Source organism: Nonomuraea sp. H19 (assembly GCF_052068215.1).
Lineage (GTDB): Bacteria > Actinomycetota > Actinomycetes > Streptosporangiales > Streptosporangiaceae > Nonomuraea.
The window spans coordinates 169,435-224,581 of record NZ_JBQHCV010000019.1; the positions used below are offsets into that span (position 1 = coordinate 169,435).

Consider the following 55,147-nt stretch of genomic DNA (forward strand, 5'->3'; position numbering starts at 1 on the left):
GGTTTCCCCTCGCCTCTCATAGAGGCCGACAACATCAGCATCTACTCGTGGGCCGAGATCTCCGAGTGGCTGCGCACCAAGATGCGGGATGACATCCCGCAGGAGAACCCGGACGTCGCCTTGGCGGATGCGCTTGTCAAGGTCAACTGCCGAGCCCGAGCCGCGCATCGTGAGGATGGGCTTCGCCACCTGTTCGAAGCCATCGCCTGACCTGGCGTCTCACCCCTCGACCGACTCTCGACCGACCGTGAACGCGGCCCGGCACACGCACCCTCCGCGTGCCGGGTGCACTCACCTGGACCTCAGCGCCCGGTTTCCTTGGGCTCTCGCTCCAGGTCGGGGAACGGGGACGGCCCCTGGACGCCCTGCGTGAGCTGGCGCGGCCCGTTCGGGCTCTCGGCCTCCTGTGCGTCCGCGACCGCCTCGGCCGCCGCCTCCGAGGCCTTGGCCACTTCCTCGTCGGCCTCCGACGTCTCGGGCAGCTGGTCCCGCGTGGCCGCCGACTTCGGCAGGGCCTCCGTGAACGCCTTCGAGACCCCCTGCAGCGCCGAGGTGACCTCGCTCGGGATCACCCAGAACGTGTTGCCGCTCCCCTGCGCCAGTTGCGGCAGCACCTGCAGATACTGGTACGCCAGCAGCTTCGGGTCCGGGTCGTTGCGGTGGACCGCCTGGAAGACCTGGTCGATGGCGCGCGACTGGCCCTCGGCCTCCAGGATGGCGGCGGTGCGCTGGCCCTCCGCGCGCAGGATGCGGCTCTGCTTGTCGCCCTCCGCCGTGAGGATCTGCGACTGGCGCTGGCCTTCGGCGTTGAGGATCGCGGCCCGCTTGTCCCGCTCGGCCCGCATCTGCTTCTCCATCGCGTCCTTGATGGTCTTGGGCGGGTCGATGGCCTTGATCTCGACGCGGTTGACGCGCAGCCCCCACTTGCCGGTGGCCTCGTCGAGGACGCCGCGCAGCTGGCTGTTGATGGTGTCGCGCGAGGTCAGGGTCTTTTCCAGGTCCATGGAGCCGACGACGTTGCGCAGCGTGGTGACGGTGAGCTGCTCGACGCCCTGGATGTAGTTGGCGATCTCGTACGCCGCCGCCCGCGGGTCGGTGACCTGGAAGTAGAGGACGGTGTCGATCTCGACGACCAGGTTGTCCTCGGTGATGACCGGCTGCGGGCGGAAGGAGACGACCTGCTCACGCAGATCGATCATCGGGTAGACGCGGTCGATGTAAGGGATGACGAAGTTGAGTCCCGGCTTGAGCGTGCGGTGATAGCGGCCGAGCCGCTCCACGTTGCGCGCCCGGGCCTGCGGGATGATCCGCACGGCCTTGAGCAGGGTGATCGCCGCGAACAGTATGACGAACAATCCGACCAGCAACAGCGGATCCATTGGCTCACTCCCGGGGATATACGAGGGCTGTCGCGCCCTCGATCTCGATGACGTCGACGGTGGCCCCCGTGGGAATCACCAGGGTTTCGTCGTAGGCGCGGGCCGACCACTCCTCGCCCCCGATGCGTACGCGGCCGTCGCGTCCGGTCACTTCGGAGACCACGTAGGCGGGCTTGCCGATGAGTGCTTCCACGCCGAACCGCTGCAGCGGCGGGTGCTTGATGTGGCGCATCGCTATCGGCCGGAGCACCACCAGGCCGGCCGTGGACGAGACGGCGAAGAACAGCAGCTGCAGGGGAACGGGCAATCCGATGGCGGCGGTCGCGGCGGTCAGCAGGGCGGCCACGCCGAGAAGACCGAGTGAGGCCGTGAGGGTGAAGATCTCCGCCACGCCAAGGACGACTGCCAGGATTACCCAGATGATCCATTCATCCATGTCCGGCCCTCCTCATAGGACAACGGGCCTGTATCCGCGAGTGGTTCCCCCTCCTCTACCGTAATCCCGGATTTACCTATTCGGCACCCATCCACCAGCGGAGTCGGTGACATACAACGCGCTGCCCTGCCGCCATTTCTCCCACGGCAGCTGCCAGAAGCCCCAGCCGTTGTTCCATTCGAGCTCGCGGTCGGTGCCGGTGATGGTCACCGGGTCGCCGCGGAGGGAACTGTCGTAGAACCAGGCGGCCTGGTCGGGCCGGGCGTTGACGCAGCCGTGGCTGACGTTTTCCCGGCCCTGCGCCCACACGTTGTCCTTGGCGTGCACATATTCGCCGGTGTTGGAAATGCGCACGGCGTGGTCGATCAGCAGGTCGTAGTAATCCGGATCGCCTTTGTCGCGGCCGGGGGAGACCATGCGGACCGGGTTGGCCTTGTCCATGGTCAGATGGATGCCGCTGGTCGTGGTGTATTCGCGGGTGGTGGCCATGCCGGCGCTGATGGCCATGTGCTGCATGACCTCGCCGTCGCGCTGCACGACCATCTGGTGCGTCCTGGTGTCGATCACGCTGGTCTGCTCACGGCCGACGGTGAAGACGAACGTGGAGTCGGTGGTGCCGTAGACGCCGGTGGCCAGGCGCACGCCGGCCAGGTGCGCGGTGACCGTGACCCGCTGCCTGGGCGCCCAGAAGCCGCGGGTGCGGTAGATCACCTGGGTGTCGCTGATCCATCGCCACGCGCCCTCGACCGGGGTCTCCGCCTTGACCTCCAGCGCCCGCTCGACGGCGGCCTTGTCCGTCACGGGGGTGTCGAAGTCGATGATGATCGGCATGCCGACGCCGACCGTCTCGCCGGGCAGGGGCGCGGTGGAGGCGATCTGGAAGCTCTGCTCGGCCGGGCGGGTGCGGAAGCGGCTCACGGCCACCGTGGCGGGGCCGTTGGCGCCCGCGGCCGTGGCGGTCACCGTGTATTCGGCCGCGGGCTTGAGCGTCCAGTCGGAGCGCCAGATCGTGCGGGAGCCGTCGAGCCTGCCGGGCACGGGCACGGGCTGCCCGGCCTGGTAGGCGACCACCTGGCTGAGCGTGCCACCGCGTGCCTGGACCACCAGGCCGCGGTCGGGGCGCGCGCGCTTGGTGTCGGGGACCGGTGAGATCTGCACGACCGGTGGCGCGGCCGGGGCCTCCGTGGTCCGCCAACTGCACCCGCAGATCAGGAGAAAGGCGACACAGATCATCGCGGCACGCCGCATGTGACACCTGCTTTCCGAGGGATGGGGTATCCCAGGGTAGCGTTCGGTCAGCGGACGAGCACGCTGAGTCACCTATAGGATGGTTCCGGACACCTCCCCCAATGTCAGGTCACCCGCCGTGGCGCGAATGGTCACCGTGTCCCCGTCCTCCAGGAAGGAGCGCGTCTCGCCGCCCGCCAGCTTGATGGGATCGGTCCCGTTCCAGGTCAGCTCGATGAGCGAGCCGCGCTCGCCGCGCTCGGGCCCGGAGATCGTGCCGCTGGCGAACAGGTCTCCGGTGCGCAGCGACGCCCCGTTCACGGTCATGTGCGCGAGCATCTGGTCGGGCGTCCAGTACATGCTCTGGTACGGCGGCCGCGCCACGACCTCCCCGTTGAGCAGGATCTCCAGGGTGATGTCCAGCCCCCAGTCGTCCTGTCTGCGCAGGTAGCCGGCGGGCGGCGGATCCTGGGTCCGCCCGGGGATCCTGGGCAGCGCCTCCAGCGGCGTGACCCAGGGCGAGATCGACGTGGCGAACGACTTGCCCAGGAACGGCCCGAGCGGCACGTACTCCCATGCCTGGATGTCGCGCGCGCTCCAGTCGTTGACCAGCGTCACCCCGAACACGTGCTCCTCGAACGCCCCGGCAGACGTGCCGAGCTCGGTCGGCACGCCGACCACGAACCCCAGCTCCGCCTCGATGTCGAGCTTCGCGCACGGCCCGAACACCCCGGCCCGGAGCTGCCCGCGCGGCCGCTTGACCGGCGTGCCGGACACGACGACCGTGCCCGCCCGGCCGTGGTATCCGACGGGCAGGTGCCGCCAGTTCGGCAGCAGCGGCTCGGCGTCGGGACGGAAGATCTTGCCGATGTTGCTCGCGTGGTCGATCGAGCAGTAGAAGTCGACGTAGTCGGCGACCTCGATCGGCAGGTGCAGCGTCACCTGCTCCAGCGGGATCAGGTGCCCTTCGGTCACGGAGAGGTCGCCGGTCAGTTTGTTCTGGATCAGCGTCCTGGTGTCGTGCCAGGCGGCGCGGCCCCTGGCCAGGAACGGGTTGAGCGAAGGCGCGGCGAACACCTCGTCGTGCAGCGCGGCGGTCAGGTCGAGCACGCTGTCGCCGTACCGCACCCCGACCCTCGGCGACTCCCCTGGAGGGGAGAAGACCCCGTAGGGCAGGTTGTCCACTCCCCAGCTCACAGGCGCTCCTTCGCGGGTCCTGAGAGCAAGCAGCTGTGGTCGGTCACGGAATCTCCTCGATCAGTCCGAGCGTGCGCAGATCTTCGATGGGCGCGTGGGTGTTGCATGAGCCGTAGCTCACCAGCAGCCGCCGGGCATGGTTCGCGGTGTCCTCGGGGATGGCCTGCGCGAGGCGTACGAGATTGCCCACGTCGGTGGCGCGCAGCACGGGCACGGGGTCGCGCCCCTCGACGGCCTCGCAGACCGCGAGCAGCAGGTTGAGGAAGCCGTGCCGGTCCACGCCGAGCGAGGGGTCGAAGTGGCGTATGGCGTGGTGGAGCCCGGCGGTGGCCTTGAACGGCACATCGTGCTCCACGCAGAACCTGATGAACAGCCCCAGATGCTCCGCCGGTGGAAAGGCCTCGGCGGAAAGGCCGCCGCAGCGCACCTTCAGCCCCACTCCGTCGGGCACGCTGATGCCGAGCTTGCCCGGGGCGACCTCGGCGAAGAGCCGCACCCCGTCGGGCAGGGCCAGCTTGCCCTCCAGTTCCTCGATCGTCGTGCCCGCGGGCAGCGCCGCCTCGACGAAGTCCACGGGCAGGTCGTCGAAGGGAGGCAACTCCGTGAGGTCGACGATCAGCCCGATCCGCCGCGGCCGGAAGTCCATGCCGCGCAGCCGGTCGAGCCGGCTGGCCGGGCACAGGAAACGGTGCGTGAGCACCGGGTGGCCGCTCTCCAGGTCGCGCTGGTGGCGTGCCAGCGCGTCGTCCATGTGCAGGGACGTCGGCGGGAACAAGCCCGCGTCGTCCACCAGTGCCGTGTAGACGCTCATCGTGCCCACGTCCAGGCGTAGTCGGGATCCTCGCAGGACAGCGCGCCCTGGCCGAGGTCGAGCGGACGGAACGTGTCGACCATCACCGCCGTCTCGCTCGTGGTCGTGACGCCCCGAGCCACCGCGTCGATCACCGCCTCGACCGCGCCCGGCTGCGGCCCGTGCGTGAACCCGGCCGGATGCAGTGAGATGGAGCCGACGTCGATGCCCGAGCCCCTGCGCGCGGAGTAGTCGCCGCCGACGTAGAACATGAACTCGTCGGAGTCCACGTTGTGGTGGTTGTACGGGATCGGGATGGCCTCGGGGTGGTAGTCGAGCGGCCGAGGGCAGAACGAGCACACCACGAACCCGGGCCCCTCGAACGTCTGGTGCACCGGCGGCGGCGCGTGCGTCTTCTTCACGATCGGCTCGAAGTCGCGGATGTTGAACGCGTACGGATAGAGGCAGCCGTCCCAGCCCACCACGTCGAACGGATGGTTGCGGTAGACGAGCCTGGTCAGCCCGCCCCGCGTACGCACCAGCACCGGCACGTCCGCACCCTCGACGACGTGCGGCTCGGCGGGGGCGCGCAGGTCGCGCTCGCAGTAGGGCGCGTGCTCCAGGAACTGCCCGTACTGCGACAGATAGCGCTTCGGGGGCCTGATGTGCCCGGACGCCTCGATGGCCAGCACGTTGACCTGGCCGTTCGGCACCCACCGGTGGATCGTTCCGGTCGGGATGACGATGTAGTCGCCCTCCCCGGCCTCGATCACGCCGTAGGTGGACTCGAAGCGGACGCTGCCCGCTTGTACGTAAACGCACTCGTCGCCCATGGAGTTGCGGTAGAGGTCGCTCGGGCGGTCGCTGGTGGCGTACGACAATCGGACGTCGCCGTTGCCGGCCAGCAGCATGCGCCCGCCGACCAGGTCCCCGGCGCTGGACAGCTCCTGGGCGCGGAAGTGACGGGGCGAGAGTGGCAGGTTGGGCTCCAGCCGCGTCTCCGTCATGGGCGTGACCGCCTCGGCCTTGACGATCGCGGTCGGCAGGTAACGGTGGTAGAGCAGCGAGGAGTCGGACGAGAAGCCTTCCTCGCCCATCAGCTCCTCGGCGTAGAGACCGCCGTCCGGCCGCTTGAACTGCACGTGCCGTTTTCGCGGCACTTCTCCGACGACGCGATAGTACGGCATCCACCCCTCCATCCCTGTCCGATTAACGGACGGGAGCGTCCTCTATATGCAAATACCGTCTGCTATCGGTCAGCGGATGTCAACCCAGCGCAGCCGACAGCTCGGCGGCGGCCTCCACCACCCGCGGCCCCGTGGACTCCTCCAGCGGCCCGAACGTCACCACCCCCACCGACGCCTCCAACCACGGCAACCCGGTAACTGGTGCGGCGACCCCGCGCGCACCCTCCTGCAACTGCCCCTCCGTGACGAAGTAGTCGTGCCGCCCCTCACGCAGCGCCAGGATCGCCTGCCCCGCCGCGCCTTTCGCGAGCGGATGGCGAGCGCCCTCGCGGTAGGCCACGTGCATGTAGGTCCACGACGGCTCGACCACCGCCACGGCCAGCCCGTCATCGCCCTCGGCCACGGTCAGGTGGGCGGTCGCGCCCACTTCCTCGGCCAGCCGCCGCAGCGTCGGCACCGCGGCCGCCCGCAGCAGCGGCTGCACCGCCTGCGCCAGCACGAGCACCCCGAACCCCAAGTGCACCCGCCCCTCGGCGTCCCTGCGCACGAAGCCCTCGTTCATCAGCGTCGTCAGCAGCCGATAGACCACGGGTCTGCTCAGCGACAACTCGACGCTCAGCTCCGTCGGCGTGCGGCCGTCCTTACCGTCGGCGAGCAGGCGGAGCAGGCGAAGCCCGCGCTCCAGGGTCTGAGCGGATTCAGCGGCCATGCAAACGATTATCTAGTGACGCCGCGAGGGAGTGCCGTCGCCTGGAGGAGCGGCGGGAGCGTAGCGACCAGAGCGGGGGAAGGCGGCGGCGTCTGGCGACCGAGCCCGCCTCACGAAGTGAGGCCATGAACCGCGAAGTGAGGCCATGAACACACGCTGACGAGGGTACGTACCGGGATAGCAGAGCCGGGGGGTCAAGGATGCGGCAAAGGTGGGTGTTCGTGCTCGCCGGATTGATCATGTGCGCCTTGGCCTGTTTCGTGCCGACGATCTCCGCCCCCATCGCCAACATGTCCCGCCAGACCCCGCTCAACCCCGCGGAGGACCGCCTGGTCGAGGACACCATCTACGTCACCGAGGGCATCGAGGTGAGCCGGCGGCTGACCCCCACCGCGAAGGGTGTCGGGTTCCGCCCCGGTTACCTCGCGGTGGGGGTCAAGCTCGACGAGAGCGGCAGGCTGTACGGCACGCCCAAGCGCTCCGGCACGTACGTCGCCCCGGTCCAGCTCTGCGCCGGCCAGTCCTGCCAGGAGCAGGAGATCACCCTCGTCGTGCTCCGCTACGTGGCCTGGGAGCCGCGCGAGCTGACCTTCCCCGGCCGGCACGGCACGCCGCTGGACGGCGAGATCGGCATCAACGGCGGCCCGCCCGGCGTGGTCCCCACCTTCACCGTGACCGATCACGCCAGGCTGCCCAAGGGCGTGACCATCGGCCCCGACGGCCACGTGGGCGGCGTCCCGGCGGCGCCCGGCATCTCGGAGGTCCCGGTACGCATCTGCGTGGCCGGCAACTGCGCGGGCGTCGTGGTACGGCTCATCATCGTCTGACCTGCGAGGTAGGGCTGACCCCACCTGAGCTGGGGGGACGGCGGGCATGACCGGGAAGGGGCTGCGGCGGAGACTTCAGGTGTACCGCCTGACGCTCGGTGTCAGGCGCGACCCCCGCACCTATGGAGGCTCCGCCATGAGCGCCGTCACCGATCTCCGCAGCACCGGCCTGCCGCCCACCAGCCCGCCACCCGTCGTGCACGCCGCCGCCATGCTCTGGTGGTCGGCGGTCGCGTTCGGGGCCTTCGAAGCCGTGCTGATGGTCATTCGCGAGCTGGTGGAGGGCACCTCCACGGTCGCGGGCCTGCTGCCCGGCGTGGGGTTCCGGCTGGCGGTCTTCGCGGGCGTGATCTTCCTGGCACTGCGGATGAGGCGTGGCCGGAACTGGGCGCGCTGGACGCTCGCCGTCGCGCTGGGCGGGTTCGGCACGCTCTCGCTCGTGATCGAACCCGCCGGCTGGCTGCTGGACGGCGGCTCGATCGCCGAGGCCGTCGCCGGGATGGACGCCATGGGCTGGGTGTTCGCGACCAGCCGGGTCCTGCACCTGGTGGCCGTGCTGGGCGCGGTGACGCTGATGTTCCAGCCCAGGGCCAACGCCTATTTCGCCTCTACCTGAACCGGCTCCAGTCGCGGCGCGCGCAGGTTGCGCACCCCTGGGGCGAGCAGCGCGCCGAGCGTGCACAGCACGATGATGGCGGCGCAGATGAGCAGCCCCTGCTCCGTCCCGAAAACGCGCGCCGCCGGACCCGCCAGCATCAGCCCGATCGGCCCGAACATCAGCGACCCCAGCATGTCGTACGAGCTCACCCGCGACAGCGACTCGGCCGGCACCTCCCGCTGCATCGTCGTCTGCCACAGCACGCCGAACACGTCGAAGCACACGCCGAGCAGGAAGGCCCCCGCGACGATCGCCCACAGCGGCGCGTCGAGCCCGAGCAGCACGTACGGCAGCGCGGTGGGCAGGCAGAGCAGCACCGCCACCAGGATCGGCCGGCTGGGCCGCAGCCGGATCGAGAACAGCACCCCGGCGATCATGCCGATGGCCTCGCCCGCCAGGAACGCCGACCAGGCCAGCGGGCCGCCCTGGTTCTCCTTCGCCCACAGCGGGCCGAGCACCCCGTGCCCCGCCTGGATGGCCATGACCAGCAGCGAGAACTGCGCGACCACCACCCACAGCCACTGCCGGGAGCGGAACTCGCGCCAGCCGTCGCGCAGATCGGCCAGCACCGAGTGCTGCTCGCCCTGGGGCCGCTCGCCGGGCGTCAGCCGCAGCAGCGTGATCAGCACGCCCGCCGCCGCGAACATCACTCCGCTCGCCGTCAGTGCCCAGCCGCCGCCGACCAGCGCCACCGTGCCGCCGCCCAGCACCGCCCCGGCCACGCGGGAGGCGTTCGCACCCAGGCCGAGCAGCGCGTTGCCGGTCTGCAGCCGGTCCAGCGGCACGACCTCGGGGATGATCCCCTGCAACGCGGGGAACGTGACCGCAGAGGCGAGCCCGGTCACCGCCGCCGCGGCGACGAGTGCGGGCAGTGGGGTCCAGCCGGTGAGCAGCATGGCCCCCAGCGCGAAGAGCCCCGCCGCCATCAGGAAGTCCCCGGCCATCAACACCCGCTGCCGCGGTAACCGGTCCGCGATCACGCCGCCGGCCAGCATGAACACGATCATCGGTAGCGCCTCGGCGGTGAGCACCACGGACAGCGTGGTCGCGTCCGCGCCGGGCAGGCCGAGGACGCCGAACGCCAGTGCCACGGGCACGAACGCGCTGCCGAGGACCGAGATCGTCCTGGTGGACAGGAACAGCGCGAACTGGCGATCCCGGAGCAGACCGAGATCGCGTATATAGCTTTGCACCGGCGAGAACCCCCTGTAAAACGGTCAAACCCTGCTATTCTGCCGTCCTTCTCAAGGCTTGTCGCCCCAATATTCTTGTCATCCGGCAACAAGACCGAACGCGGAATGTGCCGCGGTTTGGCAAGAATCCCGGCCCCCTTCTCCCGTAATTTGCTAGGTCCCTGAAGCCGACACGGAGGGGACCCCGGCTTGTTTGAGTCTGTCGGCCGGTTGATCTATCGCGGCAGGCGGACGCTGCTGGTGCTGAGCCTGGCGGCGGCCGTGCTCGCCGCACTGCCGGCACTCGAGTTGCCCGGGCGGGTGGCGATGGCGGGTGCCGACGTGGTCGTGCTCTACCGGCACCCGACGGCCGAGGCCAGGGACGCCCGATACAAGAAGGCGGTGCACGACTCGCTGCGCCGGCTGCCGGGCGAGTACGTGCGCGAGGTGGCGACGTACTGGACGACCGGGGCGAAAGGGATGGTGTCGAAGGACGGGCACGCGACGTACGCGCTGGTCACGCTCGAAGGCGAGAAACAGGCCGGGTACGCCGCGATCGCGGACCGGCTCAAACGGGTCCGCAACCTGCACGTCGAGGTCGGCGGGGCGGTGCCGCTGCTGGCGGCGCTCAACGACCGGAGCGCCGTCGAGCCGGCCCTCGCGGCGGCCGTCGCGCTGCTGGCGCTGCTCGTCGTCGTGTTCGGGGGCCTGGTGGCGGCCGGGCCGCCGCTGCTCGTGGGGCTGTTGGCGGTGCTCGGCGGGCTGGCGCCGCTGACCGAGGTCACCGTCCTGTCGTTGAGCGTCGTCACCGCGCTGGGGTTCGGGCTGGGCCTGAGCTACTCGATGGTCGTGGTCAGGGCCTTCAGGGAAGAGATCGGCGACGGGGCGTCGAACGAGCAGGCCGTGGCGCGGACGATGGCCACCGCCGGGCGGGTCGTGGCGTGTTCCGGGCCGGCGGTGGCCATCGCGCTGCTGGGGCTGCTGCTGTCCACGCAGCCGGTGTTGCGCTCGATCGGGCTCGGCGGGGCGGCCGCGGCGCTGGTCGCGACGGGGTCCGCGCTCATCGTGCTGCCCGCCGCGCTGGCGATGCGCGGAGCGGGCGCGGCCGTGCCGCGTGGGTTGCGGCGGCCGCCGGCGCACGCCGCCGCCGTGACCGTCGTGCTGGTGTCGCTGGGGGCACCGGTCCTGCTCGGGTCGTTCGGCGGCGTGGACTCGATGGCCGGCGGTGTGGACCACCGGGTGCTGCCCGCCGCCGCCGAGAGCCGCCGGGTGGCCGAGGCCGTGGCCCGGGACTTCGCCGAGGGCCTTCCGGACGCGCACCGGGCGGTGGTCGGTGGGCCGGCCGTCGTGCTGGACGACCTCCGCGCCACGCTGCCCTGGGTGGTGCTGGTGAGCTCGGTCGCCGGGGTGGCCCTGGTCGCCGCGTCCCGGGCGCTGCCCACGGCTCGGGAGCGGCCCATCGCGCTGCCCGCGGCGGTGGAGGGTCCGGTGGTGCCGGTCGACGAGGGCGGTCCGGTGGTGACGTTCAACGGGCGGCCGGCCGTCTTCGGTGCGGACACCGATCCCGTGCCGCTGCCGGTCGCGCACGGGTCCGGCGACGCCGCGCCACTCCGCAGGCACCCCTACGCGACCCCGCCCGCGACCAGGAAGGGAGAGGAGGAGGGGCCGCGATGGGTCAAGGTCACGGAGGGGCGTACCAGGGTGGTGCGGCCCAATGCCGATGGTTCCGGGTGGATGTGGGCGGAAGTGGAGTCGTAAGTGACTCGCTGTCGAGAATGGCGTGAACAAGCCGTCGATTTCATTGAACGTCGTTGATCGTCCAGATATTGTGCATATGCCCACGATCACCCCCGGGAAGTACAGGTGCCATGCGACGGCGGTTACGGCAGTTCTTCGTCATCGGACTCACGCTCTCCCTCCTGGGCATCGGCGTTCCGGCGTGGTCGCAGGACGACCCCAGGAGCTGTAACGACCTGATGGCCGAGGACACCCCGGCGTACGTGGTCTGCCGGTGGATGGCCACCCCTGAGGAAGCCGCGGAAATCGCGAAGTTCTGGCTCGACAACGACGGCCAGAACATGATCGACTCCGGCCCGATGGACCCGATCGGGATCGACTGCGCCGAGCCGGGCAACGAGTGCGCGACCGACTCCGAAGGCGACGGCGAGATGCACGACGTCGGGGAGCCGGACGTCGAAGGCGCCGAGGACGGCGGCACCCCCGAGTGCCAGAACGGCGAGCAGTGCTACGTCGACCCCAGCGAGATCACCGCCGCTGAGAAGACCGCCGCCCAGGAGACCCCGGCCGGCAAGGCCGCGCAGACCCTCGCCCAGACGAACATGCGCGTCTGGATCGAGACGGAGCTGGCCGACGACTACAAGGCAGGCAAGCTCGCCGAGGCCGCCAAGAAGATCGCCGCACTGGCCGCCGCCCAGCCCGGCGTCGTGGGCATCAGGTTCACCTCGCAGCTCGGCTACAACCAGACCTTCGCCACCGCGGACGAGCTCGACAAGTTCGTCGCCGAGACCGCGACCGCACTGCGCACCCTGGCGCCGGGCAAGAAGCTGGCCGCCCACACGTTGGTGCCGCTGCTCGGCTGCGGCGCGAACGATGAGTGCAAGGCCGAGATGACCAAGAAGCACCCGCTGGCCGACCCGGAGCGCATCGGCGCCTGGCTGGCCAAGGGCTACCTCGATCAGCTCGCCCTGGACAACGGCCACCTCGCCACCGCGTACACGACCTGGCAGATCGACCCCGCCCAGGCCCAGCGCAACCAGTGGATCCAGGTACGCGCCCGCGCCTGGGACGCCTACGCCCAGATCGCCGCCGAGGACGCGGGCTTCGCCGCCGCCGGCGCTTCCCAGCTCACCGAGGAGCAGGCCACCAAGGCCATCACCGAGCGCATCGCCACCCCGCTCCAGGACGACGCCGCCGAGACGGTCACCCTGTGGACCCGCTGGCAGAACGACCAGGGCCAGGTCAACCGGGTGTACGGGGAGAAGTGGGCGAGCAACGCCGCCTGGGAGCAGCTCAAGAAGCTCGGCACGGTACGCGCCCGGCTGGCCACCATCTACGACCCGGCCAACCCCGAGGTCGACCTGGCCACCGACCTGAAGAACCTGTCGGAGGTCTTCGGCCAGGTGTACCTGCACACCGCCTGAACGTCCCGCGAGATCTCACCGGACACGCGGCCCGCCCCCAGGGGCTGGCCGCGTGCCCCACGGGCGGCCCGGCATGGCGTGATGCTCTGAGCGACGCGCGTCCGTCCTCAGCGCTTCCCGGCTGCCCCGATGACGGCCTGCCGGGCGCGCAGCGCGATCTCCAGCTCGAAGCGGATGTCCGGGTCGGCGAGCTGGTCGCCGTACAGCTCTTCCAGCTGCCGCAGCCGATAGCGCACGGTCTGCGGGTGCACGTGCAGCTTGGCCGCCACCTCGCCGGCGCCCCTCCCGTACCGCAGCCAGGCCAGCAACGTCTCCGCCAGCCGGTCCTGCTGCGTGGGCCGCAGGTGGGCGAGTGGCGCGAGACGCGTTTCGGTCAGCGTGCTGACCAGTTCCTCGTCCTTGAACACCACCAGCGTGGCCAAGTGGTCCTCGCACCGCAGCAGCCCGCCCGGCAGCACGCCGCGCCGGGACAGCTCCAGAGACTCCTGCGCCCACCGCAGCGAGGTCGCGGCTGCGGCCAGCGGCACGGGGGGTCCGATGGCGGCCCGGCGCCCGCGCAGGGCCTGGTGGAGCATCTGCGCCTGGCCGGGTCCGTTCGGATCGGGCACCAGCAGGCACGGCACGGGCCGCTCCAGACCCACCAGCACGTCGGGCGGCAGAGCGGGTGCACGGTAAGGGCGGGGCTCGGCGCGGCCACGGCGCCCGTCAGCGCGCCCATCGGCGCGCCCGGAGTCCCGCCGGGAGCCGGCGTTCGCCGGAGTGGAGCCCGCTCCGGAAGGCGTCTGTGCAGGGGAGTGACCGGAATGCGCCGGAGGGGCATGGGCGCTGCCGGGCGGCGCCGGAGGGGCATGGGCGCTGCCGGGTCGTGTCGGCGGGGTGTGGGCGCTGCCGGGTTGCGGTGGCGGGGTGTGGGTGCCGCCGGGTAACGCGGCGGCGGGAGGCGGGCCCGGCTGGTCGTCGAGGGCCACGCAGGCGACCGTCCTGGGTAGTCGCCATCCCGCCGCCTTGGCCAGGTCGGCGACCGCCTCGGCGCTGGCGGGCGGCTGGCTGAGGAGCAGGTCGAGCAGGCGGCTGCGGCGGCGTTCGATCTCGCCGGCCGTGTGCGCCCTGGCCTCCTCGAAGCCCTCGGCCGCCGCGTCGGCGAGCCGGTCGAGGTAGACGAAGATGGCCTCGCCCAGGTCGTACAGCGACTCGGGGGACAGGCCGAGCGGCCTGGCCAGCTCCGTCAGCCGGCGCCAGCCGACCCGGGCGCTGAGCCGCATCGCGCTCTGGAGCGGCTCCAGGTTGCGGCCCTCGGCGGCCTCGCTCCTGCCGATCATGCGGAACGGATCGGGGTCCCAGGGAGCGGCCGGGTTCTCGATGCTGTCGAGGAAGCCCTCGATGGCCTGCTCGACCGCCATCCTGAGGGCCTTGGCATAGAGCTCGTCACCCGTTCGGGCGTACTCGGGGATCCGGGCCTGGATCTCCTTGACCACCTCTTCGGAGAGCCGTCCGATGCCCGTCCTGAGCGGTGTCACGATGTCCGCAGATGTACGGCGGCGTTCGCTGCTGTCACTCTTGATGGCCATCGTCCCTCCTGTCGCCATTGTGACGTAGGCGGCAGAGGTTTTGTAGCAAATGCTTGTTTCCGTCATTTCTGAAGGAACGCGCCGAACTCCTCCGCGTCGATCAGCCCGTCGCCGTCCTTGTCGAGCCTGCGCACCCCTTCCTGTGCTGCCTCCAGCGTCACCGGCTGGCCGAGCACCTCCATCAGCCGTACGAGCTCGACGGCGGAGATGCGGCCGTCGTGGTCGGCGTCGATCAGGTCGAAGGTGATCGCGTAGTCGCTCATGGGTCGCCCTTCTGCGGATCCGATGTCGCGTCAGACCTTAGTCGCGACGCTGCGCAATGCGTCGATGAATGCCATGACTTGTGGCCTCTTATCCCCTTCGCGCCGCGCGATCGCCAGCTCCCCCGGGGGCAGCCCGGCCACCGGCCGGTACGCCATGCCGGGTCTGTTGTAGAGCGTGGCGTTCCCCTCGGCCACGAGCACCACGCCGAGCCCGCTGGTCACGGCCTCGAACACCTCCTCCGGCGTATTGGCGGTGACCCCGACGACCGGCTCGTCGTCCCGGGCGTCGCGCCCGAGCCAGAAGTCCCGCAGCGGCCCCGCCGCCGGGGGCAGCGCGATGAACGGCTCGTCGCGCAGCGCCGCGAACGGCACCTTCGCCAGCCCGGCCAGGGGATGGTCGGCCGGCATGGCCACCCCTCTGTCCTCGGTGGCCAGCACGTACGTGCTGAGCCCCGGCGCTGCCGGCAGCCAGATGAACGCCACATCGGAGCTGCCGTCGGCCAGCCCGCCGCTCGGATCCCCCCAGCCGACCAGCCGCAACGACACCTCCCACCCCGGCATCGCGGTACGGAAGAGCCGCAGGGCCTCCTGCTGCAACCCTCGCCCCACGGCCGTCTGCATGCCGATCACCAGCGTCCCCGAGGGCACCGCCGCCCGCGCCGTCTCCACCCCGGCGGCCCACCGTCCGAGCAGGTCGCGGGCGATCGGCAGCAGCGCCTCGCCCTGCCCGGTGAGCGTCACCCCGCTGGGCGTCCGCTCGAACACCCGGAACCCGAGCTGCCGCTCCAGCACTCTGAGCTGCTTGGACAGCGCAGGCTGGGAGACGAACAACCGCTCGGCCGCCCGCGTCACGTTCAGCTCCTCGGCCACCGCCACGAAATACCGCAACTCCCGCAGATGCACGTCCATAACCACTGGTTATAACAAAGGGTCTTGGACGCCGCGCACCCACCGCAGCATGATCTGTCCTATGAAGACACGCCAACTTGGAAGCCTGCAGGTCCCCGCCATCGGCTACGGCGCGATGGTGCTGTCGCCGGGGATCTACGGCGACATCGACGACACCCGCGCGCAGGCGGCGCTCAAGGCGGCCCTGGACGCGGGCGCGACCCATGTGGACAGCAGCGACGCGTACGGCGTGGACAGCCACAACGAACGCCTGGTGGGCCGCGCGATCAAGGGCCGCAGGGACGAGGTGGTGGTCGCGACCAAGTTCGGCCTGGCGATCCCGGAGGGGGAGCCGAGTCGGCCGCATCCGGTCGGGTACGCGTTCGGCGAGCTGCACGTGAACGCCGACCCCCGCCTCGTCCGCCGCTACGCGGAGCGCAGCCTGCGCAACCTGGACACCGACGTGATCGACCTCTACTACCTGCATTACCCGGACCCGGGCGTGCCGATCGAGGACACCGTGGGGGCGATGGCCGGCCTGGTGCGCGACGGCCTGATCAAGCACATCGGCCTGTCCAACGTGACGGCCGGGCAGCTGCGGGCGGCACATGCCGTGCACCCGGTGTCGGCCGTACAGAACGAGTGGTCGATGTGGCGGCCCGTGGACCCCGGCCTCCTGGCGACCGCACGGGAGCTGGGCGTCGGTATCGTCGCCTGGAGCCCTCTGGGGACGGGATTCCTGACGGGCACGGTGCAGTCGCTGGGCGAGAACGACTTCCGCCACAACGCCCCCCGCTTCTCGGCGGAGAACCTGGCGGCCAACAACGACCGCTACGCCCCCATCAGGTCCCTGGCCGCCCAACTGGGCATCACCCCGGCCCAGCTCGCCCTGTCCTGGCTCCTGCACCAGGACGAGCACGTGGTGGCGATCCCCGGCAGTCGCACCCCGTCCCACATCGAGGAGAACCTGGCCGCCGCCGACCTTACCCTCCACCCGGACACCCTGGCCAGAATCGACGAGGCCCTCAACAAGTTCGAGGTCACCGGCGGAACCCTCCTCTGAAGCACGGGCCTCCACGCGCCGAGTTCCGCCAAACTGGGTGATCCCCTCTCAGACCCCTTTGAAAGGCCCTCCCATGCCCCTGCTGCGCCTCGGTGTCTCCCTCCAGCCGCGCTGGCCGCTCGACGACGGAACCGCCGTGCTCCGCGCCGCAGGCCATGCCGAGGACCTGGGCTTCGACCACGTCGCCATCGGCAACCGCCTTTTGGACAGCGGTTTCGGCCTCGACACCGACCCACTCGTCCTGCTGGCGGCCGTCGCAGGCGCGACGACGCGCCTGCGACTGCTGACATCCGTGCTCGTCGCGCCCTACTATCCGGCGCTGGTGCTCGCCAACCAGGCGGCCACCCTGGACGTCGTGTCCGGAGGCCGCCTGGTCCTGGGCGTCGGCACCGGGTGGAACCCGGATGAGTTCGACGCCGTCGGCGTACCCGTCCGGGAACGCGGCGCACGCACCGACGACCACCTCGCGGCTGCCAAGGTCCTGTGGGCGCAGCGGCCCGCTGACTTCGACGGGCCGTTCACACGACTGCGCGCCGCACACCTGGGAGTGCCGCCGGTCACCCCCGGCGGCCCTCCCGTGTGGGTCGGTGGCCGCAGCGACGCCGCCCTGCGTCGCGTCCTGCGGTTCGGCGACGGCTGGTACGGCACTGGCGCCGACGCCGCGGAGGTCACCGACGTGCGCCGCCGCCTGCGCGAACTCGCCGCGGACTCAGAGGATGCCGACCGCCTGACACTCGCTTCGGCCCAATTCCTCACCCCACCCGGCATCCCCGCAGCGGCGCCGGCACCGGGACGGCCGCTCGGCGGGGCGGCGCCCACCGCGGCAAGCGTCGCCCACGACCTCGGGCGGCTCACCGAGGCGGGGCTCACCGCCTGCACCGTGTGGCTGCCCACCGCGGCTGAACATGCGGAGAAGGCGATGGAGTGGATCGCAGCCGAGGTCATGCCGCAGCTCACCGGAGATGGTCCGCCGGGGACTATCTGAAGGCCCCCACGTGTTCGGCGGCCCACTCCGCGAAGGTTCGCCCCGGCCGGCCCGTGAGGCGGGGGACGACGGCAGCCCATTCCTCGTTGACAGGGGCGGGAGCGCGGGCCGCCTCCGCCCACATCCCGAACAGCCAGTCGACGACCTCAGCCGGATACCCGTCCCGGATCCACTGCTCCCGCGCCGTAGCCGGGTCCTGCTCCTCGAACCGCACCCGCTCCCCGAGAGCCTTGCCGATCGTCTCGACCTGCTCGGCAACGGTGAGCGCCGCCGGCCCGGCGAACGTGTAGGCCTGGCCCGCGTGGCCGTCCTCGATCAGTACCGTGGCGGCGACGGCGGCGACGTCGGCCTCGTGCGTGGGCTGGGTGACCGCACCGCCGTACGGGCGGCGCACCACCCGGCCGGCGCGGATCGACGGCGCCCAGTCCAGCCAGTTGCCGGCGAACTCGCCCGGGCGGACGTGGGTCCAGTCCAGGCCCGACGCCTCCACGGCCCGCTCCACCACGTGGTACCCGTCTTCGAACGCCTCGTCCTCGGCCCCGGCACCCGACAGGTCCACGATCCGCCGCACCCCCGACTCCACGGCCAGCGCGACGACCTCGGCGGCGGCATGCGCCACCGGGAAGAGGTACAGCCGCTCCACACCGGCGAGCGCCGCCCGCAGGGACTCCGGACGTTCCAGGTCGCCTTCGCACACCTCGACCCCGCTGGGCAGGGCGGCGGTGGCGGGGCGGCGGGTCAGGGCGCGGACGTGGCGGCCCGCCTTCAGCAGCTCCGCGACGACTCGCCGGCCCACGACGCCGGTCGCCCCCGTGATCAGGATGGTCATGCCGCCTCCCCGAGGAAGTCCGCCGCGTGGTCTTGGGCCCACCGGGCGAAGGTGCGCGGCGGGCGGCCGGTGATCTCCTCGTACGTCCTGGTCGGTGGCAGCGCCCCAGGCCCGTCCACCGCGGCGGCCAGCAGCTCGATCAGCCAGTCGGCGACCTCCGGCGGATACCCGTCCGCGAGCCACTGCGTGCGGGCCTGAGCAGGGGTCAGCTCCTCGAAGCGCACCTCCGCGCGGATGGCGGCGCCGATCGCGGCCGCCTGCTCGGCCTGGGTGACCTTGGCCGGGCCCGTGATCGTGTACGCCGCGCCGAGGTGGTCATCGGTCAGCAGCGCGGCCACCGCCACCTCGGCCACGTCCGCCTCGTGGACCAAGGGATAGCCCGACCGGCCGTACGGCTCGCGTACCGTGCGCTCGGCGCGGATCCGCTCCACCCAGCCGAGGGCGTTGGCGGCGAGCAGCCCGGGACGGACGTGTGTCCACTCCCTGCCGGTCGCCTCCACCTCCAGCTCCAGCCCGCGATGGGCCTGGCGTTCATCCTCCAGGTGGCGGGCCAGCGCGCTCGGGTCGTCGGACGGCGCGAACCCGGCGGCCGCGGCCGAGTGCACCACGAACCTGCGGACGCCTGCCGCGGCGGCCTGCTCGACGAACCCGGTCCCGCACGCGAATGGGAACAGGTAGACCCGCTCGACCACGTCCAGCGCGCCCGGCCAGGTCTCCGGCCGCGTGAAGTCCGCTCGCACCGGCTCCACTCCGTAGGGGAGGCGGGCCGACTGCGGATCGCGCACCATGGCGCGTACCCGCTGGCCGGCTCCCACCAGCCCGTCCACCACGCGACGGCCGATGTTGCCGGTCGCACCCGTTACTAAAATCGTCACGTTGCTCCTCTGATTTGCCTGATGGGGCAATCGGCCGCCGCCGCGTCCGTGGCCATGGTTTCGCGGCGGCGGCTCTCGACCCCGGGATGCTAGGCCGGTTTCAGAGGGCTCGCATATGGATCGGTCCAAGGCTCAGACATGCACGGCCTGCCGGGACTCGTACCAGGTCTCGCCGACCGGCTCGCCCGCCATGTTCCAGCTCCAGGACTCGGTCGGCGTGACGCGGGCATAGAAGCCGGGCCCCACCATCCCGGCCCGTTCGACCGGTGGCTCGGCCCGGCCGTAGACCCGTATGCCGCGCGCGATGAACGGGTCGAACGACACCATGTCGTCGACGACCAGGGCGACCTTGAGGTGGCCTGCCCGCAGGTTGCGGAACTTGCGGGTGCGCAGGACGGTCTCGCCCGTGCCGCCGACCCAGAAGCACGTCCCGTCGTACTCGAACGCGACCGGCACCACGTCGGGTTGCTCCCCGTCGGACAGGGTCGCCAGCCGGGCGAGCGGCTGTGACCGCAGGTAGGCGATCTCCTCTTCGGTGAACGACATCGCAGATGACTCCTTTCTCCAGCAGTTACACGAACGGCATCCGGCCGAATCGACGGCGCCGTCGGGGTAGCGGGGCCGGTCACGGGTAGCGAGCACGCATGCGACTCACGTACACCTCCGACGTGTGGTGGAAGAACGCGGTCATCTACTGCCTTGACGTGGAGACGTTCAAGGACGGCAACGATGACGGCGTGGGCGACTTCCGCGGGCTGACACAGCAGATCGACTACCTGGCAGGGCTGGGCGTGACCTGCCTCTGGCTCATGCCGTTCTTCCCCACCCCCAACAGGGACGACGGATATGACATCACCGACTTCTACAGCATCGACCCGCGATTGGGGACGCTGGGCGACTTTGTGGAGTTCATGCGGACCGCCCACGACCGGGGCCTGCGCGTGATCGCCGACCTCGTCGTCAACCACACCTCTGACCAGCACCCATGGTTCCAGGAGGCGCGGTCGAGCAAGGACTCGCCGCGCCGCGACTGGTACGTCTGGTCCGACACGCCCGAGCCGGACGACCCGAGCAAGGTGCCCTTCCCGGACAAGGAGAACAGCTTCTGGGAGTACGACGAGGGCTCGGGCCAGTACTACCTGCACAGCTTCTACCGGCACCAGCCGGACCTGAACGTCGGCAACCCCGAGGTGAAGGACGAGATCGCGCGCATCCTCGGGTTCTGGATGGAGCTGGGCCTGTCGGGGTTCCGGGTGGACGCGGTGCCGTTCCTCATCGAGAACATCGATCCGAAACTGGCGAACCCGCACGAGTTCCTGGCGGACCTGCGGGCGTTCATGATGCGGCGTAACGGCGGGGCGATCCTGCTCGGCGAGGTCAACGTCCCGTACAAGGAGCTGCTCCGCTATTTCGGCGACGGCCTCGGCGACCAGATCACCATGTGCTTCGACTTCATCGGCATGCAGCAGGCCTGGCTCTCGATGGCCCGCGAGGACGCCGCGCCCCTCGCCGCCGCCCTGCGCGAGCGCCCCAAGCCGCCGAAGGACTGCCAGTGGGCCATCTTCCTGCGCAACCACGACGAGCTCACCCTCGACAAGCTGACGGAGGAGGAGCGGCAGGAGATCTTCCGCGCGTTCGGCCCGCGCGAGGACATGCAGATCTTCGGCCGCGGGCTGCGCCGCCGCCTGCCCACCATGCTCGGCGGCGACCTGCGGCGCATCAAGATGGCCTACAGCCTGCTGTTCTCGATGCCCGGCACGCCCGTGATCTTCTACGGCGAGGAGATCGGCATGGGGGAGAACCTGGACGAGGAAGGCCGCATGGCGGTACGCATCCCGATGCAGTGGTCGGAGGACGGCGGCTTCAGCCAGGCCGAACCGGTACGCGAGATGGCGGCCGGTTCCTTCGCCCCCGACCGGGTCAACGTGGCCGACCAGAAGCGGGACACGAACTCGCTGCTGCGCTGGTTCCAGCTCCTGATCGAGCGCTACCGGGAGTGTCCAGAGCTGGCGTGGGGCGAGTACACCGTGCTGGACAGCGGCCACAAAGCGGTCCTCGCGCACCGTAGCGACGTCGACGGCGCCACCGTCGTGATCGCGCACAACTTCTGCGACACGGCCGTGGACGTGCAGCTCACGTTGCATGGGCTGGAGCGCTGCTACCTGACGGATCTGCTGGTGGACGAGACGCTCGAGGTCTCGGCCGAGAGCACGGTACGGGTGCCACTGGGCCCGCACGGCTGCCGCTGGCTGCGCGCCTCGCCCCCGGAGCTGCCCCCGGAGGACGCCTCGGCCAAGGCGATGTAGCGGGTACGGGCTCCGTCAAGGGGCCATGTGGTCCTGCACGAGCGCCCAGCCGAGGACGGCGCTGATCCGGGAGCCCGCGGGCTCACAGGTAGGACGGGCCGCTCACCCGGTGCCGGAACGTCCACCACACCCACGCCTGCGAAGCCACCAGCAGCGGGATCATCGTCATGATCACCGGCACCAGCAGCGCCCCCGAGGTCCCCGCCTCCAGGGGCAGCCGCAGCCCGGCCAGCACCCCGACGGCCACCAGTGCCGCGGAGGTCAGCGCGTACGTGCGGGCCTCCTCGGCGCCGCCCGACAGCACGGCCGCCCGCGCCCGCAGCGCCCCGCGCAGCCGCAGCGCCGCGAACGCCAGCCCGTGCGTGCCGAACAGCGCGGCCACCACCAGTGCGGGCAGCGCGGCGGCCGGCCCCTGGAGGCCGAGCAGCACGTGCCCGATCAGCAGCCCCCAGCTCAGCGCCAGCCCCCAGCTGCCCGCCACGATCGCGCCGTCCCAGAACGCCTGCCAGCCTGTCCCCGGCAGCCGCCCTCGCAGCCACAGTCCCATGTCCCGGATCACCCATGCCAGCAGCAGCGACACGACCACCGTGTAGTTGCCGCTCAGCAGTTCACCCTCCAGCTCGGGGAACAGCCCCGCGAGCACCCCGGCGGTCGCCACCAGCCACACCTCGTTGCCCAGGAAGAACGGCGCGATCGCGGCGATCACCTCGCGCCGCTCGGCGGCGGAACGCCCCAGGTACGGCAGCGCCATGCCGACCCCGATGTCGGCCCCGGCCAGCACGAGGTAGCCGAGCGCGAAGAAGGCCAGGATGAAGATCTCCATGACGGCTCCTCAGAAGGAAAGAGCGGGGACGGAAGGGGCGCCCAGCGTCACCGTGGCGGGTCCGCGGCGGGCGTGCCTGGCCAGCAGCCAGTAGTTGATCACGATCAGGACGGAGAACACGGCGGCGAAGGCCGTGATCGAGAACCTCATCTGCGCCTCGGTGACGGGCGACATCGCATCGGCCGTCTTCAGCAGCCCGTAGACGGCCCACGGCTGGCGACCCATCTCCCGGAAGATCCACCCGGCGATCATGGTCACGAACGGCACGGGGATCATCCCGGTCAGCAGCCAGTGCCAGGGCCTGAACCCCCGCACGGCCGGCCGGAAGAACATCAGCAGGAAGCTCAGCCCGCCGGCGAACATCATCAGCGCGAACAGCGCCATCATCGCGGTGCCCGCGCCGTTCACCCAGCCCACCGGCGGCAGGTAGTCGCCGGGGCCGTATTTCGCCACCATCTCGGCCTGGGCCGCGGCGAGCCCGTCCGCATCGCCCCGCCAGGCGGCCAGCTTGGTCGGCTGCATGGTCGCGAAGCCGAGGCCGCCGAACGTGGCGGTGAAGAACGTCGCCGGCAGCGCCACGCCGATCCCGATCCGCAGCGACTTGCGGAAGAAGTCCTGTTCAGCGGTGCGCTTGCGCAGGTGGTACGCGCTCACCCCGGCCATGAAGAACCCGCCGGTGATCAACGCGCCGCCCAGCACGTGCCCGAACGCGACCTGCGCGGCCGGGTTGGCCACCATCGCCCCGAAGTTGGTCAGCCGCAGCGCGCCGCCCTCCACCACGTACCCGACCGGGTTCTGCAGGAAGCCGTTCGCGATCATGATCCAGAACGCCGACGCGTACGCGGTCAGCGTCACCACCCAGATCAGCGCCAGGTGCGCCCACCGATTCAGCCTGTCCCAGCCGAAGATCCACAGCCCCAGGAACGTGGCCTCGATGAAGAACGCCACCAGCGTCTCGATCGCCAGCGCCGAGCCGAAGACGTTGCCGGCGTACTCCGTGAGCCCGCTCCACGACAGCCCGAGCTGGAACTCCATCACCAGGCCGGTGACGATGCCCATCGCGTAGTTGATGATGTAGAGCTGGCCCCAGAACCGCGTCATCCGCAGGTGGACCGGATTGCCGCTGATCGTGGCCCGCGTCTGGATGACGGCCACCAGCGTCGCCAGCCCGAGCGTGAGCGCGACGAAGAGAAAATGCGCCCCCGCCGTGAGTGCGAACTGCAACCGTGCCAGATCCACCGTTTCCATGCTCGGAGAATCCCGGTACGGCTTCGCCCGCCGCGTCATGCCCGGGCGGTCACCTGGCGTACATCGCGCGATGCAGGGGACCGTCCGGGCGTACGACTCAGGGTGTAAGCCAGCCCGGCGTGATCATGCCGGCCTCGTACGCGATCACCACGAGCTGGGCCCTGTCGCGTACCGACAGCTTGGTCATGATGCGGCTGACGTGCGTCTTCGCCGTGGCGGGGCTGAGCACGAGGCGGGCCGCGATCTCGTCGTTGGACAGGCCCGCCGCCACCAGCGCCATGACCTCGCGCTCGCGGTCGGTGAGCGCGTTGAGCTCGGGTCCGGGTTCGGGGCGCTTGACCCGGCCGGCGAACTCGGCGATCAGCCGCCGGGTGACCGACGGCGAGATCAGCGCGTCGCCCCTGGCCACCACCCGGACCGCGTGGATCAGCTCGGCCGGCTCGGTGTCCTTGACGAGGAAGCCGCTCGCGCCGGACCGCAGCGCGCCGTAGACGTAGTCGTCCAGGTCGAACGTGGTCAGGATGACCACCTTGACGCCGTCCAGCCTGGGGTCGCCGGCGATCTGACGGGTGGCCTCCAAGCCGTCGAGCTCGGGCATGCGGATGTCCATGAGCACGACGTCGGGGCGGTGCTCGCGGGCCCCGGCGATCGCCGCCGCGCCGTTGGCCGCCTCGCCGACGACGTCGATGTCGTCCTCGTCGCTGAGTATGGACCGGAACCCGGCGCGTACGAGGGTCTGGTCGTCGGCGAGTAACACGCGGATCATGGGGCTCCATTCGGTGGCAGGCGGGCGACGACGCGGGTCATGGGGCTTTGTTCAGGGGCAGGCGGGCGACGACGCGGAAGCCGCCCTCGGGGCGCGGGCCGGCTTCCAGGGTGCCGCCGAGCGCGGTGGCGCGCTCGCGCATGCCCTGCACGCCGAAGCCACTGCCCCCTTCGTACGTGGTGCCCGGGCCATCATCCTCCACGCGGATCAGGATATTTCCGGACGTGTTGCTGACTGTCAGCGTGGCGGTGTTCGTACCGGAATGGCGGGAGACGTTCGTCAGCGCCTCCTTGATGATGCGGGCAGCGGCCAGATCCACCTCGGTCGGCACCGCGTCGAGCGGACCCGACAGCTCGGTGCGTACCTCCAGCCCCGATGCCGCGACCAGCGCCTCCACCCGCGCCAGACTGTCGGCGGGAGCGGTCGGCGCGTCCTCGTCCACCTGCCGCAGCACGCCCAGCGTGGTCCGCAGCTCGCGCAGCGTCTCCTTGCTGGTCTCCTTGATCGTCCGCAGCGCGGTCTCGGCGTCCTCGGGCCGCTTCTTCAGTCCGTGCAACGCGGCCGCAGCCTGCACGTTGATCATGGAGATGTTGTGCCCGAGCACGTCGTGCAGCTCTCTCGCGATGCGCAGCCGTTCCTCGCTCTCCCGGCGCCTGGCCTCCTCCTCCTTGGTGTGCTCGGCGTCGATCGCCCGCCGCTCGGCCTCCAGCAGGTACGCCCGGCGGTTGCTGGTGACCCCGCCGAACGCGATGGCCGCGACCACCCACCCGGCGATCGCGACGAACATGCTGTCGTCCACGTGCCTGACGCGGCCGCTCTCGCCGAGCCCCATGGCCAGCAGCAACGTCGCTCCGGTGGCGATGGCCGCGGTGAGGTGGCCGCGGTCGGCGGCGGTGAAGAGGGCCACGAACGTCAGCACGATGAGCGGCCCGTCGAGCCCCGCCCGCGGGTAGTAGGCGGCGACGGCCAAGGCCACGACGATCAGCGCCGCCACGGGATAGCGTTGCCGCGCCAGGATCCCGGCGAACGCGATGATCGGCAGCACTACGTCGAGCGCGTTGAGCTGCCTGTCGGTCCGGAACGCGTACGTGAGAAGCGTGCCGGCCAGCACCACGACGATCACCGTGAGCGACGCGGTCGTGCTGTTCGATGGCCTGCGCATGCTCGCCATTCTGGCGGGGTGATCGCCGCGGCGCATTCTGGGTAGAGCCGGTGAATGACCACAAAAGACGAACTCCGGCGGGTCGAAGAGGACCTGACCAGATTGCGGGCGGAGAACAAGGACATACGCGACCAGATCCGGGACATGGGCGCGACCGACCAGGTGGAGATCTCGGCCATGATCCAGCAGGCGGACGAGCAGGCGGAGCTGATCGCCGGGCTCGAACGCCGGCGCGACAACCTGGTGCGCAAGCTGGAAGAGCAGGGGTGAGCGGGCGCCCGCGACGGGGCGCCCGTGGCTACCGGAGCGGCGCGCCGACCTCGTGCAGGTGGCGCAGCGCCTGGCCGTACGAGGCGAGCAGCCCGGTCTGCAGGTAGCTGACGCCGATCTCGGCGCAGTACTGCTGCACGATGGGCTGCGCCTTGCGCAGGTTCGGGGCCGGCATGTTGGGGAACAGGTGGTGCTCGATCTGGTAGTTGAGCTGCCCGAGTGCCACGTCGGTGAACCAGCCGCCTCTGACGTTCCGCGACGTGAGCACCTGCTTGCGCAGGAAGTCCAGCTTGTCATCCTTGGTCAGCAAGGGCATGCCCTTGTGGTTGGGTGCGAACGTGGATCCGAGGTAGAGCCCGAACAGCCCTTGATGCACGACCAGGAACACCAGCGCCTTGCCGACCGGCAGCACGGTGAAGATCGCGCCGAAGTAGATCGCGAAGTGCGCGACCAGCAGCGCCAGCTCGGGCCACCGCCGCTTGGCCTCCGGCTCGAACAGCGCTTTGAAGCTGGCGATGTGGAGGTGCCACGCTTCGAGGGTGAGCAGCGGGAAGAACCAGAAAGCCTGATATTTCGCGATGAATCGGGGCAACCCCCGGCTTTTCTCGACCTGGTCGGTCGACCAGACGATGACGGCAGGCGAGACGTCGGGGTCGTGGTCCTCGTGGTTGGGGTTGGCGTGGTGGCGGTTGTGCTTGACGGTCCACCACCCCCAGCCGAGCCCGACGCCGAGATTGCCGATCAGCAGGCCCGCGACGTCGCTGGGCGGTCGCCTCCTGAAGACCTGCCGGTGCCCGAGGTCGTGGGCGACGAACCCGAACTGCGCGAAGACCACGGCCAGCGCGGCCGCGACGAGCAGTTGCAGCCACGAGTCGCCCAGCCAGGCGAACAACGTCCAGCAGCCGATGTAGGCGACGACGGCGATGCTCAGCCGTATCGCGTAATAGACGGGTCGCCGGTCGAGGAGACCGGCCTCCACGATCTTATGGGCTAGTCGGGCGAAATCGCTGCCCCGAGTGTCGAGCGTGCCAGGACTGGCCACAGGTCTCCTTACTTCGCGATTCCAGTTGCCCCAACCCTCGCGTATCTGCGACGGAAGTGAAAGAGACTCCGGCCCTGACGCGGGCTAACAGGCATGCGTCCACACTGATCGCCAGGGTTCGCCAGCGCAACAGACCACGCTATGAGAACACCTTGGCCTTGACCGAGGGCACCCGCTGGGCCAGGCGCAGGAAACGTCTTGGAAGGACCGTACGGCCTCGCTCGGCGAGCTCGCCGCCGGCTACGTCCGCGTCAACTTCACGCGCCCCGCGCAGCTCACCCGGGCCATCTGGGACCAGGATCCGGACTCGCCGGGCACTACGCGCGCGAGGTCGCCAAACTCGTGACGCGCCTGCGGGACGTTCCCGGTTCGTAGGACCGCAGGGCGGGGTGGGCTTTGGAGGCTGTAGTTCTGTGTATTCGAGTAAACGCTTGGCGTGATGAACGATGGCCCTTATAGCATCAACGCTATGATTCGGGGCAGTGTAGAGCTTGAGCCAGAGGTCGGAAGTGGCTCGAAGAGCTGTCCGCGACGTCTTTTGCGAGGGTGGCGTTCTACGTCGATCTACTGGCAGAGGAGGGCCCATTACTTGGCGAGCCCTACACGAAGCAGCTTGACGGCAAGCTGCGTGAGCTCCGGTTCCACCTCGACGAGTTCGCCATGCGCATCACCTATTGGTTGCGCCACACCGTCGCATCGTGCTGTTGACCGTGTTCCACAAGACGCGAGCGCGTGACGATCGTGAGGTTGAGCGGGCGCGGCGCGCTATGCGGCGCTGCGCCGTCCTCAAGCACACCGTCGACGAGGAAGAAGGGGCATGAGCGAGGAGAGTTGGCGAGAGCTCAGAAATCGCCGGATGGCCGAGCCGGGCGCAGCGGAGGCATATGAGGCCACCCGCCTGGCCTACGAGCTGGGCAAAACAGTCAGAAACATGCGCGAGGAGCGGGGCTGGACTCAGAACGTCCTGGCACGGGAGGCAGGGATGACCCAGTCGGCGGTGGCGAGGTTCGAAGCCGGCGGGACGATGCCGACGTTGCCGGTTCTGGAGCGGCTGGCGCATGCTCTGGACGCGGACGTCGAGGTCCGCCTGACGCCGCGCGCGCCCGCCGCGTGACCGCCCGCAGTTCCAAGATGACCGGTACCGTACGGGGAATCCTGCGGACCATCAAGGACATGCGTTCGGCGTCGACCGCGCGCGGCCGTTAGGGGCAGCGCACCGACCGATGCCGAGCAGCTCGCGTTCGAGCTGCTCGGTCTGGTCATGGCCCCTGAACCGCGCCATCCAGCTACACCGCGACCCCCAGGCCGCGGCCCGTGCCCGCCGCGCCGTGCGCGCCCGCTTCGGCGGCTAGCCGGCCGACAGGCGCTCGAACAGCTCCACGGCCGCCTTCCGCACGTCCTCGGGAGACAGGCCGTCCAGCGTCTCCCTGGCCTGGCTGATGTCACGGGTGGTGGCCAGCGTGATGGCCACGGACGAGGCGGCGGCGCGGTCGATCGATCCCGTCGGGGCGGCGTCGGCCAGCTGCTGTGCGCTCGCGGCGAGGTCGAGGTTGTCTCTCAACGGATCTCCTCGGGTGAAGACGGCTCGGCCCATTGCATCATTTGAGGTCGTGTCGCATCCACCATTCGGTGAATTCCCGGCACCGCCCATCGGGGACGAACCGTATAACCCAGAGGTTACTGTAAGTATTGTCGGGATATGTGGTGACCCCCTGGATGACGCTGACGTCCTCCACCACGCACACCGGATGCCACTCGAACGTGGTCTCGCCCGGCCTGTCCTGCCTGTCCAGCCAGTTGGCGACGATCTGCTCGCGCCCCCGCCAGGGCGCGCCGTACGGCTCCGTGTAATAGGCGGCGTCCTCCGTGAACAGCGCGGAGATGTCGTCGGGATGGTTGGAGTTCCACGCGCGCATGTACCCCTCGATCCATGGACGTGGCTCCACCATGGTCTTACCCCCTTAGCGGGTCGTGCCCGACGGACATCAGCTCGCGCCGGGACGCGTCGTCCGTCCTGTCGCCCATGTTCTCGACGAACTCGACGACCTGCCGCATCACGTCGAGGTCGGTCTTGGTCAGATCGCCCTTTCGCTTGGCCAGGACGTGCAGCACGCCCCGCCCCAGCTCGTCGATGCCCATGTCCGGGTCGGGCGGGAAGCCCTCCTCGTCGGAGGCGTCGGCCAGCAGGTGGGCGCGCAGTTCCTCCGAGTTCATGTTGACGACGCGATGGAACTCTTCCCAGATCATGTCCGTTTCCAAACCCTCAGTCATACGCCCCGCCTACCCGCCACGTCCCGCGTTACGCACCAGGCACACCCGGCGAGCCGGTTCGTCAGAGCTGAGCCAGCACATTGCTTAGGCATGGGGGTACTTAGACCGCGCACTCCGCACTCCGTCATGGTGGAAGCCGTCCCGACGAGGGAGACGCGGGCGCGGCTCCGGCCAACTTGCCGCGAAGGAGGGGCCGGCACGTGCCGCGGCCGGGGGCGAGCGGTCTGCCAGCCGCCCGCCCCAGACCGCGGCACGTGCCGGGATCACCCAGACCACGAACCCCCGCCCAGAGTGCGCTCCGTCACGGCGAGCGACCCGTGAGCCTTCACGACCGGCCATGACAGACGGAGGGGTCTACGGCGCGTGCGGGCAACCCCGGCGAAGCCGTAAAAGAGAAAAACAGGGTTGTCTACGGCGCGTGCGGGCAACCCCGGCGAAGCCGTAAAAGAGAAAAACAGGGTCAGAGAAGAGCGGGACCAGTACTGCCGCGCGGGGTCAGAACGGCGGAGCGGTCCTCGTACGGGGGCACGCTTTCGCCCGCGATCAGGGCGAGCAGCCGCTGGGCGGCGTGTGCTCCATAAGCCGGGATGTCGCGGGTGAGGGCCGTCAGCGGCGGCCGGACGACCTGGGCCAGCGGCGAGTCGTCCCACGCCACGAGCGACAGGTCCCGCGGCACCTCGACGCGCATCTCCTGGGCCACGGACAGGCCGGCCACGGCCATGATGTCGTTGTCGTAGATGATCGCCGTAGGCCGCTCCGGCGAGCTGAGCAGCCGCCTGGTGGCCCTGGCGCCTTCCTCGCCGGTGTAGTCGGTGTGCACGGTGACGTGCTCGGCCACGCCTTCGCACGCCGCGGCGAACTCCTGGTCGCGCACGGCGGTGTGGACCAGCTCGGCCAGCCCGGCCACCCGCGCGATCCGGCGGTGGCCGAGCGCCACGAGGTAGCCGACGGTTTCGCGCACGGCCTGGCCGTCGTCGGACCAGATGGCCGACAGCGAACCCGACTCGGAGGGGTGGCCGATGACGACGACGGGCATGCCGAGCCGCTCCAGCTCCGCCACCCGGGCGTCCGAATAGTGCAGGTCGACGAGGAACACGCCGTCGATGCGGCTCTCGCCCCACCAGTGCCGGTAGACCTCGCTCTCCTGCTGGTGGCTGGTCACCACCTGGAGGAGCAGCGCGTACGACCGGTCGGCGAGCACGCCCTCGATGCCGCTGATCAACTCCATGAAGAACGGCTCCACGCCCAGGATCCGGGCGGGACGGCACAGCGCGAGGCCGACGCAGTTGGCCCGGGCGCCGTTGAGCGCCCGCGCCGCGCTGTTGGGCCGCCAGCCGATCTCGTCGGCGATGGCGATGATCCTGGCCCGCGTCGCCTCCGACACCCCCGGCTGACCGTTGAGCGCATAGGACACCGCCACCTTGGACACTCCCGCCCGGCTGGCGATGTCAGCGATCGTCGGTCGCTTCACGGGCTCCCTCTCTGAACGGGTTAACCACTCATACTGTAGGCCACCCGAGATCAAGGGTATTAACCGCTTAAGCCACGTGCCAGGGCCTGGTCTCGTCGGTCTCCTGGGCGGCCCCGGCCACGCGCAGCGCGTACGTGGGCCGCTCGGCTCCCTCCACGGGACCCAGGTAGGTGTGCCCGGTCAGGTGGCACCAGGCCGGCAGGTCCACGGGCGCGGCAGGGTCGGCGGCGATGAGGTGGATCACCGCGCCGGGTCCGGCCTCGCGCACGTGGCCGCGCAGCTCGATGAGCAACTGGACGCAGAGCTTGTCGCCGCCGTCCACGACGAGATCAGGCATGCGTATAGGAAATCATCCCTCGAGACGTGTGCGCGCCAGGAGGTCAGGAGACGCCGGGCGGTGAGGTCGAGTCTCTGATCACGAGCTGGCACGGCATCTTGTGCACCCCCGGCGTGGCCTTGCCGTCGATGGCCGCGAACAGGTGCTGCGCCGCCGTCCGCCCCAGCAGCTCCAGGTTCATGTCCACCGTCGTCAGCGCGGGCCGGGTCTCCGTCGACAGGACCTCCCAGTTGTCGTAGCCCACCACGGCGATGTCGTCCGGCACCCGCCGCCCCCGCTCCCGCGCCGTCTCCACGAACCCGGCCGCGATCTGGTCGCTGCCGCAGAAGACCGCGTCGACCTCGGGCTCGGCCATCAGCAGCATCTCGGCGGCGTGCCGCCCCCACCGCTGCGACCACGGTCCCGACAGCGTCTGCCCCGCCTGTGAGAGCCCCGCCTCCGCGAGCGCCTGGTGCAACCCCTCCTCGCGGTCGCGCGCGGCCTTGTAGTGCATCGGCCCCGTGATGTGCGCGATCCTGCGACGGCCCATGGCCAGCAGATGGTTGACGGCCATGGCCGCAGCCCCCACGTCGTCCGGTACGAACGACACGTCGGACGGGTTCTCGGACGGGCCGTAGGCGTAGACGACGGGCACCGGCAGGTCGTTGCTCACCGATGGCCGCGGGTTGGTGCTCTCGCCCACCACGATCAGCCCGTCCACCCGGCGCGACAGCAGCGCCCGCACGTGGTGCTGCTCCCTGATCGCATCGCCGCGCGCGTCGCAGAGCAGCACGGCCATCTCGCCGGCCCCGAACGCGTCCTCTGCCCCGAGCAGCACCGGGATGCCGAACCGGCCGACGCTGTCGGAGGTCAGCAGTCCCACGGTGCGTGTCTGGCCCGACAGCAGCCCTCTTGCGAGGGCGTTCGGCTGGAAGGAGAGCTCCGCCGCGGCGGCGAGCACGCGTTCGCGCGTGGCCGCCCGCACATCGTGGCGTCCGTTGAGTGCCTTGGACGCCGTGGCGATCGAAACCCCCGCCAGCGAGGCCACATCGTTGATGGTCGCCCGCCTAGTCGCCATGTTTCGAAACCCTTTTCGGTGATTAGGAACTGTCTAAGACCCTAGCACCCATTGACATGGGGTCATGTTTCTTCTACGTTTCCGAAAACCTTTAAGTCCAGGAGCACATCATGAGACGAAGGCTGGCCGGGATCTCCCTCCTCGGTGTGTTAGCGCTCACAGCAGCGGCCTGCGGCAGCGGCGGTGGCGGCACCACCAAGCCCGCGGACGGTCCCGTGACGATCACGATGTGGACCCGCGCCGCCACTCAGGCGCAGAGCGAGCGGCTGGTCCAGGCGTTCAACAGCAGTCACAAGAACACCCAGGTGAAGCTCACCGTCATCCCCACGGACAACTACCAGCCGCGCATCGCCGCGGCGGCCGGTGCCAAGCAGTTGCCCGACTTGTTCGCGGCCGATGTCATCTTCGTCCCGAACTACACCTCCCAAGGCCTGTTCATGGACGTCACGGACAGGATCGCGGCACTGCCGTACAAGGACAAGCTCGCGCCCTCGCACATGAAGCTGGGCACGCTCGACGGCCGGATGTACACCGTCCCGCACACCCTGGACCTGTCCGTCTGGTTCTGGAACAAGGACCTGTACGAGAAGGCCGGGCTCGACCCCGAGAAGGGCCCGAAGACGCTCAAGGAGTTCGCTCAGCAGGCCACCACCATCCAGGAGAAGCTGGGCAAGGACGGCAAGGTCAACGGCACGTTCTTCGGCGGCAACTGCGGCGGCTGCTACGTCTTCACGTTCTGGCCGTCGGTCTGGGCCGCGGGCGGCCAGGTCATGAACGCCGAGGGCACGCAGTCGCTCAACGACCAGCCGGCGATGACCGACGTCTTCAAGATCTACCGCGAGCTGTACGAGAAGAAGGTCACCGGCCCGACGACCAAGGAGGAGCAGGGCCCGACCTGGACCGGCTTCTTCCCCAAGGGCCAGATCGGCGTCATGCCGATGCCGTCGACCACGCTCGGCCTGATGCCCAAGGACATGAAGATCGGCGTCACCCCGATCGCCGGTCCCGACGGCGGCGAGTCGACGTTCGTGGGCGGAGACTCCATCGGCATCTCGGCCACCTCCAAGAACGCCGACGCGGCCTGGGAGTTCCTGTCCTGGTCGGTCGGCGACGAGGCCCAGGTCGAGGTGATGGCCAAGAACAAGGACGTGCTGGCGCGTACCGACCTGTCCAGCAACAAGTACTCCGCCGAGGACCCGCGCGTGGTGCTGATCAACTCGCTGGTGGCCAAGGGCCAGACCCCGTACGCGCTGCGCTTCGGCCAGACCTTCAACGACCCGCAGGGCCCGTGGCTGCGCTACGCCCGCGAGGCCCTGTTCGGTGACGCCTCGAAGCTTCCGCAGCTCAACGCCGAAATCACGAAGTCGCTGCAACAATGACCTTGACGATCTCGCGATCCGGGCGGCGGGCGGCTCACTCCGCGCCGCCCGCCCGGTGGCGGAGCAGGAAGGTTCAGGGCTGGCTCTACACCGCCCCGACGGCCGTCATCGTGGGCGTGCTCTTCATCGCGCCGCTGGTGCTGGTCGTGTGGATGTCGCTCAACCGCTGGCCCCTGCTCGGCCCGGCCACGTTCAACGCTCCCGCCAACTACCTCAAGATCGCTGACAATCCGCTCTTCGTCGACGCGATCCTCTTCACGCTGAAGTACACCGCCATCACCACCGTGCTGCTGTCGGCGGTGGCGCTCGGCCTGGCGCTGCTGGTGCAGGACCGCAAGCCCGGCATCGGCTTCTTCAGGACCGCGTTCTTCCTGCCGGGGGCGGTCGGGTTCGCCGCGGCCGCGCTGCTGTTCTACGGCATGCTGAACAACGACTTCGGCCCCATCGACCCCATGCTGCAGGCGCTGGGCATCACCAGTGAGCCGGTGAAGTGGATCGGCACGCCCAACATGGCGCTGTTCTCCACGATCACGCTGGTCATCTGGCGTTTCGCCGGGTTCAACATGCTGATCCTGCTGACCGGCCTGCAGGCCATCCCGACCGAGGTGTACGAGGCCGCGAGGAGCGACGGCGCCAACCGCTGGCAGATCTTCACCAAGATCACACTGCCGCTGCTCCGCCCGACGCTGGCGCTGATGCTGATCCTCAGCGTCACCGGCTCGCTGCTGGCCTTCGACCAGTTCTTCGTCTTCACCAACGGCGGCCCGGACAACAGCACGGTGTCCATGGTCATGGTCGTCTACCGTGACGCGTTCTTCCGCTTCGACCTCGGCGGCGCGGCGGCGCTGTCGGTCGTGCTGCTCGCGGCCCTCGTCGGGCTCAACACGCTGATGATGCGGAGGCTGCGATGAGCCGTTACCTCACGCTGTCCGCCCTGGCGGTGCTGTTCCTGTTCCCGCTGGTGTGGAGCGGCTACGCCTCACTGGAGGAGCCCGCCAACTACCTGGAGATGGCCCAGTTCGGCGAGGGCGTCGGCACGTACGCGACCAACAGCGTGCTCGTCTCCGTCATGACCGTCGCGGGCACGCTGGTCGTCTCCGCGCTCGGCGGCTACGGCTTCGCCCGCTTCGACTTCCCGGGCAAGAACCTGCTGTTCCTGGCCACGCTGGCGATCCTCATGGTGCCGTACGCGACCATCCTCATCCCGCTCTACGTCCTGCTCGGCTACATCGGCCTGCAGAACTCGCTGGTCGGGCTGTCGCTGGTGTTCGTGATGTTCCAGCTCCCGTTCGCGCTGTTCATGATGCGCAACGCGTTCGAGGCGGTGCCGCGCGAGCTGGAGGAGGCCGCGCTGGTGGACGGCTGCGGCACGTTCCGGGCGTTCTCCAGGATCCTGCTGCACGCCGTGCGGCCCGCGCTGATCACCGTCGGCCTGTTCGCGTTCCTGGCCTCGTGGAACGACTTCTTCGCGCCGCTCATCCTGCTCAACGACGGCGCCTCGTTCACGCTGCCGGTGGCCGTGGTCAGCATGACGCAGCAGACGTTCGGCGCGATCGACTACGGCATGCTCCAGGCCGGCGTCATGGTCATGGCCTTCCCCTGTCTCATCCTCTTCATCGTTCTGCAGCGTCACTACGTGCGCGGATTCATGTCAGGAGCTCTGCGTGGCTAACCCTGTCCTGCCCTCATCGGGCGTCCTTTCCCCCCTCGGCCTCGACGCGGTACGGCTGAACCCCGGTTTCTGGGGCGACCGGGCCGCGCTCAACCGCGAGGTCACCATCGCCCACTGCCAGGAATGGGAAGAGCGCGAAGGCTGGATCGGCAACTTCCGGGGCGTGCGGCCCCGCAAAGGCCGGGAGTTCAGCGACTCGGAAATCTACAAGCTGCTGGAGGCCATGGCCTGGGCGGACCACCCCGCGCTGCCCGCGCTGGCCGAGACCGTGGCCCAGGCTCAAGAGGGCGACGGCTACATCAACACCCGCTGGTCCGGCAGCCGCTACACCGACCTGGAGTGGGGACACGAGCTCTACTGCTACGGCCATCTCATCCAGGCGGGGGTGGCCAGGCTGCGCATGCACGGCGAGGACCGGCTCACGCAGGTGGCGGTGCGGGCGGCCGACCACGTGTGCCGGCGCTTCATGGAGGGCACGGAGACCTGCGGGCACCCCGTGATCGAGATGGCGCTGGCCGAGCTCTACCGCGTGACCGGGACCGAGCGCTACCTGGAGATGGCCCGCCGCTTCGTCGAGCGGCGCGGCCTGCCCGCGCTCGCCGACATCCCCTTCGGCCGCGCCTATTACCAGGACGACCTGCCGGTCAAGCAGGCGCAGGTGTTCCGCGGGCACGTGGTGCGGGCGCTCTACCTGGCCTCCGGCGTGGTGGACGTGGCCGTGGAGACCGGTGACGAGAAGCTGCTGAAGGCGGTCGAGGCGCAGTGGGAGCGCACGGTCGCCGGCCGCACTCACCTGACCGGCGGCATGGGATCGCGCCACATCGACGAGTCGTTCGGCGAGGACTACGAGCTCCCGCCGGACCGGGCCTACAACGAGACCTGCGCGAGCATCGCCTCGATCATGCTGGCGCACCGGCTGCTGCTGGCCACCGGCGACGTCCGGTACGCCGACCTGGCCGAGCGGACCCTGTACAACATGCTCGCCACCGGGGTCGCGCTGGACGGGAAGTCGTTCTTCTACGCCAACCCGCTGCAGGTGCGGGTGCCCGCGGTGCCGCTCGAAGGCGTGAACCACGCCGCGGAGGGCGGTCTGCGCTCGCCCTGGTTCGACGTGTCCTGCTGCCCGACCAACATCGCCCGCACGGTGGCATCGCTGCCCGCGTACATCGCGACCTCCTCGGCCGACGGCATCCAGATCCACCACCACACGCCGTCGGAGATCAGGCACGGCGATCTGGCCGTGCGGGTGGAGACCGGTTACCCCTGGTCGGGCGCAGTGACGGTGCGGGTGGTCGAAGGCGGCGCGGGCCGGATCTCGCTGCGCGTCCCGGCCTGGGCGTCGGACGCGACGCTGGCACACGGGGGGATCGTCCGCGAGGTGACTCCGGGGTACGCGGTCGCGGAGGGGCCGTGGCGAGCCGGTGACGAGATCCGGCTGGAGCTGCCGATGCGGCCCCGGTGGACGTTCCCCGATCGGCGGGTGGACGCGTTGCGGGGGAGCGCGGCGGTCGAGCGCGGGCCGCTGGTCTACTGCGCGGAGTCGGTGGCGGACGAGCCGCCGCTGGGCGACCTCGTCGCGCGGGTCGCGCCGCCCGTCGAGCACGAGGCGGACGGGATCGTGGAGCTGGAGGTCGAGGCATCGCTCGGCGCCGGCGACACACCGGGCTGGCCGTACGGCGCAGCGCCGGACGGGCGTCCCTCGGGCGCGGACGTCGGTCTGCGGCTGGTGCCGTATCACCGGTGGGGCAACCGGGGTCCCGCGACCATGCGTGTCTGGCTACCGATCTGAAATCCCTGGGAGAGAAGCACATGCGTAAAGGGCTGACCTGTTTAGCCGTGTTAGCGCTCACAGTCTCTTTGGCGGCAGCGCCCGCGGCCGCTGTGGACGATCTCGGCCTGCCGGTGTTCACCGGCGCCGACCCGGTGCCTGATGAGCCGGTCGGGTACCACCCGCGCAAGATGATGGAGGAGATCTACAAGAAGGAGAAGGGCGGCGACTCGTACTGGATCGACCGCATGCTGGCCCGTCCTGGCGACGATCCGGCGGGAACGTGGTTGATGTCGCGTGGCCGGGCGCTGTTCATGAAGGAGCACGACCCCAGGAAGATCGGGTTCGGCGGGTACGCGGCGTACTGGGAGAGCATCGACAACCGGGACGCGTACACGATCTCGTTCGGGACCGGCCTGAACGAGGACGTGTCCAAGCGGCTGCAGATGCCCAGCCACTGGAGCGGCCAGTACGCCGGGGACGGGCTCTCGGTCGGGGTGAAGAAGTTCATCACCCACGAGAACGTGGCCGTGACCACGCTGGAGATCACCAACACGGGGTCGGCGGCGCGGTCGGTGCCGATCACCGTGACCTCGCCCTACGCCAAGACCGCCGACGGGGACCGCGAGCTGACCGGCGTCGTGGCGGCCAAGAACAAGCTGACCACGATCTTCCCGAGGCTCAGCGGCGACGGGCTGAAGGCGTCGGACGGCACCCTGAAGGGCTCGGTGACGGTCGAGCCGGGCAAGACCGTGCGGACCAAGGTGCAGATGGGCTTCGTCACCGAGGAGCTGCCGGGGTCGCGCGCCGAGTACGACGGTTACAAGGGCCGCTCGCCGGAGAAGGCGCTGCGGCGCCAGCTCCAGGACTACAACGCCTGGTGGGCGGAGAACATCCCCTACATCGACGTGCCGGACGAGAACATCAAGAAGTTCGTGTACTACCGCTGGTGGCTCATGCGCTTCAACTTCCTCGACGCCGACATCCCCGGGAACGACTACCAGTTCCCGACGTCGGTGGAGGGCGCGCTGGGCTACAACAACGCGATCGTGCTGACCGTGCCGATGTTCGTGCAGGACCTGAAGTACCTGCGGGACCCGATCTACTCGTACGGGCCGTGGGTGTCGGCGGGCGAGGTCTCGCGTAACTCGAAATACACCGACAACCCGGGCGACCCGGAGAACTGGTCGAACAGCTACACGCAGTACATCTCCGCGGCGGCGCTGGAGAGCTACCAGATCCACGGTGGCCAGCCGGCGATCCTGCGCAACCTCGCCCGCTACGCCGAGAAGGACGTCTACGGCCAGCTCGACGCCTACGACTCCAACAAGAACGGCGTCATCGAGTACGCGTGGGAGGCCATGACCGGCAACGACGCCGACGCGGTGTCGTTCCACTTCTACGACCGGGCCAACGAGCGGCTCGAAGGCGCCTACGTGTACGCCAACGCGATGGCGGCGGCGCAGGCGTACGAGCTGTCGGGCGACGCGGCCAAGGCCGCCGAGATGCGCGGCGTGGCCGACAAGGTCAAGAACGGCATCCTCACCCTGCTCTGGGACGAGGAGAACAAGCTGTTCAAGCACCGCGACCTGCAGACGGGCAACCTGATCCCATGGAAGGAGTCGAACAACTACATCCCGTACGCGACGGGCCTGGTGCCGACGGACGACCCGAAATACCGGGAGGCGCTGCGGTTGTGGTCTGATCCCGCGGAATATCCGATCTTCCCGGCGTACACCGCCAACCAGAAGGACAAGGCGGAAGCGGCGGCCCGGGGCATTCCGGGCTCGAACAACTTCTCGCAGATCAACTCGACCCGGAACTTCCAGCTGTTCTCCAAGGCCATGCGCCAGTACGAGACGCCGCACATCACGGCCGACCAGTACAAGCAGCTGCTCTACTGGAACGCCTGGTCGCAGTTCGTCGGCGGGGACACCCGCTACCCCGACGCCAACGAGTTCTGGGCCGACTGGAACAAGACCACCAAGACCATCGGCTACCGCTCCTGGATCCACCACACGATCCTGGGCAGCAGCAACTGGACCGTCATCGAGGACGTCATGGGCCTGCGCCCGCGCTCGGACGGCAAGGTCGAGCTGTGGCCGGTGGACATCGGCTGGGACCACTTCACCGTCAACGGCATCAACTACCGCGGCAACGACCTCACCATCGTCTGGGACAAGCCGGGCGACGGGAAGAAGCACTACGCCGGGGTGCCCGAGGGGTACTCGATCCTGATCGACGGCAAGCGCAAGGTCACCCTGTCCGGCCTGGCGCACGCCGTCTGGGACCCGGCGACGGGCAAGGTCGAGGGCGACCCGAATGTCACGGTCGTGCACGCCGAGAAGGCCGCCTCGATGAAGGCCCCCGCCCAGGTCGAGCTGGCAGGTGACCGCGTCGAGGACCTGTTCCAGAAGGCCGGCGTGGACCTGCGCACCACCCGCCCGAATTTGGTCAAGTCCGCCACCGCCTCCCACGGCGACCCCGCCGGCGCGGTGGACGGGTTCACCATCAACGAGCCGCACTGGGGCAGCAAGGGCTCCGGCAAGCCGCAGGACTGGCTGGAGGTGGACCTCGGCTCGGCCCAGAAGGTCGACCAGCTCAAGCTGTACTTCTTCAACGACCGCAAGGCGGCCGGCTACAGCGAGCCCGCCTTCTACTCGGTGCAGTACCAGGACGGCGACGCCTGGAAGGACGTGCCGAACCTGGCCAGGAAACCGGTCTACCCGCGGGCGAACCTCAACGAGGTCCGCTTCCCGGCCGTCACGGCGCAGAAGCTGCGGGTGCTGGTCACGCACCGGCCCGGCTACGCGACGGGCTTGAAGGAGGTGCAGGCGTATCTGACGGGCGCCGGCACCGGCACGGTCACCAACCGGGCGCCGTACGTGGTGGTCGTGCCCGATCCCACCTTCAGCCGGCCGGGCCAGGCCAGGCTCGACGCGGTGGCCAAGGACGACGCGCTGCCGTCGGGCAAGCTCACCACCCAGTGGACCAAGGTCGACGGGCCCGGCGAGACGTTCTTCACCGACCCGACGGGCACGAGCACGGTGGTCTCGTTCTCCGAGGCGGGCACGTACCGGTTGAAGCTCACCGCCACGGACGGCGAGAAGAGCGGCTCCGCGACCGTGACCGTCACCGCGTCGGCCCAGGCCGCGCAGGTGAACGTGGCGCCCAAGGCCACGCCCACGGCCTCCTACACCTCGCCGTGGGAGAAGGTCACCGCCGTCAACGACGGCATCGACCCGCCGCGCTCCAACGACGGCGCCAACCCGCGCTGGGGCACCTGGCCGCAGCAGGGCACGCAGTGGGTGCAGCTCGAATGGCCGTCGCCGGTGCGGATCAACAAGAGTGACGTGTACTTCTTCGACGACGGCGGCGGCGTGCGCGTCCCCGCCTCGTGGAAGATCCAGCAGTGGGACGGCGACTCGTTCGAGGACGTCACCGGCGTCGCCTCCTACCCGAAGGCGGTCGACGCCTACAACACCGTCTCGTTCGACACCGTCACGACCTCCAAGCTGCGCGTCCAGCTGGAGGCCGGCGGGGCGTCGGTCGGGCTGCTGGAGGCGAAGGTGTACGAGGTCCCGCCGGACTCCGTGCGCCCCGTGCACGTCCCCACCCTGGTCGACACGCTGCCCAAGCTGCCGGCCACCGTGGAGACCCTGTACGCGGACGGCGCCCGCAGCTCGGCCGCCGTCACCTGGCAGCAGGTCACGATCGACCAGGTGAAGACCGGCGGCACCAGCTTCACCGTCGCCGGGCTCGCCGAGGGCGTCCGCCAGCCCGCCCAGGCCACCGTGTACGTCCGGACGACCGCGGCGGTGACCATCACCTCGATCGCCGAGGAGGCGGTCACCACCCGGGCCGGGGTGGCGCCGGTGCTGCCCAAGACCGTCGTGGCGACGTACAACGACGGGTCGAAGGACAGTTCGGTGGCCGTCACGTGGGAGGCGATCGATCCCGGCAAGTACGCCCAGCCGGGCACGTTCACCGTGACCGGCCAGGTGGCGGGCACGTCCGTCGCCGCCAAGGCCACGATCACCGTGGAGTAGCGCCTATCCTGTCCTGGCTCCGTGCGGTCAGCGGGGCCAGGACAGGGCCTCGGCGGTAACGCCGGGGGATTTATCCCGATATTGGGTCATAATCCTGTGACGCTTTGTTGGGATGCGTGCCCGGGATCGAAAGGCGGAGAGCACGGTTGGCTAGATTCGCCGAGATCGCCGGGAAAGTTTCGTTCGCGAGAGCATGCGCCCTCCTCATGGCGGTGGCCTCGCCGGTCCTCGCCGTCGCGGCGGTGCTGATCTGGGCCGGGCTGCCGCCGGAGTGGACGCCGGGCCGGACCATCAGCCCGCAGTCCGCCGTCACCCTGACCTTCCCCGCGGTCGGCGCGTTCCTGATCTTCCACCGGCCCCGGCTCAACCTGGCGTGGCTCATGAGCATCGGCGGCTTCGCGGCCGCCGTCAGCGACTTCTCCAACGCGCTGATGATCCGCACCGCCGCGGACGGCAACCTCGACGTCGCGGGCTGGTTCCGGCTTCCGGTGAATCTCGGGTGGGCGGTGTGCGGGGTGGCGCTCACGATGCTGTTGCCGCTGTACTCGCCGGACGGCCGCCTGCCCTCCCGGCGCTGGCGGGCCGTCCTGCTGCTAGGGTGCGCCGGCATCACGGTCATGCTGGTCCGCGGCACGTTCCGGCTGCCGCCCCGCGAGGGGTACCCGTTCCCCGAGGTCATCCCCAACTCGCTGCACCTCCCCTCGTTGACCCCGTACGCCCAGATGATGGCGGTGGTCGGCTGGACGTGCATCTACACGGCGATGGCGCTGTCGGCGCTCTCCCTGGCGGTGCGGATGCGCCGGGCCGACCCGGTCGTGAGGCGGCAGATCGGGTGGCCGCTGTTCGCGTTCTCCGGCTACATCGTGTTCCTGGTCGCGGGCGCCTTCATACCCGGGCTCAGATGGCCGGTGATCGCGTGGGCGGCGGCCGTCCCGTTCGCCGTGGCGTTCTCCGTGATGCGCTACCGGCTGTTCGGGATCGACACGGTGATCAGCCGCACCTTCGTGGCGGTCGGACTGGTGGCCGCGGTCAGCGCGGTCTACTTCGGCGTGGGCGCGCTGTCGAGCCTGCTGGTCTCCGGCTATGACGAGGTGGCCGGGATCGCCGCCGCGCTGTTCGCGGGCGGGTTCTTCCAGCCGCTGCGGCGCGCGCTGCAGCGCATGGTGGACCTCATGCTGTACGGGGCCGTCGGCGACCCCGCCATGCTCGCCGAGCGCCTGACGCAGGCGGTGCGCCGCGGCGACCCCGCCGAGGCGTTGACCTCGGTGGTGAGCGTGTTACGTGACGGGCTGGCGGTCGAGGGCCTGGCCGTCGAGGTGGCCGACGGCGAGCCCCGCTACGTCGAGAGCGGCCGCGTCGGCGCCGACCCCCGCGAGGTCCCGCTGGTCTGGCACGGCGAGCGGGTCGGCCGGCTGCTCGTCGGCCCACCCGGACCGCGCCGCTTCCCGGCCGCGCACAATGAGCGGGTGCTGGCCGCGCTCACCCCGTACGCCGCCGACGTGGCCCATGCCGTGCGGATGGCGGCCGACCTGCAGCGCTCCCGGGAGCGCATCCTCACGACCCGGGAGGAGGAGCGCCGGCGGCTGCGCCGCGACCTGCACGACGGGCTCGGCCAGACCCTCTCGGCGATGGCGATGACCATCAACATGGCCCGCCTCAGCTTGAAGAAGTCCCCGGACGCGGCCGACGAGCTGCTGCGGGAGCTGCACTCGGGCATGAACGCGGTCACGGCGGACATCCGCGAGCTCGTGTACGGCCTGCGCCCGCCCGCACTCGACGACCTCGGCCTGGACGGGGCCGTGCGCCGGCTGGCGGGGCAGTCGCCGGCGGCGGTCGAGGTGTCGATCGAGGGCAGCCTGTCCGACCTGCCCGCGGCCGTCGAGGTGGCGGTCTACCGGATCGTCCAGGAGGCGCTCACCAACATCGGCAAGCACGCCGACGCGTCGTTCGTCCGGATCGCGCTGCAGCGGGAACCGTCGGGGATACGTGTGCTGATCGCCGACGACGGCAAGGGGCTGCCGGGGTCGTACCGGGCGGGGGTGGGGCTCGGCTCGATGCGGGAACGGGCCGCGGAGCTGGGCGGGATCTGCGTGATCGGCAGCGAGCCGGGCGCGGGAACCCGCGTCGAGGTCATGCTCCCGCTGCTGTCCGCGCCGACCGAGGCGTTGACCTGAGCATCATGTCCACGGCGGGTGCGAGCACCATCCTGCTCGCCCTGCCCGCCGACCCGCTGCCCACCGCCACCGCCTTCGCCGACCTGGCCGCTGCGGCCGTCGTGACCCGCCCCGGCCGGTAATCTCGCGGAGGCCCGCCGTTCAATCTCGCGGAGGCGCGCCGTCTATCCGGGTGAGACTCTCGCTCGACCGGAGCGCCGGGAGGCCTGCGGCGATCGCGCTGAGGAGGCGGATCATTGTGGGCTGCAGCGGGCGGCAGGCGGCGGCGAGGTCCGGGTCCTGGGCGTAGAGCTCGGCCAGCGTCGGGGCGGGGTTGGCGACGGGATAGAGCATCCCGGCCAGGCCGACGGCGGAAGAGGCGAGCTCCACGCCCTCGGACTCCGTCAGGTCCGTGACATCGGCGACCTGCCTGCCGACGTCGGTGATCACGTCCAGCACGGCCCGCTTGAACGTGCGCGCCGCCGGCACCGACACGTTGTGCTCCAGGCTGGTCGCGGTGTGGCTGAGAAGGTCGCAGAACAGCGGCCGGTCGGCGAGCGTCTCCGTCAGCGCCCGCACCACGTCGGCGCTGCCGGTAGCCTCCCGCAGGCGGGCGGCGACCGCCTCCGCCCACCGGTCCCATTCCTCCGCGGCCAGGTGGAGGTAGATCTCCTCGCGGGTGCCGAAATAGCGCACGACGTTGGACTTCGCCAGCCCGACGGCCTCCGCGACCGCCCCCAGGCTGACGTTGCGCACGCCGGAATCGGCGGCGAGCTGCCGGGCGGCGGCGAGGATCGCCTCGCGCCGCTGCTGCTTGTGCTCCGGCCGCCTGGCCCGGACGAATGCCGACCGCGTCATGTCGCCTGCCAGCATACGGCCCCGCGTGTAACAGAACACCGTCCTCTTGTTAAGGGAACAGTGTTCTGTTAGCGTCGGACCGAGTTCCAGTGGAAGGAAGAGCGTGACCGAGATACAGATGCGGGTGAACGGCGTCGAGGAGAAGCTCGAGGTCGAACCGTGGGTCAGCTTGCTCGACGCCCTGCGGGAGCGCTTGGGGGTGACCGGCCCGAAGAAGGGCTGCGACCAGGGCGCCTGCGGCGCGTGCACGGTGCTCGCCGACGGCGTGCGGATCAACGCCTGCCTGGCCCTGGCCGTCCAGTACGCGGACAAGGAGATCACCACGATCGAGGGGGTCGCGCCGCATCCCCTGCAGGAGGCGTTCATCCGCCACGACGGCTTCCAGTGCGGCTACTGCACCCCGGGCCAGGTCTGCTCGGCGATCGCGATGCTGGCCGAGCACGCCGCGGGCATGCCGAGCGCCGTGACCGGATCCGGCCCCGCCACGCTGGACGACGCCGAGATCAGGGAGCGGATGAGCGGGAACCTGTGCCGCTGCGGCGCCTACAACGGCATCGTCGACGCGATCAAGGAGGTCGCGGGATGAGGCCGTTCGCGTACGTCAAGCCGGCCGACCTCGACGCAGCCGTCCACGCGGTCGCCGGCGATCCCGGCGCGCGCTTCCTCGGCGGCGGGACCAACCTGGTCGATCTGATGCGGGAGGGCATCGAGCGGCCGGACACCGTCGTGGACGTCACCGCGCTGCCGCTCGACGAGGTCATCGAGCTGCCCGATGGCGGGCTGCGCATCGGCGCGCTGGTGCGCAACAGCACGCTGGCCGCCGACCTGCGGGTCCGCAACCGCTATCCGGTGCTTTCGCAGGCGATACTCTCCGGCGCCTCGGCCCAGCTCCGCAACATGGCCACCGTGGGCGGCAACCTGCTGCAACGCACCCGCTGCCCGTACTTCTACGACCGGGCCTCGGCCTGCAACAAGCGCGAGCCGGGCGCCGGCTGCGACGCATTCGGCGGCGTCAACCGCTCCCACGCCGTCCTGGGCGTGAGCGACAGCTGCATCGCCACGCATCCCTCCGACATGTGCGTGGCGCTGGCCGCCCTGGACGCCGTCGTCGAGGCACGCAGCGTGCGCGGCACGCGCCGGATCCCCCTGGTGGACTTCCATCTGCTGCCCGGCGACACGCCGCAGAACGAGACCGCGCTCGCCGCCGACGAGCTGATCACGGCCGTCGAGCTGCCGCCGATCGCGGCCCCTTCCCGTTACCGCAAGGTCCGGGACCGGGCGTCGTACGCGTTCGCCCTGGTCTCCGTGGCCGCGGCGCTGGAGGTGCGGGACGGGACGGTGACCGCGATCCGCCTGGCGCTGGGCGGGGTCGCGCCCAAGCCGTGGCGGGCGCACGAGGCCGAGCGGCTGCTGCTCGGCGGCCCGGCGACCGAGGAGGCGTTCCGGCGCGCGGCCGACGCCGAGCTGGCGCCCGCGACCGTACGGCCGGGCAACGCCTTCAAGGTCGAGCTGGCCCGCGCCACGCTCGCGGCCACGCTCCGCGAGCTGAGCACCGGAGAGGACGCGGGATGACCACGAAATACGCCGAGACCACGGCGCACGAGAAGTACGTGGGCCGCCGCGTCGACCGGCTCGACGGCCGCGCCAAGACCACCGGCGAGGCCCGCTACGCGGCCGAGTACTCCTACCCCGGCCTGGCCTACGCCGCGCTCGTGCACGCGACGATCCCCCGGGGCCGGATCACCGCCATCGACACCGCCGCCGCCCGCGCCGTGCCCGGCGTGATCGCGGTGCTCACCCACGAGAACGCCCCCGCCATGAAACCCGCGCCCAAGGTCAGCATGATGGACCTCAGCACGCTTGTCATCGGCACGTCGGTCAACTACCTGGCCACCGACGAGGTGCACTGGAACGGCCAGCCGGTGGCGGTCGTGGTCGCCGAGACGCCCGAGACCGCCCGGCACGCGGCCTCCCTGGTGCGGCCGGCGTACCAGGAGCTGCCCGCCGCGGTCGACTTCGCGGCCGAGGAGCCGAACGCCATCCCGCAGAAGAGCAGCGCGCTGCAGTCGGGCGGGGCCGACAAGGGCGACGCGCGGGCGGCTCTGGCGGCCGCGCCGGTGTCGGTGGACCTGCGCTTCACCACGCCGCCGCACCACCACAACGCGATCGAGCCGCACGCGACGACCGCCGTGTGGGACGGCGACCGCCTTACCGTGCACGAGGGCTCGCAGGCCATCACGTGGATGCGCAAGCACCTCGCCGCCCGGTTCGGCGTCCCCGAGCAGGGCATCCGCCTGCTGTCCCCCTACGTGGGCGGCGCGTTCGGCGGCAAGACCATGGTCTGGGCGGGCACGCTGCTGGCCGTGCTGGCGGCGCGGGCGACCGGCCGGCCCGTACGGCTGGCGCTCACCCGCGCGGGCGTCTACCACACGGTCGGCGGCCGCACCCCCAGCACGCAGCGGGTCGCGCTGGGCGCGGACCCGGACGGGAAGCTGACCGCGCTCATCCACACCAGCGTGGCCAGACTGGGACGGATCGGCGGCATGCCGGAGCAGATCACCTCCGCCTCGCGGCACCTCTACGACGTCCCCGACATCCACCTGCGCCAGAACATCGTCCAGCTCGACCTGCTCGCCAACACGGCCATGCGGGCGCCGGGGGAGTCCATCGGCACCTTCGCCCTGGAATCGGCCGTGGACGAGCTCGCCTGCGAGCTGGGCATGGACCCGATCGAGCTGCGGATGCGCAACGAGCCCGCGCGCGACCCGATGAGCGGCAAGAGGTTCGCACACCGGATGCTGCGGGAGGCGTACGCGCTGGGGGCCGAGCGGTTCGGCTGGCACGAGCGCGACCCGCGGCCCGGCTCGATGCGGGACGGGCGGTGGCTGGTCGGCATGGGGGTCGCGACCGCGTACCATCCGGCGTTCCAGCTTCCCGCGAGTGTCACCGTGCGGCTGGGCGCGGACGGCGGGGTCGTGGTGCGGTGCGGCCTGCACGAGATGGGCATGGGCGCGGCGACCGCGCAGGCGCAGATCGCCGCCGACGAGCTGGGCGTGCCGCTGGAGTCGGTACGCGTGGAGTACGGCGACTCCGACCTGCCGCCGGGCCCCGCCGCGGGCGGCTCGGCGCAGACCGCGAGCGCGGCCGCCGGCGTGCTGGCCGCCTGCCGCAAGCTGAAGCAGTCCGTGCTCACCCTGGCGCGGCGCGCGCCCGAGTCCCCGCTGCGCGGCCGCCGGCTGGACGACCTGCAGGCCCGCGACGGCGGGCTTTACCACGGCGGGAGCGGCGAGACGTACGCGGCGATCCTGGCCAGGGCGGGCCGCGACCACGTGGAAGCCGCGATCAAGGGGAGCATGGTCAAGTTCCTGGCGAAGATGCTCCGCGACCAGCGGCGCTGGGTGAAGGCGGCGAGCGGGGCACAGTTCTGCGAGGTGCGGGTCGACCGGGACACCGGTGAGGTGCGCGTGTCGCGCTGGGTCGGCGTGTTCGACGTCGGCCGGGTCATCAACGCCAAGACGGTGGACAGCCAGCTGCGCGGCGGCATCGTGATGGGAATCGGCATGGCGCTGTCGGAGGAGACCCTCGTCGATCACCGTACCGGCCGGATCATGAACCCGAGTCTGGCCGAGTATCACGTGCCCGTGCACGCCGACATCCCCCGCATCGATGTGCACTGCCTGGACGACCCGGACCCGACCATGCCCCTGGGGCTGATCGGGGTGGGCGAGGTCGGCATCACGGGGGTCGCCGCCGCCGTGGCCAACGCCGTGCGCCACGCCACCGGCAAGAGGGTCCTCGACCTGCCCATCACCCTCGACAAGCTGCTGTGAGAGAGGCGGGGGCCCGGGCGGCCGCCCGGGCCGCCGCCGTGCCCGGCGGGCTCACCATCGCCGTGACGGTGGCGCCGTCGATCAGCACGAGCAGCTGCTCGGCGAGCAGGTCGGGATCCTCCGCCTCCGCCGCGAGCCCGCGCAGGTAGTCGCGCAGCCGCTGTTTGTGCCGCCGCACCACGTCCCGTACGGCGTCGGACGTGGTGCCCAGCTCCTCGTAGGCGTTGACGAAGCCGCACCCGCGGAAGTCGTCCTCGCCGAACCACCGCTCCAGCCACGCGAACACGGCGGAGATCGCGTGCTGCCGTTCGGCGACGTACGTGGTGAGCGAGGACATCCACCGCTCGTCCCGCCGCTCCAAGTAGGCCACGACCAGCGCCTCCTTGGACGGGTAGCACTGGTAGAGGCGCTTGAGCGACACGCCGGAGGCCGCCCGGACGTCGTCCATGCCCACCGCTCGCACGCCGCGCCGGTAGAAGAGCTCGCCCGCCGCCGCGAGGACCCGCTCCGCAGGCTCCATGGAGACCTCCGCTTGCTGGGGAGAACGGTCGTTCTCTAGGCTATCCGGGAGAACGCCCGTTCTCTGTCCGTCCGAGGAGGCCCCATGTCCCGCCCGCCCGTCCCGCCGTTCACCGAGGAGACCGCCCGCATCAAGGTCCAGGCCGCCGAGGACGCCTGGAACACGTGTGACCCGGACCGGGTCGCGCTCGCGTACACGGAGGACTCCGTCTGGCGCAACCGCGACCAGTTCCTGGCCGGCCGCGACGAGATCAGGGAGTTCCTGCGCCGCAAGTGGGACAGGGAGCTGGACTACGCCCTGCGCAAGGAGCTGTGGGCGGTGCTGGGCGACCGCATCGCGGTCCGCTTCCAGTACGAGTCGCGCGACGCCTCCGGCCAGTGGTGGCGCAGCTACGGCAACGAGCAGTGGGAGTTCGACCAGTCGGGGCTGATGCGGCGCAGGGAGGCGAGCATCAACGACGTCCGCATCGAGGCCGCCGACCGCCGCATCTTCGGCCCGCGCGGCGACGACGAGCGCGGCGTGGACGTCCTGCCGCTCAGGTGAGGTAACGCAGCCACAGGTACGGCACCGACAACGCCACGGTCACCAACGTCACGACCAGCCCGTACCGGGTGAACTGCCAGAAACTGATCGGGGTGCCGTTGCGGGCGGCGATGCCGAGGATCACCACGTTGGCCGCCGCCCCGACGGCCGTGGCGTTCCCGCCGAGGTCGGCGCCGATGGCCAGGGCCCACCACAGCACCTGGGCCGGGCCGTTGCCGCCGTTGGCCTGGACGAGGTCGGCGACGATGGGGCTCATGGTGGCGACGTACGGGATGTTGTCGATGATGGCCGACAGCCCGGTCGAGGCCCACAGCAACAGCATGGTGGTCAGCGCGAGCCGCCCGTGCGTGGCCTGCGCGGCGGCCTCGGAGATCTGGCGGATCACCCCGGTCTCCACCAGCGCCCCGACCATGACGAACAGCCCCGCGAAGAACACCAGGGTCGGCCACTCCACCTCGCGGATGGCGTCCTCGGTCGTCACCTTGGTCGCCGCCACCAGCACCCCGGCCCCGAGCAGCGCCACCACCGACGGCTCGTAGTGCAGCACCGGATGCAGCACGAACGCCACCATCACCAGCGCCAGCACGGCCAGCGACTGCCAGAGCAGCCTGCGGTCGGCGATGGCCTCGCGCTCGTTCAGCGTCATGATCTCCGCGGCCAGCTCGGGGTCGTACCGGAACGACTTCCTGAACAACCACCGGCACAGCCCGGCGAACACGGCGACCAGCACGACGATCAGCGGCGCCATGTGGATGAGGAAGTCGTTGAAGGTCAGCCCGCCGCGGCTGGCGATGATGATGTTCGGCGGATCACCGACCAGCGTGGCGGCGCCCCCGATGTTGGACGCCATGGCCTCGGCGATCAGGAACGGCGCCACCGGCAGCGCCAGCCGCTCGCACACCAGGAACGTCACGGGCGCGATCAGCAGCACGGTCGTCACGTTGTCCAGCAGCGCCGACGCGGACGCCGTGATCAGGATCAGCAGCACCATCAGCCGGTACGGCCTGCCTCTGGCCCGCTTGGCCGCCCAGATGGCCAGGAACTCGAACACGCCGGTCTGTTTCAGCACCCCGACGATGATCATCATCCCGAGCAGCAGGAAGATCACATTCCAGTCGATCCCGGAATGCTCGTCGAAGAACGCCGCGCCCGCGTCGGTGGCGTGGATCAGCAACATGATCCCCGCACCGCCGAGCGCCGCCGCCACCCGGTGCACCTTCTCGGTGGCGATCAACGTGTACGCGGTGAGAAACGCGGCCACCGCCACCCAGGCCGTTACGGTCACGCGGGCACATTAGTCCAGTTTGGGTTCTTCGTGCGGTTTGCCCTTGAGTTCATGGAAGCCCGGGGTCCCGGCCACCAGCAACGTGCCGTCCCAGAGCCGCCCGGCGTCCTCCCCGCGCGGCAGGCGCGACACCACCGGCCCGAAGAACACCACGCGCCCACCGTCGACGGAGACGATGGGGGTGCCCACGTGCTCGCCGATCAGCCCGATGCCCTCGGCGTGCGAGGCCCGTACGACGTCGTCGTAGTCCGTGGACATGCCGGCCTCGGCCAGTTCCACCGGCAACCCGGCCGTCGCCAGTGCCGTGCGCAGGTCGCCGATCCAGTCGCCGGTGCCGGTCGTCCACATCGCGGTGTACAACCGCCCCAGCGCCTCCTGCCCATGATCACGTTGCACGGCCGCGCAGACCCGCACCGGGACCCACAGGTACCCCTCCGGGTCGCCCTCGGGATCGTCGTCCCGGCCCTCGTTGAGCACCGACAGGCTCATCACGTGCCATCGCACCTCGACCGGCCGCACCCGCTCCACCTCCAGCAGCCACCGGGAGGTGAGCCAGGTGTACGGGCAGGACGGGTCGAACCAGAAGTCCGCCACCACAGTGCCGCTCATGATCACCACAATACGGGAAGGCCGCCGCCCGGTACGGTACGGGCGGCGGCCACAGAGGCGATCAGCGCAGGTCAGAGGCCGATCTTGCCGACCCCGGCGCCGGCCTGGACCTTCGCCGGGACGGTCGCGGGATCGTCGAGCGTGTAGGGGTAGTAGGTGCTGGGCTCCACGACGGTGCCGGCCGTTTCCGGCGCTCCCGAGTTGACGTACAGGTTGCGCCGTTCGACCACCCGTCCCGGATCGCTCTCCGCGTAGCCGACGTGGATCGGATGGGCGACGTTCTCGAAGTAGTTGCCCTCCACCAGCACGCCGGCGTTCTGCGTGGACGCGATGCCGTACAGGGAGTTGTTGCGGTAGTAGTTGTTGAACACGTGCACCGGCTCGCCGAAGCGGGCGCGCGGATGCCGCTGGTCGGTGCCGTCGAAGAAGTTGTGGTGGTAGGTGACCTTCAGCTTGCCGATGTCGGCGGTGTAGGTGTCGGAGTGGCCGAGCAGCATCGCTTTGCTGTGGCTGTGGAACTTGTTCCAGGAGATGGTGACGTAGTCCGACTCCCGCTTGACGTCCAGCAGGCCGTCGTAGCCGTTGGACAGGTCGTTGTGGTCGATCCACACGTGGTGGGCCTTGTTGGTGACGCTGATGGAGTCGTCACCGGCGTCGGTGAACTTGATGTTGCGGATGATCACATTGTTGCCCGGCCTGGTCGTGGAGCCGAGCTGGAGGCCGCCGCCGGTGATCTCGGCGGTGCTGCCGACGCCGAGGATGCTCTTGTTGGCCACCACGGTGATCATGCCGCTGACCTGGATGCGGCCGGTGATGCGCAGGATGAACGCCCCGGCGCGCCCGGCATAGTCCTTGAGCTGGGCGCCCGTGGTGATGGTGACCTCGGTGCCGCCCGCGCCGCCGGTGGTGCCGTTCTGGCCGAGGGCGTTGACGGAGGCGAACCCGATCGGCCCGTCCGCGGCCGCGGACGAGGCGGGTGCCGATAACGGCGTCAGGGAGATGATCAGCGCAGCCGCGGCGGCCGTGCGCCACGGTTTCCGGATAAGGGTGGACATCGCGGCCTCCTCAGATCTTCCCGACGCCGGCGCCGGCCGGTACGACGGTCGGCACGGTGCTGGCCGGGTCGGCGGTGTAGGGGTAGTAGGTGCGCGGCTCGGTCACCGTGCCCCGCGTCTCGATCTCGTGGTTGCAGTCGACGAGGATGTTGTCGCGCTGGACGATGCGCCCGAGGTCGCCACTGAACTCCACCCGCCCCGGGTTGTTGACGCTGAAGAAGTAGTTGCCCTCCATCAGGACCTTGGCGTCGTTCGTGGACGCGACGCCGTAACTGTTGTCCCGGTAGTAGTTGTTGTAGACGTGCACCAGCTCGGAGAACCGCACGCGCGGATGCCGCTGGTCGGAGGCGTCGAAGTAGTTGTGGTGATATGTCACCCGCAACCGCCCGATGTCCTGCGGCCCCGCGTCCTCGTCGTGGCCGAGCAGCAGGGTCTTGTCGTGGTCGTGGAACCGATTCCAGGACACGGTGACGAAGTCCGAGCCCCGCTTGATGTCGACCGCGCCGTCGTCGCCGTTGGAGAAGTCGTTGTGGTCGATCCAGATGTGATGGCTGAACATCTGCACGTTGATCAGGTCGTCCGTCGCGCCGGAGAAGGAGATGTTGCGGATGATGATGTTGTGCACGGCGTTCGCGGGCGGCGACGTCACGTCGTCGTCGACCGGCAGCCCGATGTTGAGCCCACCGCCGACCAGGGCGGCGTTGCCGCCGAGCCCGATGATGGTCTTGTCGGAGGTCACGTTGTGCATGCCGTCCGTCGAGCCGGTGGGCAGGGTGATGGTGCCGCTCACCTGGATGACGTACGGCCCCGGCCGGGCGATGTAGTCGAGGAACTGCTGGGTCGTGGACACGGTGACGGTGGGGCCGCCTGCGCCGCCCGTGGTGCCGTTCTGGCCGAGCGCGTTGACCGTGGCGAACCCGATCATCGGATCCGCCGCCTGGGCGTGGGCCGGGGCGCTCGCACAGGTCACGTACACCAGGAGCGCGGCGAGCATCCCGAGCCATTTCGAAGGTCGCATGATCGCTCCTCTGAGACTCAGATCTTGCCTACTCCGGCGCCCGCGGTGACCGCCGCCTTCACGCCGTTCGGGTCGTCCAGGGTGTAGCTGTAGTACGAGCTGGGCTCCTGCACGCTGCCGCTGCAGTCAGGCGCCCCGGACTCGTCGACGAACACGTTGTTCCGCGCCACACACCTGCCGCCCGGCCCCGCGTACGAGTTGCTCACCGGCTCCTCGACCCGCTCGAAGTAGTTGCCCTCGACCAGGCAGCCGGCGTTCGCCTGGCAGGCCACGCCGACGTCGGTGTTGTAGACGTAGTAGTTGTTGAACACGTGCACCGGCTCCCCGAACCGCACCCGCGGGTTGCGCTGCGGCGTCCGGTCGAACCAGTTGTGGTGGTAGGTGACCTTCAACCGGCCCACGTCCTGCGCGTCGTTGTCGTCGTCGTGGCCGAGCAGCATGGTCTTCGTGTGGTCGTGCACGTGGTTCCAGGACACGGTGACGTACGACGATCCGCGCTTGATGTCGACCAGCCCGTCGTAGCCGTCGGCGAGGTCGTTGTGGTCGATCCAGATGTGGTGGGAGAACATCTGGACGTTGATCGAGTCGTCGGTGGCGCCCCTGAAGACCAGGTTGCGGATGATGATGTTGTGCACGGCGTTCGCGGGCGGCGAGGTGATCGCGTCATCCGGGGGGAGGCCGATGTTGAACCCGCCGCCGGTGATGCCGGAACTCGCGCCGACGCCGACGATCGTCTTGTCGGAGGTGACGTTGTGCATGCCGGCCGGGACCGTGATCATGCCGCGTACGCAGATGTTCAGCGGTCCGCTCTGCCCGATCGCCGAGATCAGCTCGGCGGCCGTGTCGACCTCCACCGTCGGCCCGCCGGCGCCGCCCGTGGTGCCGTTCTGACCCCAGGCGTTCACCGACGCGAACCCGGTGGGCGTGCCGGAGCTGGAGCACGAGCCGCCAGGCGGCAGCGTCGGGGTGGTCGGCGGGTCGGTCGGGCCGCCGATGTCGCTGACCAGCACGTCGTCGAACGAGGCGCTGGCGTAGTAGCCGGCCAGCCCCGTGCGTCCGGAGCCGAACGTGGCGTCCGTCGCCGAGACGACCTGCACGTGGTTGACGAAACCGCGCAGCGTGCTGCCGAAGGCTTCCAGCCGGAGCGTGTACCAGGTGCCGGGTGTCACCGTGGCCGCGGCCGTGGCGATCGTGGCCGGGGCGCCGCCGGTGCGCTTGCCCAGGATGACCGAGCCCGCGTTGCTCAGCCCGAGGAAGTAGTAGCTGCTGGTGCTCTGTGCCCTGGCCAGCACCGCGACGTGCCGCCCGGAGCCGTTGAACGCGATCGGCTTGACCCGCGCCTGCACCGCCTGGTCCGCCCAGCCGGCGCCGGCCACCGCGCGGGCGTCCGCGCTGGTGCCGGACTGCCGGTACGTCAGGGAGCCGTCGGTCACCACCGACCAGCTACCCCCGGACCTCGACCAGCCCGTGCTGTTCCCGTCCTCGAAGTCGTCCCCGAACAGCGTCGCGGCCGACGCACTGGGCACCCCCAGCAGCACCAGCGCCGCGGCCGTCGCCGTGGCGATGCTCGCCGCGAGGGCGGCGAGTGCTAAGCGGGTCTTGCGTGCTCTTCTCCTGCGCACCGTAGGGCCTCCGGTTGTGATGGCAGTGATGGCGACCGGACGCGCCCACGCTCCTGCGAGCGATGTACGCGCCGGTTCGCAGTGATGGCATGACCGTGGAACCCGCTGGTTGTGAACGGGTTCCTCACTGGATGTTGTGTTGCGCGTAAACTCGCGAGCTTCACACCTTTATGCAACCGATTGTTAGGAGAGTCAATGAGGTGCGGTGTGCAGTTTTGTTGCAATCGGTTGTTGCAAGCGATCAGGCCGTCTGCTGTGAATCGAGGTGCAACGGTCCAACGGTGAGATCCAGATCGTGCAAGCGATTGTAAGAACGCGCGGCCGTGCAACAGTTTCCGCGGTCGGCTCCTCTTGGAGGTGAAGGAACGACGAAGGGCGAGAACCGTTGGAAGGCGATCCCCGTTTCGCAGAGTTCGTCGCCGAGCGCGGCGACGCACTGCTGCGCTACGGCTACGTGCTGGCCGGCAATCCGCACGACGCGGCCGACCTGGTCCAGGAGGCGCTGCTGAAGCTGCGCGGTGCCTGGCACCGAGTGCGCTCGAAGGAGAATCCTGAGAGCTTCGTGCGTACGACGATGGCCAGGCTGCACATCGCCGCCTGGCGGCTGCGCAGGCGCGAACTGCTCGCCTGGGACCTGCCGGACCGCGCGCACCACGACCCGCTGCCCAGCGGCGACGAGCGCAGGATGTGGCAGGCGCTGGCCGGGTTGCCCCGTAAACAGCGCGCGGTGCTGGTGCTGCGCTACTACGAGCAACTCGACGACACCGAGATCGCCGCCGTGCTCGGGATCTCCCGCGGCACGGTCCGCAGTCAGGCCTC

54 protein-coding genes (2 of these 54 running past the window's edge) are annotated in these 55,147 nt (G+C 70.1%); 22 read left to right on the top strand and 32 right to left on the bottom strand.

Going from position 1 to position 55,147, the window contains the following annotated elements:
* Positions 1-210 carry the 3' portion of a hypothetical protein gene (locus tag ACTMTI_RS35955; protein ID WP_441125140.1) on the top strand. The gene continues 66 nt to the left of window position 1, outside the view, so only the last 210 of its 276 coding nucleotides appear in the window; its start codon lies off the left edge, out of view; it ends in the stop codon at positions 208-210.
* A gap of 92 nt (positions 211-302) precedes the next feature.
* Here ACTMTI_RS35955 and ACTMTI_RS35960 read toward each other — a convergent pair whose 3' ends face one another.
* The 7 genes from ACTMTI_RS35960 to ACTMTI_RS35990 form a co-directional block, all read right to left on the bottom strand.
* Positions 303-1,379 carry an SPFH domain-containing protein gene (locus ACTMTI_RS35960; protein ID WP_441125141.1) on the bottom strand — a complete coding sequence of 359 codons (1,077 nt, stop codon included), beginning with the start codon at positions 1,377-1,379 and terminating at the stop codon, positions 303-305.
* A gap of 4 nt (positions 1,380-1,383) precedes the next feature.
* On the bottom strand, positions 1,384-1,815 hold the full coding sequence (locus ACTMTI_RS35965) for an NfeD family protein (protein ID WP_441125142.1): 432 nt from the start codon (positions 1,813-1,815) through the stop codon (positions 1,384-1,386).
* Between the two features lie 72 nt (positions 1,816-1,887).
* A complete protein-coding gene (locus ACTMTI_RS35970; protein WP_441125143.1) occupies positions 1,888-3,063 on the bottom strand; it encodes an Ig-like domain-containing protein in 1,176 nt (391 codons plus the stop codon).
* Positions 3,064-3,135: 72 nt separating this feature from the next.
* Complete coding sequence (gene fahA / locus ACTMTI_RS35975; protein WP_441125144.1) at positions 3,136-4,239, bottom strand: fumarylacetoacetase; 1,104 nt, start codon at positions 4,237-4,239, stop codon at positions 3,136-3,138.
* A 43-nt stretch (positions 4,240-4,282) separates the two neighbouring features.
* Positions 4,283-5,050: a hypothetical protein gene (locus ACTMTI_RS35980; RefSeq protein ID WP_441125145.1), complete on the bottom strand. Its 768-nt coding sequence runs from the start codon at positions 5,048-5,050 to the stop codon at positions 4,283-4,285.
* A complete protein-coding gene (locus ACTMTI_RS35985) occupies positions 5,047-6,216 on the bottom strand; it encodes a homogentisate 1,2-dioxygenase (RefSeq protein ID WP_441125146.1) in 1,170 nt (389 codons plus the stop codon). Before ACTMTI_RS35985 ends, ACTMTI_RS35980 begins: the two co-directional genes overlap by 4 nt.
* A gap of 79 nt (positions 6,217-6,295) precedes the next feature.
* On the bottom strand, positions 6,296-6,925 hold the full coding sequence (locus tag ACTMTI_RS35990; protein ID WP_441125147.1) for an IclR family transcriptional regulator: 630 nt from the start codon (positions 6,923-6,925) through the stop codon (positions 6,296-6,298).
* 221 nt (positions 6,926-7,146) lie between these two features.
* Here ACTMTI_RS35990 and ACTMTI_RS35995 point away from each other — a divergent pair, with 221 nt between their 5' ends.
* Both ACTMTI_RS35995 and ACTMTI_RS36000 read left to right on the top strand, forming a co-directional pair.
* Positions 7,147-7,752: a hypothetical protein gene (locus ACTMTI_RS35995; protein ID WP_441125148.1), complete on the top strand. Its 606-nt coding sequence runs from the start codon at positions 7,147-7,149 to the stop codon at positions 7,750-7,752.
* A gap of 136 nt (positions 7,753-7,888) precedes the next feature.
* A complete protein-coding gene (locus ACTMTI_RS36000) occupies positions 7,889-8,368 on the top strand; it encodes a hypothetical protein (RefSeq protein ID WP_441125149.1) in 480 nt (159 codons plus the stop codon).
* Here ACTMTI_RS36000 and ACTMTI_RS36005 read toward each other — a convergent pair.
* A complete protein-coding gene (locus ACTMTI_RS36005) occupies positions 8,350-9,603 on the bottom strand; it encodes an MFS transporter (protein ID WP_441125150.1) in 1,254 nt (417 codons plus the stop codon). The two genes, ACTMTI_RS36000 and ACTMTI_RS36005, sit on opposite strands and share 19 nt — an antisense overlap.
* Before the next feature lie 189 nt (positions 9,604-9,792).
* Here ACTMTI_RS36005 and ACTMTI_RS36010 point away from each other — a divergent pair, with 189 nt between their 5' ends.
* The gene (locus tag ACTMTI_RS36010) at positions 9,793-11,340 is read left to right on the top strand and encodes an MMPL family transporter (RefSeq protein ID WP_441125151.1); all 1,548 of its coding nucleotides are present in this window, start codon (positions 9,793-9,795) and stop codon (positions 11,338-11,340) included.
* A gap of 110 nt (positions 11,341-11,450) precedes the next feature.
* The gene (locus ACTMTI_RS36015) at positions 11,451-12,743 is read left to right on the top strand and encodes a hypothetical protein (RefSeq protein ID WP_441125152.1); all 1,293 of its coding nucleotides are present in this window, start codon (positions 11,451-11,453) and stop codon (positions 12,741-12,743) included.
* A 107-nt stretch (positions 12,744-12,850) separates the two neighbouring features.
* Here the strand turns inward: ACTMTI_RS36015 and ACTMTI_RS36020 are convergent, their stop codons facing one another.
* The 3 genes from ACTMTI_RS36020 to ACTMTI_RS36030 all read right to left on the bottom strand — a co-directional run bounded on the left by ACTMTI_RS36020 (position 12,851) and on the right by ACTMTI_RS36030 (position 15,483).
* Complete coding sequence (locus ACTMTI_RS36020; protein ID WP_441125153.1) at positions 12,851-14,311, bottom strand: helix-turn-helix domain-containing protein; 1,461 nt, start codon at positions 14,309-14,311, stop codon at positions 12,851-12,853.
* A 62-nt stretch (positions 14,312-14,373) separates the two neighbouring features.
* Positions 14,374-14,574 carry an EF-hand domain-containing protein gene (locus ACTMTI_RS36025; RefSeq protein WP_441125154.1) on the bottom strand — a complete coding sequence of 67 codons (201 nt, stop codon included), beginning with the start codon at positions 14,572-14,574 and terminating at the stop codon, positions 14,374-14,376.
* 30 nt (positions 14,575-14,604) lie between these two features.
* A complete protein-coding gene (locus ACTMTI_RS36030; protein ID WP_441125155.1) occupies positions 14,605-15,483 on the bottom strand; it encodes a LysR family transcriptional regulator in 879 nt (292 codons plus the stop codon).
* A gap of 61 nt (positions 15,484-15,544) precedes the next feature.
* On the opposite strand from ACTMTI_RS36030, the gene ACTMTI_RS36035 reads away from it, so the two are divergent.
* Together ACTMTI_RS36035 and ACTMTI_RS36040 are read left to right on the top strand one after the other, a co-directional pair.
* Positions 15,545-16,525: an aldo/keto reductase gene (locus tag ACTMTI_RS36035; RefSeq protein ID WP_441125156.1), complete on the top strand. Its 981-nt coding sequence runs from the start codon at positions 15,545-15,547 to the stop codon at positions 16,523-16,525.
* Between the two features lie 73 nt (positions 16,526-16,598).
* A complete protein-coding gene (locus ACTMTI_RS36040; RefSeq protein ID WP_441125157.1) occupies positions 16,599-17,510 on the top strand; it encodes a TIGR03619 family F420-dependent LLM class oxidoreductase in 912 nt (303 codons plus the stop codon).
* On the opposite strand, the gene ACTMTI_RS36045 is transcribed toward ACTMTI_RS36040, so the two are convergent.
* The 3 genes from ACTMTI_RS36045 to ACTMTI_RS36055 all read right to left on the bottom strand — a co-directional run bounded on the left by ACTMTI_RS36045 (position 17,503) and on the right by ACTMTI_RS36055 (position 19,760).
* Complete coding sequence (locus ACTMTI_RS36045) at positions 17,503-18,339, bottom strand: NAD(P)H-binding protein (protein ID WP_441125158.1); 837 nt, start codon at positions 18,337-18,339, stop codon at positions 17,503-17,505. The two genes, ACTMTI_RS36040 and ACTMTI_RS36045, sit on opposite strands and share 8 nt — an antisense overlap.
* The gene (locus ACTMTI_RS36050; protein WP_441125159.1) at positions 18,336-19,214 is read right to left on the bottom strand and encodes an NAD(P)H-binding protein; all 879 of its coding nucleotides are present in this window, start codon (positions 19,212-19,214) and stop codon (positions 18,336-18,338) included. The genes ACTMTI_RS36045 and ACTMTI_RS36050 overlap by 4 nt, the downstream gene beginning before the upstream one ends.
* Positions 19,215-19,346: 132 nt before the next feature.
* Positions 19,347-19,760 (bottom strand): PPOX class F420-dependent oxidoreductase, encoded by a 414-nt coding sequence (locus ACTMTI_RS36055; RefSeq protein WP_441125160.1) that lies wholly within the window; start codon positions 19,758-19,760, stop codon positions 19,347-19,349.
* A gap of 98 nt (positions 19,761-19,858) precedes the next feature.
* Here ACTMTI_RS36055 and ACTMTI_RS36060 point away from each other — a divergent pair, with 98 nt between their 5' ends.
* Positions 19,859-21,520: an alpha-amylase family protein gene (locus tag ACTMTI_RS36060; RefSeq protein WP_441125161.1), complete on the top strand. Its 1,662-nt coding sequence runs from the start codon at positions 19,859-19,861 to the stop codon at positions 21,518-21,520.
* 82 nt (positions 21,521-21,602) lie between these two features.
* Here ACTMTI_RS36060 and ACTMTI_RS36065 read toward each other — a convergent pair whose 3' ends face one another.
* The 4 genes from ACTMTI_RS36065 to ACTMTI_RS36080 form a co-directional block, all read right to left on the bottom strand.
* Positions 21,603-22,343: a cytochrome d ubiquinol oxidase subunit II gene (locus ACTMTI_RS36065; RefSeq protein ID WP_441125162.1), complete on the bottom strand. Its 741-nt coding sequence runs from the start codon at positions 22,341-22,343 to the stop codon at positions 21,603-21,605.
* A 9-nt stretch (positions 22,344-22,352) separates the two neighbouring features.
* Positions 22,353-23,591 carry a cytochrome ubiquinol oxidase subunit I gene (locus tag ACTMTI_RS36070; protein ID WP_441125163.1) on the bottom strand — a complete coding sequence of 413 codons (1,239 nt, stop codon included), beginning with the start codon at positions 23,589-23,591 and terminating at the stop codon, positions 22,353-22,355.
* Positions 23,592-23,688: 97 nt separating this feature from the next.
* Complete coding sequence (locus ACTMTI_RS36075) at positions 23,689-24,357, bottom strand: response regulator (protein ID WP_441125164.1); 669 nt, start codon at positions 24,355-24,357, stop codon at positions 23,689-23,691.
* A gap of 37 nt (positions 24,358-24,394) precedes the next feature.
* A complete protein-coding gene (locus tag ACTMTI_RS36080) occupies positions 24,395-25,519 on the bottom strand; it encodes a sensor histidine kinase (protein ID WP_441125165.1) in 1,125 nt (374 codons plus the stop codon).
* Positions 25,520-25,573: 54 nt separating this feature from the next.
* Between ACTMTI_RS36080 and ACTMTI_RS36085 the strand changes: the two genes are divergently transcribed.
* On the top strand, positions 25,574-25,789 hold the full coding sequence (locus ACTMTI_RS36085) for a hypothetical protein (protein ID WP_441125166.1): 216 nt from the start codon (positions 25,574-25,576) through the stop codon (positions 25,787-25,789).
* Between the two features lie 28 nt (positions 25,790-25,817).
* On the opposite strand, the gene ACTMTI_RS36090 is transcribed toward ACTMTI_RS36085, so the two are convergent.
* On the bottom strand, positions 25,818-26,831 hold the full coding sequence (locus tag ACTMTI_RS36090; RefSeq protein WP_441125167.1) for a fatty acid desaturase family protein: 1,014 nt from the start codon (positions 26,829-26,831) through the stop codon (positions 25,818-25,820).
* Positions 26,832-27,377: 546 nt separating this feature from the next.
* On the opposite strand from ACTMTI_RS36090, the gene ACTMTI_RS36095 reads away from it, so the two are divergent.
* A complete protein-coding gene (locus ACTMTI_RS36095; RefSeq protein ID WP_441125168.1) occupies positions 27,378-27,539 on the top strand; it encodes a type II toxin-antitoxin system RelE/ParE family toxin in 162 nt (53 codons plus the stop codon).
* Between the two features lie 109 nt (positions 27,540-27,648).
* Positions 27,649-27,945 (top strand): helix-turn-helix domain-containing protein, encoded by a 297-nt coding sequence (locus tag ACTMTI_RS36100; protein WP_441125169.1) that lies wholly within the window; start codon positions 27,649-27,651, stop codon positions 27,943-27,945.
* Between the two features lie 234 nt (positions 27,946-28,179).
* On the opposite strand, the gene ACTMTI_RS36105 is transcribed toward ACTMTI_RS36100, so the two are convergent.
* From ACTMTI_RS36105 to ACTMTI_RS36130, 6 genes are all read right to left on the bottom strand, one after another.
* The gene (locus ACTMTI_RS36105) at positions 28,180-28,392 is read right to left on the bottom strand and encodes a hypothetical protein (protein ID WP_441125170.1); all 213 of its coding nucleotides are present in this window, start codon (positions 28,390-28,392) and stop codon (positions 28,180-28,182) included.
* 37 nt (positions 28,393-28,429) lie between these two features.
* Positions 28,430-28,780 carry a nuclear transport factor 2 family protein gene (locus ACTMTI_RS36110; RefSeq protein ID WP_441125171.1) on the bottom strand — a complete coding sequence of 117 codons (351 nt, stop codon included), beginning with the start codon at positions 28,778-28,780 and terminating at the stop codon, positions 28,430-28,432.
* Between the two features lie 4 nt (positions 28,781-28,784).
* A complete protein-coding gene (locus tag ACTMTI_RS36115; protein WP_441125172.1) occupies positions 28,785-29,078 on the bottom strand; it encodes a DUF3140 domain-containing protein in 294 nt (97 codons plus the stop codon).
* Positions 29,079-29,562: 484 nt separating this feature from the next.
* On the bottom strand, positions 29,563-30,573 hold the full coding sequence (locus ACTMTI_RS36120; protein WP_441125173.1) for a LacI family DNA-binding transcriptional regulator: 1,011 nt from the start codon (positions 30,571-30,573) through the stop codon (positions 29,563-29,565).
* 67 nt (positions 30,574-30,640) lie between these two features.
* Positions 30,641-30,910: a sulfurtransferase TusA family protein gene (locus ACTMTI_RS36125; protein ID WP_441125174.1), complete on the bottom strand. Its 270-nt coding sequence runs from the start codon at positions 30,908-30,910 to the stop codon at positions 30,641-30,643.
* Positions 30,911-30,953: 43 nt separating this feature from the next.
* Positions 30,954-31,967 carry a LacI family DNA-binding transcriptional regulator gene (locus ACTMTI_RS36130; protein ID WP_441125175.1) on the bottom strand — a complete coding sequence of 338 codons (1,014 nt, stop codon included), beginning with the start codon at positions 31,965-31,967 and terminating at the stop codon, positions 30,954-30,956.
* A 110-nt stretch (positions 31,968-32,077) separates the two neighbouring features.
* Between ACTMTI_RS36130 and ACTMTI_RS36135 the strand changes: the two genes are divergently transcribed.
* The 6 genes from ACTMTI_RS36135 to ACTMTI_RS36160 all read left to right on the top strand — a co-directional run bounded on the left by ACTMTI_RS36135 (position 32,078) and on the right by ACTMTI_RS36160 (position 43,009).
* On the top strand, positions 32,078-33,346 hold the full coding sequence (locus ACTMTI_RS36135) for an ABC transporter substrate-binding protein (RefSeq protein ID WP_441125176.1): 1,269 nt from the start codon (positions 32,078-32,080) through the stop codon (positions 33,344-33,346).
* Positions 33,343-34,257, top strand: coding sequence for a carbohydrate ABC transporter permease (locus tag ACTMTI_RS36140; RefSeq protein ID WP_441125177.1), 915 nt, complete (start codon positions 33,343-33,345; stop codon positions 34,255-34,257). The genes ACTMTI_RS36135 and ACTMTI_RS36140 overlap by 4 nt, the downstream gene beginning before the upstream one ends.
* Positions 34,254-35,018 carry a carbohydrate ABC transporter permease gene (locus tag ACTMTI_RS36145; RefSeq protein ID WP_441125178.1) on the top strand — a complete coding sequence of 255 codons (765 nt, stop codon included), beginning with the start codon at positions 34,254-34,256 and terminating at the stop codon, positions 35,016-35,018. The genes ACTMTI_RS36140 and ACTMTI_RS36145 overlap by 4 nt, the downstream gene beginning before the upstream one ends.
* Positions 35,011-36,807, top strand: a complete 1,797-nt coding sequence (locus tag ACTMTI_RS36150) for a glycoside hydrolase family 127 protein (RefSeq protein WP_441125179.1) — start codon at positions 35,011-35,013, stop codon at positions 36,805-36,807. The genes ACTMTI_RS36145 and ACTMTI_RS36150 overlap by 8 nt, the downstream gene beginning before the upstream one ends.
* 47 nt (positions 36,808-36,854) lie before the next feature.
* Entirely contained in the window at positions 36,855-40,835 is a 3,981-nt protein-coding gene (locus ACTMTI_RS36155) for a galactose-binding domain-containing protein (protein WP_441125180.1), read from the top strand.
* 146 nt (positions 40,836-40,981) lie between these two features.
* On the top strand, positions 40,982-43,009 hold the full coding sequence (locus ACTMTI_RS36160) for a sensor histidine kinase (RefSeq protein ID WP_441125181.1): 2,028 nt from the start codon (positions 40,982-40,984) through the stop codon (positions 43,007-43,009).
* Between the two features lie 141 nt (positions 43,010-43,150).
* On the opposite strand, the gene ACTMTI_RS36165 is transcribed toward ACTMTI_RS36160, so the two are convergent.
* The gene (locus ACTMTI_RS36165) at positions 43,151-43,846 is read right to left on the bottom strand and encodes a TetR/AcrR family transcriptional regulator (protein WP_441125182.1); all 696 of its coding nucleotides are present in this window, start codon (positions 43,844-43,846) and stop codon (positions 43,151-43,153) included.
* A gap of 118 nt (positions 43,847-43,964) precedes the next feature.
* On the opposite strand from ACTMTI_RS36165, the gene ACTMTI_RS36170 reads away from it, so the two are divergent.
* The 3 genes from ACTMTI_RS36170 to ACTMTI_RS36180 are packed head-to-tail and all read left to right on the top strand — an operon-like array spanning position 43,965 to position 47,676.
* Positions 43,965-44,432: a (2Fe-2S)-binding protein gene (locus ACTMTI_RS36170; RefSeq protein ID WP_441125213.1), complete on the top strand. Its 468-nt coding sequence runs from the start codon at positions 43,965-43,967 to the stop codon at positions 44,430-44,432.
* Positions 44,429-45,418 (top strand): FAD binding domain-containing protein, encoded by a 990-nt coding sequence (locus ACTMTI_RS36175; RefSeq protein ID WP_441125183.1) that lies wholly within the window; start codon positions 44,429-44,431, stop codon positions 45,416-45,418. The genes ACTMTI_RS36170 and ACTMTI_RS36175 overlap by 4 nt, the downstream gene beginning before the upstream one ends.
* Positions 45,415-47,676 carry a xanthine dehydrogenase family protein molybdopterin-binding subunit gene (locus tag ACTMTI_RS36180; protein ID WP_441125184.1) on the top strand — a complete coding sequence of 754 codons (2,262 nt, stop codon included), beginning with the start codon at positions 45,415-45,417 and terminating at the stop codon, positions 47,674-47,676. The genes ACTMTI_RS36175 and ACTMTI_RS36180 overlap by 4 nt, the downstream gene beginning before the upstream one ends.
* On the opposite strand, the gene ACTMTI_RS36185 is transcribed toward ACTMTI_RS36180, so the two are convergent.
* On the bottom strand, positions 47,654-48,196 hold the full coding sequence (locus tag ACTMTI_RS36185) for a TetR/AcrR family transcriptional regulator (RefSeq protein WP_441125185.1): 543 nt from the start codon (positions 48,194-48,196) through the stop codon (positions 47,654-47,656). The genes ACTMTI_RS36180 and ACTMTI_RS36185 overlap by 23 nt on opposite strands.
* 84 nt (positions 48,197-48,280) lie before the next feature.
* Between ACTMTI_RS36185 and ACTMTI_RS36190 the strand changes: the two genes are divergently transcribed.
* Positions 48,281-48,739, top strand: coding sequence for a DUF1348 family protein (locus tag ACTMTI_RS36190; protein ID WP_441125186.1), 459 nt, complete (start codon positions 48,281-48,283; stop codon positions 48,737-48,739).
* On the opposite strand, the gene ACTMTI_RS36195 is transcribed toward ACTMTI_RS36190, so the two are convergent.
* From ACTMTI_RS36195 to ACTMTI_RS36215, 5 genes are all read right to left on the bottom strand, one after another.
* Entirely contained in the window at positions 48,732-50,024 is a 1,293-nt protein-coding gene (locus ACTMTI_RS36195) for an ArsB/NhaD family transporter (RefSeq protein WP_441125187.1), read from the bottom strand. The two genes, ACTMTI_RS36190 and ACTMTI_RS36195, sit on opposite strands and share 8 nt — an antisense overlap.
* A 9-nt stretch (positions 50,025-50,033) precedes the next feature.
* Complete coding sequence (locus tag ACTMTI_RS36200) at positions 50,034-50,633, bottom strand: mycothiol-dependent nitroreductase Rv2466c family protein (RefSeq protein ID WP_441125188.1); 600 nt, start codon at positions 50,631-50,633, stop codon at positions 50,034-50,036.
* 71 nt (positions 50,634-50,704) lie between these two features.
* Entirely contained in the window at positions 50,705-51,688 is a 984-nt protein-coding gene (locus ACTMTI_RS36205; RefSeq protein WP_441125189.1) for a pectate lyase family protein, read from the bottom strand.
* 10 nt (positions 51,689-51,698) lie between these two features.
* The gene (locus tag ACTMTI_RS36210) at positions 51,699-52,706 is read right to left on the bottom strand and encodes a pectate lyase family protein (RefSeq protein ID WP_441125190.1); all 1,008 of its coding nucleotides are present in this window, start codon (positions 52,704-52,706) and stop codon (positions 51,699-51,701) included.
* 17 nt (positions 52,707-52,723) lie between these two features.
* On the bottom strand, positions 52,724-54,328 hold the full coding sequence (locus tag ACTMTI_RS36215) for a pectate lyase family protein (RefSeq protein WP_441125191.1): 1,605 nt from the start codon (positions 54,326-54,328) through the stop codon (positions 52,724-52,726).
* A 385-nt stretch (positions 54,329-54,713) separates the two neighbouring features.
* Here ACTMTI_RS36215 and ACTMTI_RS36220 point away from each other — a divergent pair, with 385 nt between their 5' ends.
* A protein-coding gene (locus ACTMTI_RS36220) for a SigE family RNA polymerase sigma factor (protein WP_441125192.1) crosses the window boundary here: on the top strand, positions 54,714-55,147 show its 5' portion. 73 nt of this gene lie beyond the right edge of the window; only the first 434 of its 507 coding nucleotides appear in the window; the start codon lies at positions 54,714-54,716; its stop codon lies beyond the right edge, outside the window.

What these genes read in the sequence shown, in the direction of transcription:
- ACTMTI_RS35960 (WP_441125141.1), bottom strand. Translation starts at nt 1,379, where the DNA reads ATGGATCCGCTGTTGCTGGTCGGATTGTTCGTCATACTGTTCGCGGCG.
- ACTMTI_RS35965 (WP_441125142.1), bottom strand. Translation starts at nt 1,815, where the DNA reads ATGGATGAATGGATCATCTGGGTAATCCTGGCAGTCGTCCTTGGCGTG.
- ACTMTI_RS35970 (WP_441125143.1), bottom strand. Translation starts at nt 3,063, where the DNA reads ATGCGGCGTGCCGCGATGATCTGTGTCGCCTTTCTCCTGATCTGCGGG.
- ACTMTI_RS35980 (WP_441125145.1), bottom strand. Translation starts at nt 5,050, where the DNA reads ATGAGCGTCTACACGGCACTGGTGGACGACGCGGGCTTGTTCCCGCCG.
- ACTMTI_RS35985 (WP_441125146.1), bottom strand. Translation starts at nt 6,216, where the DNA reads ATGCCGTACTATCGCGTCGTCGGAGAAGTGCCGCGAAAACGGCACGTG.
- ACTMTI_RS35990 (WP_441125147.1), bottom strand. Translation starts at nt 6,925, where the DNA reads ATGGCCGCTGAATCCGCTCAGACCCTGGAGCGCGGGCTTCGCCTGCTC.
- ACTMTI_RS36000 (WP_441125149.1), top strand. Translation starts at nt 7,889, where the DNA reads ATGAGCGCCGTCACCGATCTCCGCAGCACCGGCCTGCCGCCCACCAGC.
- ACTMTI_RS36015 (WP_441125152.1), top strand. Translation starts at nt 11,451, where the DNA reads ATGCGACGGCGGTTACGGCAGTTCTTCGTCATCGGACTCACGCTCTCC.
- ACTMTI_RS36020 (WP_441125153.1), bottom strand. Translation starts at nt 14,311, where the DNA reads ATGGCCATCAAGAGTGACAGCAGCGAACGCCGCCGTACATCTGCGGAC.
- ACTMTI_RS36025 (WP_441125154.1), bottom strand. Translation starts at nt 14,574, where the DNA reads ATGAGCGACTACGCGATCACCTTCGACCTGATCGACGCCGACCACGAC.
- ACTMTI_RS36030 (WP_441125155.1), bottom strand. Translation starts at nt 15,483, where the DNA reads ATGGACGTGCATCTGCGGGAGTTGCGGTATTTCGTGGCGGTGGCCGAG.
- ACTMTI_RS36035 (WP_441125156.1), top strand. Translation starts at nt 15,545, where the DNA reads ATGAAGACACGCCAACTTGGAAGCCTGCAGGTCCCCGCCATCGGCTAC.
- ACTMTI_RS36040 (WP_441125157.1), top strand. Translation starts at nt 16,599, where the DNA reads ATGCCCCTGCTGCGCCTCGGTGTCTCCCTCCAGCCGCGCTGGCCGCTC.
- ACTMTI_RS36045 (WP_441125158.1), bottom strand. Translation starts at nt 18,339, where the DNA reads ATGACCATCCTGATCACGGGGGCGACCGGCGTCGTGGGCCGGCGAGTC.
- ACTMTI_RS36055 (WP_441125160.1), bottom strand. Translation starts at nt 19,760, where the DNA reads ATGTCGTTCACCGAAGAGGAGATCGCCTACCTGCGGTCACAGCCGCTC.
- ACTMTI_RS36060 (WP_441125161.1), top strand. Translation starts at nt 19,859, where the DNA reads ATGCGACTCACGTACACCTCCGACGTGTGGTGGAAGAACGCGGTCATC.
- ACTMTI_RS36065 (WP_441125162.1), bottom strand. Translation starts at nt 22,343, where the DNA reads ATGGAGATCTTCATCCTGGCCTTCTTCGCGCTCGGCTACCTCGTGCTG.
- ACTMTI_RS36070 (WP_441125163.1), bottom strand. Translation starts at nt 23,591, where the DNA reads ATGGAAACGGTGGATCTGGCACGGTTGCAGTTCGCACTCACGGCGGGG.
- ACTMTI_RS36075 (WP_441125164.1), bottom strand. Translation starts at nt 24,357, where the DNA reads ATGATCCGCGTGTTACTCGCCGACGACCAGACCCTCGTACGCGCCGGG.
- ACTMTI_RS36080 (WP_441125165.1), bottom strand. Translation starts at nt 25,519, where the DNA reads ATGCGCAGGCCATCGAACAGCACGACCGCGTCGCTCACGGTGATCGTC.
- ACTMTI_RS36085 (WP_441125166.1), top strand. Translation starts at nt 25,574, where the DNA reads ATGACCACAAAAGACGAACTCCGGCGGGTCGAAGAGGACCTGACCAGA.
- ACTMTI_RS36100 (WP_441125169.1), top strand. Translation starts at nt 27,649, where the DNA reads ATGAGCGAGGAGAGTTGGCGAGAGCTCAGAAATCGCCGGATGGCCGAG.
- ACTMTI_RS36110 (WP_441125171.1), bottom strand. Translation starts at nt 28,780, where the DNA reads ATGGTGGAGCCACGTCCATGGATCGAGGGGTACATGCGCGCGTGGAAC.
- ACTMTI_RS36115 (WP_441125172.1), bottom strand. Translation starts at nt 29,078, where the DNA reads ATGATCTGGGAAGAGTTCCATCGCGTCGTCAACATGAACTCGGAGGAA.
- ACTMTI_RS36125 (WP_441125174.1), bottom strand. Translation starts at nt 30,910, where the DNA reads ATGCCTGATCTCGTCGTGGACGGCGGCGACAAGCTCTGCGTCCAGTTG.
- ACTMTI_RS36130 (WP_441125175.1), bottom strand. Translation starts at nt 31,967, where the DNA reads ATGGCGACTAGGCGGGCGACCATCAACGATGTGGCCTCGCTGGCGGGG.
- ACTMTI_RS36135 (WP_441125176.1), top strand. Translation starts at nt 32,078, where the DNA reads ATGAGACGAAGGCTGGCCGGGATCTCCCTCCTCGGTGTGTTAGCGCTC.
- ACTMTI_RS36140 (WP_441125177.1), top strand. Translation starts at nt 33,343, where the DNA reads ATGACCTTGACGATCTCGCGATCCGGGCGGCGGGCGGCTCACTCCGCG.
- ACTMTI_RS36145 (WP_441125178.1), top strand. Translation starts at nt 34,254, where the DNA reads ATGAGCCGTTACCTCACGCTGTCCGCCCTGGCGGTGCTGTTCCTGTTC.
- ACTMTI_RS36165 (WP_441125182.1), bottom strand. Translation starts at nt 43,846, where the DNA reads ATGACGCGGTCGGCATTCGTCCGGGCCAGGCGGCCGGAGCACAAGCAG.
- ACTMTI_RS36170 (WP_441125213.1), top strand. Translation starts at nt 43,965, where the DNA reads ATGCGGGTGAACGGCGTCGAGGAGAAGCTCGAGGTCGAACCGTGGGTC.
- ACTMTI_RS36175 (WP_441125183.1), top strand. Translation starts at nt 44,429, where the DNA reads ATGAGGCCGTTCGCGTACGTCAAGCCGGCCGACCTCGACGCAGCCGTC.
- ACTMTI_RS36180 (WP_441125184.1), top strand. Translation starts at nt 45,415, where the DNA reads ATGACCACGAAATACGCCGAGACCACGGCGCACGAGAAGTACGTGGGC.
- ACTMTI_RS36185 (WP_441125185.1), bottom strand. Translation starts at nt 48,196, where the DNA reads ATGGAGCCTGCGGAGCGGGTCCTCGCGGCGGCGGGCGAGCTCTTCTAC.
- ACTMTI_RS36190 (WP_441125186.1), top strand. Translation starts at nt 48,281, where the DNA reads ATGTCCCGCCCGCCCGTCCCGCCGTTCACCGAGGAGACCGCCCGCATC.
- ACTMTI_RS36200 (WP_441125188.1), bottom strand. Translation starts at nt 50,633, where the DNA reads ATGAGCGGCACTGTGGTGGCGGACTTCTGGTTCGACCCGTCCTGCCCG.
- ACTMTI_RS36205 (WP_441125189.1), bottom strand. Translation starts at nt 51,688, where the DNA reads ATGTCCACCCTTATCCGGAAACCGTGGCGCACGGCCGCCGCGGCTGCG.
- ACTMTI_RS36210 (WP_441125190.1), bottom strand. Translation starts at nt 52,706, where the DNA reads ATGCGACCTTCGAAATGGCTCGGGATGCTCGCCGCGCTCCTGGTGTAC.